This is a genomic window from Cellulophaga baltica (assembly GCF_900102165.1).
In the GTDB taxonomy this organism is placed as follows: Bacteria; Bacteroidota; Bacteroidia; order Flavobacteriales; family Flavobacteriaceae; genus Cellulophaga; species Cellulophaga baltica.
The window spans coordinates 1-57,671 of sequence record NZ_FNBD01000011.1; the positions used below are offsets into that span (position 1 = coordinate 1).

51 protein-coding genes (1 of these 51 running past the window's edge) are annotated in these 57,671 nt (G+C 32.0%); 34 read left to right on the top strand and 17 right to left on the bottom strand.

All coding sequences use genetic code 11. From position 1 onward, the window contains the following. Together BLQ19_RS16475 and BLQ19_RS16480 are read right to left on the bottom strand one after the other, a co-directional pair. A partial coding sequence (locus tag BLQ19_RS16475) for a transposase (RefSeq protein ID WP_074539066.1) occupies window positions 1–253 on the bottom strand: 253 nt, incomplete at its 3' end. Between the two features lie 53 nt (window positions 254–306). After that, window positions 307–2,106, bottom strand: coding sequence for a right-handed parallel beta-helix repeat-containing protein (locus tag BLQ19_RS16480; protein ID WP_074539067.1), 1,800 nt, complete (start codon window positions 2,104–2,106; stop codon window positions 307–309). Between the two features lie 219 nt (window positions 2,107–2,325). On the opposite strand from BLQ19_RS16480, the gene BLQ19_RS16485 reads away from it, so the two are divergent. Next, a complete protein-coding gene (locus BLQ19_RS16485) occupies window positions 2,326–3,333 on the top strand; it encodes a hypothetical protein (RefSeq protein ID WP_074539068.1) in 1,008 nt (335 codons plus the stop codon). Window positions 3,334–3,479: 146 nt separating this feature from the next. On the opposite strand, the gene BLQ19_RS16490 is transcribed toward BLQ19_RS16485, so the two are convergent. Further along, window positions 3,480–5,423 (bottom strand): sigma 54-interacting response regulator, encoded by a 1,944-nt coding sequence (locus BLQ19_RS16490; RefSeq protein WP_074539137.1) that lies wholly within the window; start codon window positions 5,421–5,423, stop codon window positions 3,480–3,482. Window positions 5,424–5,454: 31 nt separating this feature from the next. Next, window positions 5,455–7,704 carry a tetratricopeptide repeat-containing sensor histidine kinase gene (locus tag BLQ19_RS16495; protein WP_074539069.1) on the bottom strand — a complete coding sequence of 750 codons (2,250 nt, stop codon included), beginning with the start codon at window positions 7,702–7,704 and terminating at the stop codon, window positions 5,455–5,457. A 360-nt stretch (window positions 7,705–8,064) separates the two neighbouring features. Here BLQ19_RS16495 and BLQ19_RS16500 point away from each other — a divergent pair, with 360 nt between their 5' ends. From BLQ19_RS16500 to BLQ19_RS16575, 16 genes are all read left to right on the top strand, one after another. Then, complete coding sequence (locus BLQ19_RS16500; RefSeq protein ID WP_081954922.1) at window positions 8,065–9,105, top strand: alpha/beta hydrolase; 1,041 nt, start codon at window positions 8,065–8,067, stop codon at window positions 9,103–9,105. A 25-nt stretch (window positions 9,106–9,130) separates the two neighbouring features. Continuing rightward, window positions 9,131–9,952 (top strand): alpha/beta fold hydrolase, encoded by an 822-nt coding sequence (locus tag BLQ19_RS16505; protein ID WP_029446124.1) that lies wholly within the window; start codon window positions 9,131–9,133, stop codon window positions 9,950–9,952. Between the two features lie 84 nt (window positions 9,953–10,036). Next, the gene (locus BLQ19_RS16510) at window positions 10,037–10,615 is read left to right on the top strand and encodes a Crp/Fnr family transcriptional regulator (RefSeq protein ID WP_024480351.1); all 579 of its coding nucleotides are present in this window, start codon (window positions 10,037–10,039) and stop codon (window positions 10,613–10,615) included. Between the two features lie 197 nt (window positions 10,616–10,812). After that, window positions 10,813–11,598 (top strand): alpha/beta fold hydrolase, encoded by a 786-nt coding sequence (locus BLQ19_RS16515; RefSeq protein WP_074539070.1) that lies wholly within the window; start codon window positions 10,813–10,815, stop codon window positions 11,596–11,598. A 142-nt stretch (window positions 11,599–11,740) separates the two neighbouring features. Beyond that, the gene (locus BLQ19_RS16520; protein WP_029448825.1) at window positions 11,741–12,271 is read left to right on the top strand and encodes a YceI family protein; all 531 of its coding nucleotides are present in this window, start codon (window positions 11,741–11,743) and stop codon (window positions 12,269–12,271) included. A gap of 42 nt (window positions 12,272–12,313) precedes the next feature. Beyond that, window positions 12,314–13,006: a hydrolase gene (locus BLQ19_RS16525; protein ID WP_074539071.1), complete on the top strand. Its 693-nt coding sequence runs from the start codon at window positions 12,314–12,316 to the stop codon at window positions 13,004–13,006. A gap of 51 nt (window positions 13,007–13,057) precedes the next feature. Continuing rightward, window positions 13,058–14,851, top strand: coding sequence for an amidohydrolase (locus BLQ19_RS16530; protein ID WP_074539072.1), 1,794 nt, complete (start codon window positions 13,058–13,060; stop codon window positions 14,849–14,851). Continuing rightward, window positions 14,851–15,150, top strand: a complete 300-nt coding sequence (locus BLQ19_RS16535) for a hypothetical protein (protein ID WP_024480346.1) — start codon at window positions 14,851–14,853, stop codon at window positions 15,148–15,150. Before BLQ19_RS16530 ends, BLQ19_RS16535 begins: the two co-directional genes overlap by 1 nt. A gap of 12 nt (window positions 15,151–15,162) precedes the next feature. Continuing rightward, a complete protein-coding gene (locus tag BLQ19_RS16540; RefSeq protein ID WP_074539073.1) occupies window positions 15,163–15,597 on the top strand; it encodes a DoxX family protein in 435 nt (144 codons plus the stop codon). Then, window positions 15,594–16,043: a DMT family transporter gene (locus BLQ19_RS16545; RefSeq protein WP_024480344.1), complete on the top strand. Its 450-nt coding sequence runs from the start codon at window positions 15,594–15,596 to the stop codon at window positions 16,041–16,043. The genes BLQ19_RS16540 and BLQ19_RS16545 overlap by 4 nt, the downstream gene beginning before the upstream one ends. Window positions 16,044–16,047: 4 nt before the next feature. Next, on the top strand, window positions 16,048–17,406 hold the full coding sequence (locus BLQ19_RS16550) for an alginate export family protein (RefSeq protein ID WP_074539074.1): 1,359 nt from the start codon (window positions 16,048–16,050) through the stop codon (window positions 17,404–17,406). Window positions 17,407–17,488: 82 nt separating this feature from the next. Next, entirely contained in the window at window positions 17,489–18,421 is a 933-nt protein-coding gene (locus BLQ19_RS16555; RefSeq protein ID WP_025614800.1) for a ring-cleaving dioxygenase, read from the top strand. A 6-nt stretch (window positions 18,422–18,427) separates the two neighbouring features. Further along, entirely contained in the window at window positions 18,428–19,051 is a 624-nt protein-coding gene (locus BLQ19_RS16560; protein WP_074539075.1) for an alpha/beta hydrolase, read from the top strand. Then, a complete protein-coding gene (locus BLQ19_RS16565; RefSeq protein ID WP_074539076.1) occupies window positions 19,052–19,255 on the top strand; it encodes a hypothetical protein in 204 nt (67 codons plus the stop codon). Window positions 19,256–19,290: 35 nt separating this feature from the next. Beyond that, entirely contained in the window at window positions 19,291–20,931 is a 1,641-nt protein-coding gene (locus BLQ19_RS16570) for an FAD-dependent oxidoreductase (protein WP_074539077.1), read from the top strand. 1 nt (window position 20,932) lies between these two features. Continuing rightward, window positions 20,933–21,499, top strand: coding sequence for a TMEM175 family protein (locus tag BLQ19_RS16575; RefSeq protein WP_074539078.1), 567 nt, complete (start codon window positions 20,933–20,935; stop codon window positions 21,497–21,499). Between the two features lie 14 nt (window positions 21,500–21,513). On the opposite strand, the gene BLQ19_RS16580 is transcribed toward BLQ19_RS16575, so the two are convergent. Beyond that, a complete protein-coding gene (locus BLQ19_RS16580; protein ID WP_074539079.1) occupies window positions 21,514–22,509 on the bottom strand; it encodes a hypothetical protein in 996 nt (331 codons plus the stop codon). A 301-nt stretch (window positions 22,510–22,810) separates the two neighbouring features. On the opposite strand from BLQ19_RS16580, the gene BLQ19_RS16585 reads away from it, so the two are divergent. Beyond that, on the top strand, window positions 22,811–24,427 hold the full coding sequence (locus tag BLQ19_RS16585) for a T9SS type A sorting domain-containing protein (protein ID WP_025614795.1): 1,617 nt from the start codon (window positions 22,811–22,813) through the stop codon (window positions 24,425–24,427). Between the two features lie 286 nt (window positions 24,428–24,713). Here the strand turns inward: BLQ19_RS16585 and BLQ19_RS16590 are convergent, their stop codons facing one another. The 6 genes from BLQ19_RS16590 to BLQ19_RS16615 all read right to left on the bottom strand — a co-directional run bounded on the left by BLQ19_RS16590 (window position 24,714) and on the right by BLQ19_RS16615 (window position 30,697). Continuing rightward, window positions 24,714–26,129: a carbon starvation CstA family protein gene (locus tag BLQ19_RS16590; RefSeq protein ID WP_074539138.1), complete on the bottom strand. Its 1,416-nt coding sequence runs from the start codon at window positions 26,127–26,129 to the stop codon at window positions 24,714–24,716. A 447-nt stretch (window positions 26,130–26,576) separates the two neighbouring features. Beyond that, complete coding sequence (locus BLQ19_RS16595; protein WP_254788405.1) at window positions 26,577–27,614, bottom strand: transporter family protein; 1,038 nt, start codon at window positions 27,612–27,614, stop codon at window positions 26,577–26,579. Further along, entirely contained in the window at window positions 27,574–28,611 is a 1,038-nt protein-coding gene (locus BLQ19_RS16600; protein WP_074539080.1) for a cytochrome-c peroxidase, read from the bottom strand. The genes BLQ19_RS16595 and BLQ19_RS16600 overlap by 41 nt, the downstream gene beginning before the upstream one ends. Before the next feature lie 59 nt (window positions 28,612–28,670). Next, a complete protein-coding gene (locus tag BLQ19_RS16605) occupies window positions 28,671–29,462 on the bottom strand; it encodes an MbnP family protein (protein ID WP_074539081.1) in 792 nt (263 codons plus the stop codon). Window positions 29,463–29,672: 210 nt separating this feature from the next. Beyond that, entirely contained in the window at window positions 29,673–30,038 is a 366-nt protein-coding gene (locus BLQ19_RS16610; protein WP_074539082.1) for a hypothetical protein, read from the bottom strand. 200 nt (window positions 30,039–30,238) lie between these two features. Further along, window positions 30,239–30,697, bottom strand: coding sequence for a COG2426 family protein (locus BLQ19_RS16615; RefSeq protein ID WP_024480324.1), 459 nt, complete (start codon window positions 30,695–30,697; stop codon window positions 30,239–30,241). Window positions 30,698–30,825: 128 nt separating this feature from the next. Between BLQ19_RS16615 and BLQ19_RS16620 the strand changes: the two genes are divergently transcribed. Beyond that, window positions 30,826–31,563 carry a tyrosine-protein phosphatase gene (locus tag BLQ19_RS16620; protein ID WP_074539083.1) on the top strand — a complete coding sequence of 246 codons (738 nt, stop codon included), beginning with the start codon at window positions 30,826–30,828 and terminating at the stop codon, window positions 31,561–31,563. On the opposite strand, the gene BLQ19_RS16625 is transcribed toward BLQ19_RS16620, so the two are convergent. From BLQ19_RS16625 to BLQ19_RS16640, 4 genes are all read right to left on the bottom strand, one after another. Next, entirely contained in the window at window positions 31,560–33,929 is a 2,370-nt protein-coding gene (locus BLQ19_RS16625; RefSeq protein WP_074539084.1) for a GumC family protein, read from the bottom strand. The genes BLQ19_RS16620 and BLQ19_RS16625 overlap by 4 nt on opposite strands. A gap of 58 nt (window positions 33,930–33,987) precedes the next feature. After that, window positions 33,988–34,752 (bottom strand): polysaccharide biosynthesis/export family protein, encoded by a 765-nt coding sequence (locus tag BLQ19_RS16630; RefSeq protein ID WP_029664950.1) that lies wholly within the window; start codon window positions 34,750–34,752, stop codon window positions 33,988–33,990. A gap of 63 nt (window positions 34,753–34,815) precedes the next feature. After that, on the bottom strand, window positions 34,816–36,771 hold the full coding sequence (locus tag BLQ19_RS16635) for a polysaccharide biosynthesis protein (RefSeq protein ID WP_074539086.1): 1,956 nt from the start codon (window positions 36,769–36,771) through the stop codon (window positions 34,816–34,818). Continuing rightward, entirely contained in the window at window positions 36,768–37,892 is a 1,125-nt protein-coding gene (locus BLQ19_RS16640) for an aminotransferase class I/II-fold pyridoxal phosphate-dependent enzyme (RefSeq protein ID WP_083332278.1), read from the bottom strand. The genes BLQ19_RS16635 and BLQ19_RS16640 overlap by 4 nt, the downstream gene beginning before the upstream one ends. A gap of 238 nt (window positions 37,893–38,130) precedes the next feature. On the opposite strand from BLQ19_RS16640, the gene BLQ19_RS16645 reads away from it, so the two are divergent. The 6 genes from BLQ19_RS16645 to BLQ19_RS16670 all read left to right on the top strand — a co-directional run bounded on the left by BLQ19_RS16645 (window position 38,131) and on the right by BLQ19_RS16670 (window position 45,714). Further along, a complete protein-coding gene (locus BLQ19_RS16645; protein ID WP_024480318.1) occupies window positions 38,131–39,528 on the top strand; it encodes a nucleotide sugar dehydrogenase in 1,398 nt (465 codons plus the stop codon). A 61-nt stretch (window positions 39,529–39,589) separates the two neighbouring features. Next, window positions 39,590–40,630, top strand: a complete 1,041-nt coding sequence (locus tag BLQ19_RS16650) for an NAD-dependent epimerase (protein WP_074539088.1) — start codon at window positions 39,590–39,592, stop codon at window positions 40,628–40,630. 4 nt (window positions 40,631–40,634) lie between these two features. Continuing rightward, window positions 40,635–41,633 carry an SDR family oxidoreductase gene (locus BLQ19_RS16655; protein WP_074539089.1) on the top strand — a complete coding sequence of 333 codons (999 nt, stop codon included), beginning with the start codon at window positions 40,635–40,637 and terminating at the stop codon, window positions 41,631–41,633. 4 nt (window positions 41,634–41,637) lie between these two features. Next, entirely contained in the window at window positions 41,638–42,918 is a 1,281-nt protein-coding gene (locus BLQ19_RS16660) for a nucleotide sugar dehydrogenase (RefSeq protein ID WP_074539090.1), read from the top strand. Window positions 42,919–43,083: 165 nt separating this feature from the next. Beyond that, entirely contained in the window at window positions 43,084–43,815 is a 732-nt protein-coding gene (locus BLQ19_RS16665) for a hypothetical protein (protein WP_024480314.1), read from the top strand. 21 nt (window positions 43,816–43,836) lie between these two features. After that, entirely contained in the window at window positions 43,837–45,714 is a 1,878-nt protein-coding gene (locus BLQ19_RS16670) for a right-handed parallel beta-helix repeat-containing protein (RefSeq protein WP_074539091.1), read from the top strand. A 395-nt stretch (window positions 45,715–46,109) separates the two neighbouring features. On the opposite strand, the gene BLQ19_RS16675 is transcribed toward BLQ19_RS16670, so the two are convergent. Further along, entirely contained in the window at window positions 46,110–47,510 is a 1,401-nt protein-coding gene (locus tag BLQ19_RS16675) for a right-handed parallel beta-helix repeat-containing protein (protein ID WP_083332279.1), read from the bottom strand. A 295-nt stretch (window positions 47,511–47,805) separates the two neighbouring features. On the opposite strand from BLQ19_RS16675, the gene BLQ19_RS16680 reads away from it, so the two are divergent. Beyond that, complete coding sequence (locus tag BLQ19_RS16680; RefSeq protein ID WP_074539093.1) at window positions 47,806–48,342, top strand: serine acetyltransferase; 537 nt, start codon at window positions 47,806–47,808, stop codon at window positions 48,340–48,342. A gap of 5 nt (window positions 48,343–48,347) precedes the next feature. Here the strand turns inward: BLQ19_RS16680 and BLQ19_RS16685 are convergent, their stop codons facing one another. After that, window positions 48,348–49,619, bottom strand: coding sequence for a right-handed parallel beta-helix repeat-containing protein (locus BLQ19_RS16685; RefSeq protein WP_074539094.1), 1,272 nt, complete (start codon window positions 49,617–49,619; stop codon window positions 48,348–48,350). Window positions 49,620–49,765: 146 nt separating this feature from the next. Here BLQ19_RS16685 and murJ point away from each other — a divergent pair, with 146 nt between their 5' ends. The 8 genes in view from murJ to BLQ19_RS16725 are tightly spaced (at most 38 nt apart) and all read left to right on the top strand, a layout consistent with a single transcriptional unit that may run on beyond the window. Further along, window positions 49,766–51,115 (top strand): murein biosynthesis integral membrane protein MurJ, encoded by a 1,350-nt coding sequence (gene murJ, locus BLQ19_RS16690; RefSeq protein WP_074539095.1) that lies wholly within the window; start codon window positions 49,766–49,768, stop codon window positions 51,113–51,115. Beyond that, entirely contained in the window at window positions 51,112–52,173 is a 1,062-nt protein-coding gene (locus tag BLQ19_RS16695) for a glycosyltransferase family 4 protein (protein ID WP_074539096.1), read from the top strand. Before murJ ends, BLQ19_RS16695 begins: the two co-directional genes overlap by 4 nt. Then, a complete protein-coding gene (locus tag BLQ19_RS16700) occupies window positions 52,166–53,368 on the top strand; it encodes an O-antigen ligase family protein (protein WP_074539097.1) in 1,203 nt (400 codons plus the stop codon). Before BLQ19_RS16695 ends, BLQ19_RS16700 begins: the two co-directional genes overlap by 8 nt. Beyond that, window positions 53,352–54,284: an ATP-grasp fold amidoligase family protein gene (locus tag BLQ19_RS16705; RefSeq protein WP_074539098.1), complete on the top strand. Its 933-nt coding sequence runs from the start codon at window positions 53,352–53,354 to the stop codon at window positions 54,282–54,284. The genes BLQ19_RS16700 and BLQ19_RS16705 overlap by 17 nt, the downstream gene beginning before the upstream one ends. Before the next feature lie 3 nt (window positions 54,285–54,287). Next, window positions 54,288–54,869: a serine O-acetyltransferase gene (locus tag BLQ19_RS16710; RefSeq protein ID WP_074539099.1), complete on the top strand. Its 582-nt coding sequence runs from the start codon at window positions 54,288–54,290 to the stop codon at window positions 54,867–54,869. Window position 54,870: 1 nt separating this feature from the next. After that, window positions 54,871–55,941, top strand: a complete 1,071-nt coding sequence (locus tag BLQ19_RS16715) for a glycosyltransferase (protein ID WP_083332280.1) — start codon at window positions 54,871–54,873, stop codon at window positions 55,939–55,941. Next, window positions 55,938–57,026, top strand: coding sequence for a glycosyltransferase (locus BLQ19_RS16720; protein WP_024480304.1), 1,089 nt, complete (start codon window positions 55,938–55,940; stop codon window positions 57,024–57,026). Before BLQ19_RS16715 ends, BLQ19_RS16720 begins: the two co-directional genes overlap by 4 nt. Window positions 57,027–57,064: 38 nt before the next feature. After that, window positions 57,065–57,671 carry the 5' portion of a glycosyltransferase family 4 protein gene (locus BLQ19_RS16725; RefSeq protein ID WP_024480303.1) on the top strand. 551 nt of this gene lie beyond the right edge of the window, so 607 of the gene's 1,158 nt are visible here — the first part of the coding sequence; the start codon lies at window positions 57,065–57,067; its stop codon lies off the right edge, out of view.

Genomic DNA, 57,671 nt, shown 5'->3' on the forward strand with positions numbered 1-57,671 from the left:
ACAATACGTCTTTAAGCATCTTATTATCAAGACTCACATCAGCATACATCTGTTTAAGTTTATTGTTCTCTTCTTCAAGTTCTTTTAAACGTTTAAGCTGCTGTTGTTCCATACCGCCGTACTTCTTGCGCCAATAGTAGAAAGTGCTTTTGTCAATTCCTAATTCTCTAGATAAATCACCTACGGATCTTCCTTGTTCATTTTCCTTAAGAGCTTTAATAATCTGGCTCTCGCTAAATTTGCTGTTTTTCATTGTGACAGTTTGAATTTAAAGTTAGTAAATTCGAATTATAAACTGTCCTATTTTTAGGGAAGCCTACAAATATATATTCCTTTTTTAACTACTGTTATTTCCTTTGGCTTATAATTAACGATGACTTCTCGTCGCATTTTTTGAATTATCCCATTTTTATATTCAACAATATCCTGATAAGCAGCACACTCAATTTTCCACTCTCCTTCTAACTTTCCATCAATAATTTCTCCGTAACCACTATAATTTTCTACAGACGAAGATTTCTCGTCTAAAAAAATGTAGAAATCATTCCTATCAGAAAAGTTTAACTTATGCAGACCTTTTAGAAGATGCCCATTAACAGAAAATTCATTTGTTTTTTTATTGTACTTAATATCTTTATCCGAACGCTCAATATAATTTAAACCTGCTATAGAAGTTCTATTAAAATGCGTTAATAAAGTATCAGTTTCTTTATTGTACCTATTGTCTACTATTACGTTTTCCTTTTTTGTAAATGCAGTATTGCCTTTGTTAAAGTCATAAAAATCGATATTATCCTTAAATGATACTTCTTCTAACGATATTTCAGTTTCTTTATAGTCACTGTCTTCATCTTTATCAATTATATACTTATTTGAAATGGACCTATTATTTATAAAATCTGTACTCTTTATTTTTACTTTAGAATTAGAAATTAAATTAATAATATCGTCTTCAAAATTATTATTTGTAATTAATGAGTTATCAATATTGAAAATATTATCTTGTTTACCGTCACTTTCAATTAAAGAAGAGGTTTCATTATCTGTAATATAACATTCTGAAATATTAATTTGGTTTATACAATCTACATATGTTTCATAATCAAAACCAGAAGCATCAAACATTGCTTCAGATAACTCATTGCCATAAATATCGCACCTTTTAAGGTTAATATATTTTGTATCATGGCTACGAATTATATAACTATGATTATTATAAAAATCACAATTGAAAAAATTTAAACTTTCAGATTCACTTGCATGAATCGCAGTTAACCCTGAACCATCAAAACTTGAGTTTTGAAAATAAAAATTATCACAATTAGAAAAACTCAAAACATCTCCGCCGCAACTGGAGACATTTTTATGGTAAAAATTAATATTGTCTATGTAAATATTACTAGAGTTTTTAAATTCAATAACATTTGCTTCTTGTTTTTCTGTGAAAAAATCTACAAGATTTTTACCCTTAATTTCTAAATCTAAAAAATTAGAGAACACCAATGTTTCTGCAAAATCATCGGCATAATAAATTAGATGAGAACCTTCTTCATCCTCTATACTCTCTATAATTTCTTTTCCTTTATCTAAGTTTATCTCTTTGGCATCTACAATAATAGTTCTGTTAGACCTAAGAGCTTTAAAAAATTCTTGTTCATTTTTAACAACTACAGTGTCTGTATATATGTTAGACTCTTTTGTGTAATATTTATAATCTAAATAGCCATCAAAAATTCGTCCTTTAACATAATCGTTTTTATCTTGATAGACTACTTCTACCCATTGACCATAAACATTAACCCTATTCATTACATTCATAGTTTCAAAATCACGAAACTTAGTAACTAAGACTTCTGCTCCAAATGGTATTGCTCCTAATTTAGTCTCCTTAATAGTATCTTTTAAAACAGTACCCGTTTTACTATTAATTATAGCCTTATAAAGGTAATCTCCCTCATATTTTTTTACTAGCGTATTTTTATTAGTCCTTTTTGTAATTGTATCATTTACAAGAATAGGATTATTATTTTGAGTAGTTTTATTTTCTTTCTTACAAGAAATAGTAACTAAAAATACACTAAAGTATAATAAAATATTCCTTTTCATTTGAAGTATTTTTTTTTAGACAAACATATGAAAACTAAACCCGTACACAACTAGCCTTATACTAATAACACCAATTTCTTATTATGTTTTTAATATGCACCAAAAAATATCCACAAAGACTACTTAGAACGTATTATGAAAAAAACCTTAGCTTTAAAAGCTTATAACCCGTTAACATACCTCTTCTTAAAACAAGCAAATTTTTGATCACTTTAATACATGAAAAAGACCATCTTATTCATTTTAGTTCTAGTTGGTGCCCTACACGCATTAATAGCCCAGCAACACAAAACACATACCACGGTTATAGATTTTAATAAGGATACCGTATTAGATACTCTTATCCACTTTAATGAATATGGAAGTTATTGTGGTGGTAGCGACCTTACCATCATTAATGGTAAAACCAAAGAAAAATTCTTCTTAACAGATCAAGGCTGTTACTCTAGCTTTACGAGATTCGTAAGAGTACCCACTGCTCTAAACTCAAAAGCAAATGCTGCTTTTTTAAAAGTAGTAAAAGACACCTTACTGCCTAAAGAAAGAGATAGCTTAGATAGTTCCCTAAAATGGATATGGAGTGGTTCCTTATCCTTACAACAACCCAAAGAACATCCTTTTTTTGACCGCATAGCCACTCCTAAGACTCTTTGGATACCCAACCCACTTACCGTACCAGAACCGTATTACATCACGATTACTGGTGATAGTTTGCAAAAAATAGCGCCAATATTCGGGCCTTCTTATGATGAGAAATTCAATACTGCCTTTTTGGTCTATTACCCATCTATGCTATCTAAAGAGAAATTAGCACATAACACACCTATCCTAAAAAATAATACCTATGAAATTTACAACACACCCCATTCCGTTTACGTAAAAAAAGGAACTAGCTATAAATGGTTGTTTATCTCTGATAATGGTGTTATGGGGGCACCGGGCAAACTTAGATGGGAAGCTATTGAACAAATTCAATTAATAGATAACTACCTCATCATTCATCAAAATTTACCCCCAGATCCTATTTATAATATTTTAATTGTAAATATCGAGACACAGCATGTGGCGCGTTTAAAATTTGAACCTTGCCACGAAACTATGACCAATAAAAGAGGTATGGACACTTTTGAAATTAGAAATAAAAAGCTACTATTCACAGCGTATGGCGATCCTAAGGTGAGAAAAATACCCCTAAAAAAACTCTTCAAAGCTTTAGACCAATCTTAACGAAGGGCCTAAGTGTAGTAATTTATCAAAGGCTTGGGCTTTACCATGCTCCTACCCTCTATCTATAGCATACAGCTCGGTAGCTTATTGTAGTGCTAATCATTTTATTTAATACAGCTTCATAATATACACTACAACAGCGGCAACTATTCTTCTGAAAAAATTTCTTTTTTGCGTATTCCCAATTTCTTGATTTTTGAATTTAAAGTGGATGTGGGTAAATTTAATAGTTCTGCTGCTCCCCCTTTACCTGAAATTTTTCCATGGCTGCTTTTCAATGTTTTTAAAATAAATTCTCTTTCCATTTCTTCTAAAGAAAGTATTTGCGCACCCTCAATTACATTGAAATTAGCTGTTTTTTTAGTTAAAGGCGCATATAGATCATCGATAATTTCATGCGGAGACATTAGTATACTGCGTTCAATGTAGTTTTCTAATTCACGAATATTTCCTGGCCATTGGTAATTCATCATTTTCTTCAAAACTCGAGAGGAGAATCTCATTTGTTTTGAGGTAAACTTAGAAATAAAAAAATCTACCAATAGTGGGATGTCTTCTGGGCGCTCTTTTAAAGATGGAATATTAATAGGAAAAACATGTAATCTATAATATAAATCTAACCTAAAACGGCCCGCCTCTACCTCTTCCTCTAAATTTCTATTTGTAGCGGCTATTATCCGGACGTCTAAAGGAATTGTTACATTACTTCCTATTTTTTCAATTTCTTTCTCTTGAAGTACTCGTAAAAGTTTAACTTGCGATGCCAGTGACATTTCTCCAATTTCATCTAAAAAAAGAGTTCCGCCATTTGCTTGTTCAAACTTTCCAATTCTTTTTTCCGCAGCCCCTGTGAATGAGCCTTTTTCATGACCGAAGAGAATAGATTCTATTAAATCACTAGGAATAGCTGCACAGTTGACCGTTACAAGCGGATGATGATCTCGACCTGAATGTTTATGGATGCTTTTGGCTATTAATTCTTTTCCTGTACCACTTTCACCCATCACCAATACAGATGTTCTCATTGGCGCAACATTTTTAATAGCTTCAAAAACGTTTAATAGCGCTGAACTTTTACCTATAATTTCGTTAAATTCTTCTGATTGTTTTTTCTTTAAGATAGGCTTACGCTTCTCTGGTATAACTTCCTGGAAATTCTCTTCTATAAGTTTAGACTCCGTTAAATGCAAGACTATAGTTCTTAATCTATTCGATAAATTAGTCAACACCCATAACAATTCGCTTCCGAAAAGTTTTTCTTTCTTATTATAGAAAGAGAGTGTGAAGAGATGATCAGTGTCTCCAACTATAGGAATTTCCAACAAAGATTGAACATGAAAAGAATCAACTATCAATTTTACTAAGCTATTTTTAACTACTAAATCTTCTAACAATTCATTCTCATAAATAGCAGTTGTGTGTGAACTCTCATGATCTCTAAAGACTTTCTCTAAATCATTTTTTGATAGATTAGAAATATTTTCTAATTCGTTGATTCCTATAATCTGAAATTCCTTATGACCAGTTCTATAAAAACCTAGTATTTTATTTTTTTTGGTATTTAAGGATCTTAGAGCTATTTGCAAATAATCAATTGGGATGGTCACTTGAAATGCTTTGGCAACATCAAGAAAAACGTCCTCCCATCGGGTACCGTTCAATGTAATTAGAGAAAGTTCTTTCTCAATTTTAGATTGTAACTGATGTTGATAATCAAAACTATGCTTATGGTGGTAGGCTGCTATTTCTAAAGCTACAAGCACATCTTTAGCCCTAAAAGGCTTTACTAAAAAACCATATGGCTTTGTCTTTTTAGCTTCATCAAGTATTGTTTTATTAGAATTTGCAGAAAGATATATAAACGGAATTCCTATTTTCTGAAGTTTTTTAGCTAGGTCAATTCCAGATAACTTCCCTCTTAATCTAATATCAAGTAATACAATGTTAGGTCTTTTTTTTTCAATAGATATCATAGCCATCTCTACAGAAGGCACGGTTCCTGTAACCAAATACCCTTTTTTCTGTAAAGTTTTAGAAAGATCATTGGCAACTATAAATTCATCCTCTACAATTAATATTTCCAAGTTCATAATCCTAACTTTTCTGTATTGTTTCTCAAATTTAAAAGTTTTTAATTTCTGTGTCAAAATTAATCTCAATAGCTACACCATCACAATTTTTAATAATGCAAGTACCTCCCAATTGTTCTGATAATCCTTTAATTAAAGACATACCTAAGGAAGTAGTATTTCTAAAATCAAAATCTTTGGGCAAACCAATACCAGAATCTTTAATTAAAATAAAACAAGTATTCTCTATTGTTTTCAATCCAATTTCTATAATTCCTTCTCCTTTATGAGGAAAGGCGTATTTAATGGCGTTAGTTATCGCTTCATTCAAAATTAACCCTACAGGCACAGATTGTTGTTCATCCAATAAAGTATCATCCATATTAAATATAAATTCTACGGAATCCAAAAGGTCAAAACTATCTACCAAATATGCTATAAGATCTTCAATATATGAACTCATTAAAATTTGAGTTATATTTTCATTCTTGTACAATTTTTGATGAATTAAAGATATGGCATATAACCTATTTTGACTATTCCGTATGGCAATTAAAGCTTCTTCACTATTAATATAATCAGATTGCGTGTTCAGCAAGCTCATTACTATTTGAAGATTATTTTTTACACGGTGATGTACTTCTTTAAGCAACCATTCTTTTTCATTTAAAAGCTTTTGTAAAGATGCATTTTGTTGGGCAATTTCTCCCTTTTGACTCGTTAATTTTCGGTTGCTTTTTTGTTTATGACTATAACTTTTATATAATAAAATGCTGACTATTACAAACAATATAAGACCTCCAAAAATATAGTTTTTAGTTATCGTTGTTTTCCTCAACTTACTAGATTGTAACAAACCATCATTAGTCAGTTGCTTAATTTCATTTTCTTTTTTTTCCGTTTCATATTGAATTTGTATTTCTTCAATTTGCCTACTTTTTGTTTCATTAAAAATGAGATCATTTAGTTGTTTATAATTTTGATAACGCTTAATTGCCTCTAAAAAACTGCCCTGTGCAGAATCTATTTTGAATAATAATAAATTTGCCTCTTTAATTTTAGATTTCGCGGCTATTCCGCTAGGAACATTTAAAGATTCTAGTAGGTATGTTTTGGCTTTTTCATATTGGCGTCTATCTAAATAAAATGCTCCTACTTCTAGATTAGCTTCTGAGACAAGCACCAAGTACACATCGTCTTTGATTTTTTTAAAAAAATCCATCATGGTCAAATACTCAATCTCCGCATTTTCATAATCGTTTATGGCGCAGAAATACTTTGCATTTACACTGGCATAAATAGCCCTATCATAAAATGTTTTTGGAGGTCTATTTTTATAGACCTCATGTATTAAAAGCCTAGCTTCTTCATTTTTATGAACTGTTATAAGCTCAGAGCACAAATAATTAAGATACCTATACAAATCATTAGTTCCTAAATAGGTATTAGTATCATAATTTTTTAACGCCTTACGATACCACAAAATACTTTTTTCATGCACTCCTAATTCTCTATAATTATCTGCTACAATGCTATAAAAATAGGATTCAAACCTAATGTCATTAGTTTCAATCATCCCATCAACACCTTTTAATGCATAGAATAGAGCCTTGTTAAAATCGCCCTGTAATCTATTGATTACAGTTAATAAATTATACGTATGATGCACTCCTATAAACCCAATTTTTTCATATTCATCTACAACATGAATTAATTCATTTTCTGCTTCATCTAATTTCCCCTCATTTAAATGTACATCTGCAATATTTTTAATTGTAGTAATTTCCTTTTCCTTTAATCCTAGAATTTTGTAAAGTTTCAATGCTCTAGTAAAATAATCGACGTTCCGTTCTTTTAGGGGGTTTTTTAAATTTAATATACTATGTATCCTAATCCCTAATTCACTCAAAGTTTCTGCTTCTTTCTTAAGTTGTTTGGTCCTATGATAATATGCTATGGCTTTATGATAATATAACTCGGCTTTTTGAAAATCTTTTTCCTCAAAACCAATTTCTCCATAAAAAAAATAAGTTTCATGAATATATTTGTCATTGCCTATTTTATTACTCAGCTTTAACGCTTTTTCAAAGTAATAATTAGCACTATCTAAATCTACTTTATAGCTGAAAGGTTTATATAAATAGTTACGTCCACTAGCTAATAAATCTTCAATACTATCAATATCTGCCTTTACCCTAGGATGTTGAAAATCTAGAGCTTCTTCTTGTCTTTGCGTTTTTTTTTGACATGCAAGAATCAAAAAAAGTAACAGCGGTAATAGGAATCTGTAGTTTTTTCCCATAAAAGTAAAATGAAGTATATGCCCTCTGTAAAGTTAATTAAAAAATACTCTTAGCATACCTTCAAAAACACTGCCATTATCTAAATAGCTCAAAAACAAATTAGTACAGTCTCTTCTCAAAATCACATAATTGATATGCAACAAAATTCGTCGCTAATTATTGAAATTTCGCTAATTAAAATGAATCAAAAAAATACAATCTATTGTATTACAATTAATTAACCAAAAGGCACGCCATTTGATTTACAATCCGAAAGTTCTAAACTAAAACTTTCTTGTCTTAGTTCAATGCATAGCAGCACCATATAAACCACTTTTGAAAAAAAAATATTTTAATCGTAATCAAAAAAAAGGAACATTATGAAATCAATTTTAAAAACTATAGTCCTCACGGGTATTATAAGTGCCCAGAGCATTCAATTGCATGCTCAAGTAACAGATTATAAAACCGACACACATTTAGCTACGGGTGTCAAAGAATTTTTAGAAGTATTGAATGCTCCTGGTGGCACACCTCTTGAGTTACGTTCTAAAGAAGATGCCAGGCAAGTATTATTAGGCGCACAAGCTGGAGTAAAGGTTGATCTTTCTGGTATTGAAGAATCTATAAAAACAATTTCACAAGATGGCTATACCCTTAAATTAAATCTAGTACGCCCTAAAGGGGTTAAAGAAAAACTTCCCGTATTCATTTTCATTCATGGCGGCGGATGGATACTAGGCGATTACCCAACACACCAAAGATTTGTACGAGATTTGGTGGTTGAAACAGGTTTTGAAGCGGTTTTTGTTAATTATACCCCTTCCCCAGAAGCCAAATATCCTACAGCAATAAATGAAATTTACGCTGCCACAAAATGGGTAGCTGCTCATGGAAATGAAATTAATGTTGATGGAAATAACCTGGCCGTTGTAGGCAATAGTGTTGGCGGTAATATGACTGCAGTAACGGCATTAAAAGCCCTTGAAAATAAGGGCCCTAAAATAAAGGCTTTAGTCATGTTTTGGCCCATAGTAGCTGCAAATTTTGATACAGAATCTTACAGGTTATATGGTAAAGATAGATTTTTAACCACCTCGGTTATGAAATGGATGTATGACCAATATACGACTGATTTAAAACAAAGACAAGAAGTATATGCATCTCCATTAAATGCTTCTATAGCGCAATTAAAAGATTTTCCTCCAACCCTAATTCAAGTAGCAGAAAATGATATTTTGAGAGATGAAGGAGAAGCCTTTGGCCGTAAGCTAAATGAAGCCGGAGTAAAGGTATCTACTATAAGGTATAATGGTATGATTCACGATTTTGGTTTATTAAATGCTTTAGCAGATTTACCTAGCACTAAAACAATGATATCACAAGCTGCGACGGAATTAAAAAAACATCTTAAAAATTAAGTTTATTAATATTAAAACGATAAAAATGGGAACACTTAAATTAAAAGACGGAACAGAAATCTACTATAAAGATTGGGGAACAGGGCAACCCCTTGTTTTTCATCATGGCTGGCCCTTATCTAGCGATGACTGGGATGCACAAATGCTATTTTTCGTCAATAAAGGATATAGAGTTATTGCCCATGACCGAAGAGGACATGGTAGATCTAGTCAAACTGCTTTTGGCAATAATATGGATACGTATGCCTCGGATGTGGATGAATTGGTTACTGCTTTAAATTTAAAAAATGCTGTCCATATTGGTCATTCTACAGGGGGTGGTGAAGTAATTAGATATGCCGCTAAATATGGAAAAGGAAGAATTGCCAAAGCGGTACTTATAAGTGCCGTAACGCCTATTATGGTAAAGACGAAAGACTATCCAAACAATGTTCCTATGGAAGTTTTTGATGAAATTAGGTTCAACACTGCAACCAATAGAAATCAATATTTTCAAGACTTTACTCTTCCTTTTTTTGGTTTTAACCGAGAAGGAGCAAAAGTATCTCAGGGGGTTAGAGACAATTGGTGGCGCCAAGGTATGATGGGAGGAATAAAAGCACACTATGATTGTATCGCAGCATTTTCGGAAACAGACTTTACCGAAGATTTAAAAAGCGTTGAAATCCCCGTACTTGTAATGCATGGGGAAGATGATCAAATAGTTCCGATAGACTTGACAGCTAAATTGGCTATTGGTCTTTTAAAAAATGGTTCTCTAATCACTTATCCCGGATTTCCACATGGTATGCCTACCACTGAAGCTGCTACGATTAATAAAGACCTCTTAGCTTTCATTTCTGCTTAATAAAAATAAAAAAGTAGTAGTCTTAGCCGTAATTATTATGTACGGCTAAGACTTTTTATTTATAATAAATTTTAACTTTAACACATGTATTCAGAAATAGACCATAATATATCAAAACATGTTTCATTCACTTCCGAAGAATTAAAAATCTTCCATGCTCTTCTAGAGGAAAAATCCGTTTCTAAAAAAGAATTTTTACTAAAAGAAGGTGATTTTTGCGATTTTGAAGGCTTTGTTCTCAAAGGCTGCCTAAGAAAATATTATATTAATGAAAATGGCATGGAAGTTATTGTCCAATTTGCTATTGAAGACAGTTGGATAAGCGATATCGCCAGTTTTTCAGAACACAAACCTAGCCACTTTTTTATTGAGGCACTGGAGGATTGTAAACTCTTGATACTAAATCCTAGCAAAAAAGAAGAATTACTTTCTAAAATACCAAAATTTGAACGTGTTTTTCGCATACTTGTACAACGTAACCTTTCCGTTACCCAAGACCGTTTGGTTAATACCATTGCTAAAACGGCGCCAGAAAAGTATTTAGATTTTTTAGAGCACTACCCTTCTATTCCCCAAAGAGTCGCACAACATTATATTGCTTCCTATTTAGGCATCTCCGCAGAATTTTTAAGCAAAGTTAGGACAAGACTTTCAAAATCTTAGTGCAAATAAGCCCCAAAAGTTTTTAAAATTTCAAAAGAAATTATTCATATACCGCCATTCATTACTTCGATTAGCGAAATAAAACCACACACCAAATTTAAACAAAATACAAAGTATTAATTACCAGATAATTAGCTATTTGGCATTTATTTTGACCTATAAAAATGAGTTTTTATCTCTAAAATATTGGTTGATTTATGCGTTCAAAAGGCAAGGTTTTTTTCATCACTGGTGCATTTGTAAATACCTCGTGCTGGGATAATTGGAAACTATTTTTTCATAAACATGGCTATACGATTCAGATTCCTATTTGGCCCCACAAAGATGAAAGTAATCAAGTGCTTTTAAAGCGACATCCAGATTTGGTATTAGGACAATTATCCTTAGAGGAACTGTTTCAGTATTTCGTAGCGATAATTGAAAAAGAACAAGAAAAGCCCATCGTTATTGGTCATTCATTAGGTGGGCTTATCGTACAATATTTGCTGCAAGAGAATCTAGCTTCTTTAGGTGTGGCTATTCATTCTATTCCTCCAAAAGGCATATATACACTTCATTTTTCTTTATATAAATCACTATGGAACCCTTTAGGTTTTTTTAAATATAAAAACACAACACACTTAATGTCATTTAAAGATTGGCAATATGCCTATACCAACGGAATGACGCTGAAGGAACAAAAGGATAGTTATGAAAAGTATATTATTCCAGAATCAAGAAGAGTGCTTAGAGATTTATTAACTGTAACCGCTAAGATAGCGTACAAAAAAAAGTTAGCACCATTACTTTTCATTGCCGGAGAAAAAGATCATATGATACCCGCATCCTTGAATTATTTAAATTATAAAAAATACCGCAAAAATACATCTATAACCAATTATAAAGAGTTTGAAGAAATTAATCATTTCGTATTAGGCCAACAAAAATGGCAAGAAATAGCAGCCTATTGTCTTAACTGGATAGAACAAAATAATACACTTTAAATGCTATGAAATATTTCTTTCTTGTCCTAGTTCAATGCACACGATTTGGATAAGCTGCAATTTTGTAATGTAATATTAAGGCATTCGATAGCGATGCTAAAATGAAAATCATTCAAATAATAAAACTTTAAAAATTAAAATTATGACAACTACAAAATGGTCAATTGACCCAACTCATTCAGAAATCGGATTTAAAGTAAAACATATGATGTTTACCAATGTATCTGGAAAATTTGAAAAATTTGAGGCAACCGCAGAAACAGAAGATGGTTTTTTTACAAATACAAACTTTGAATTTACTGCAGAAACAAATTCTATAACCACTGGTAATGTAGACAGAGACAAACATTTATTAAGTGCTGACTTCTTTGATGTTGAAAATTACCCAGAAATTAGGTTCAAATCTACTTCATACTCAAAAATTTCTGAAAGTAATTATACCCTAAAAGGAGATTTAACACTCAGAGGAATCACAAAGCCTGTACGCTTAGATGCTGAATTTCATGGAACTGCAAACGATCCTTGGGGAAATAAAAAAGCTGGCTTTGGACTTACAGGAAAGATCAATAGAAAAGACTGGGGATTAAACTGGAATTCTGCTCTTGAAGCTGGAGGAGTTCTGGTTGGTGAAGAAATTAAATTAAACATTGAATTACAATTTATTAAAGCATAACCCACAATTAAATAATAATAATAATACCTAAAACTAAAAATTATGAGAACATTTAAATTAACATTCTTAACTATTGTTGCATTAACAGTAAATGCTTTTGGACAGCAACCTAGTCCTGAATTACTAAGTCCAACAAACCATGCCTTGGTTTTAATAGATCATGAAGGTCAAATGGCCTTTGCTACTTCTAGTATTTCTATTACTGAATTGAGAAATAACACCGCAATTGTAGCTGGAGCATCAAAAATATTTAAGGTACCAACTGTTGTAACAACCGTTGCTGAAGATTCTTTTAGTGGTCCTGTATTTCCAGAAATTGAAGTGTTTTATCCTCAAGCTACTTCAAATTATATTGATAGAACTACTATGAATACTTGGGAAGATGTAAATGCTCACAAAGCCATTACAGGAAAAGGGAAGAAAAAATTGGTTTTAGCTGGCTTATGGACCAGTGTATGTATTGTTGGTCCTGCATTATCTGCTATTGCTGAAGGTTATGACGTGTATGTAATTACAGATGCTAGTGGAGATGTTTCTAAAGAAGCACATGAGCAAGCAATTACTCGTATGGTACAGGCAGGGGTTAAACCAATGACCTCTATTCAATACTTATTAGAGTTACAAAGAGATTGGTCACGTGGAGAAACATATGGTCCTGTTACAGATTTGGTTAAGAAATATGGTGGTGCTTACGGATTTGGAATTGTATATGCTCAAAAAATGGTGAAACATTAATATTAGTTTAAACAGCCTTGAAAACTCAAGGCTGTTTAACTCTATATACCTATGAAAACAAGCTATAACTTAATAGTTGTCTTTGCTCTTGTATTTATTACAGCCTGCAAAAACAAAACAGAACGACCCGTAGATACTAAAGTAGATTTAATCGTATATAATGCCAAGGTCACTACAGATAAAGAAGGGATATTCTCTGAAGCATTTGCTATAAAAGACGGAAACTTTTATAGAATTGGAACTTCTGATGAAATTTTGAAACTTAAAGGAGATAGTACTCACATACTAGATGCCAAAGGGAAAACGATTATTCCTGGTCTAAATGATTCGCACACCCATCTTATTAGAGAAGGTATTAATTACAACAATGAACTACGTTGGGATGGTGTTACTTCTATTGACGTTGCACTACAAATGTTAAAGGAGCAAGCTGCTAGAACACCCGAAGGCCAATGGATTCGAGTAATTGGCGGTTGGGGAGCTTATCAATTTGAAGAAAAACGTTTACCCACACTTGAAGAAATAAATGAGGCCGTTCCTGACAAACCTGTGTACATTATGTATTTGTATTCCCTAGGATATCTTAACCAAAAAGGCATTGAAACCTTGGGTTATAATGCTTCTACCCAATATCCGGGTGGTGAAATAGAATTAAAAAATGGCCAACCTACAGGGCTTTTAGTAGCAAAACCTAGTGCTTTAATCTTATATAAAACACTCACAAAATTACCAAAATTATCTCCTGAAGAACAAGAAAATGCCACACAACACTATTATAGAGAATTAAATAGATTAGGTGTAACTAGTGCCATTGATGCAGGTGGTGGTGGACAGTATTATCCTAATAATTATAGTATTTCTAAAAAATTAGCTGCTGAAGGAAAATTAAATGTAAGAACAGCCTACTATCTATTTGCTGTTGACAAAGGGACCGAGTTAGATTTTTTTAAAACGTGGACAAGCCAGCTCACTCCAGGAACTAACGACGATATGTTTAAACCAAATGGCTATACTTACCACGGTGCTGGTGAAAACTTAACTTGGGAAGCTGCAGATTTTGAAAATTTTTTAGAGCCCAGACCAGAATTACATGAAAATATGGAAGAAGAGCTTGATTCTATAGTGACCGTAATTGCAAAAAATCAAACCTCTTTTAGAATACATGCTACTTACAATGAATCTATTGAGCGTTTTTTAAATGTGTTTGAAAAAGTAGATAAAATACATCCCTTTTTACATAAGGTTAGATGGACTATTGATCATGCAGAAACAATAAATGAAGCCAATTTAAAAAGAATAAAAGAAATGGGTGGCGGTATTGCTATTCAGGATAGAATGCTTTTTCAAGGGGAATACTTTGTAGAACGTTATGGAGCGGAAGCTGCTAAACACACCCCTCCTATTTCAAAAATAATAGCGATGGGGATTCCTATAGGCTTTGGTACTGATGGTACTCGGGTATCTAGTTATAATCCTATGCTGACTTTGTATTGGGCGGTTTCCGGAAAAACATGGGGTGGTTTGCAATTATATGATGAAAGCAATAAGATTTCAAGATATAAAGCCTTGGAAATTTTAACAAACGGCAGTGCATGGTTTTCTAACGAAGAAACCTTAAAAGGGTTTATTAAAGAGGGTATGTATGCCGATTTTGTAATTCTTGCTGATGATTATTTTACAATTCCTGAGGAAAACATTAAAAATCTAACCTCAGACCTTACAGTTGTTAACGGAAAAGTGGTTTTTGCGAAAAATGATTTTAAGGGATTAGATCCCGAAGTACCAGTTATCATTCCAGAATGGTCTCCTGTAAAATACTATGGTGGATATCAAAATAAAAAATAATGGATACGTACGACACTTTATCTGAAGCAATAAAAGAAAAGCAAGAAGAAGGCTATACGTATGATTTTAATCTTAAAAATTCCTACTTAGAATGCCTTTTGATACAAGAAAAATATAATGTGACAGATTTTAACGTGGATGCTTTTTATAGGTTTGAAGGTGATTCTAATCCAGACGATTCTTCCATACTATATGCGATTCAAACCAATTCAGGTATCAAAGGCTTATTGGTAGATGCCTATAGTATGTATAGTGAAGCACTATCTTCTGAAATGATTCAAAAACTGACAATACGGTAATTTTATATAATTATGAAGAAGTTAATTAAAATATGCGTTACAACAAATTTAGAGGGGAAACCTGCACATGTTGCCCTGCTATTCTTTAGGGTTTTTATAGCGCTAGAATTAATGATTGTTCATGGTTTTAAAAAAATAGGTATCGGAGTGAATAGCCCTGAAGTGGTGCCAAATCCTTTAGGGCTTCCCGAAAATAGTAATGAATTGATCGCAATACTTGCCAATCTTGGGTTTCCCATATTTATTATTGTTGGTTTCTGTACTAGGGTAGCAACCCTACCCATTTTGTGCGTTACTTTAATAGGTTTAGTTGTAGTACATGTACATGATTCTTTGCTCATTAAAGACGTGCCATTTATGTATTCCGTAGTATTTCTTTTTCTTCTTGTCGTAGGTCCTGGTAATTACTCAATTGATGCTATTATTTACAAAAAATATTTAAAATGAAAACACAATTAATTCCCATTCTCTTGGCTATTATTGCAGGAGCAGTTTTACCCTTTCAAGCAGTTTTAAATATTCAATTAGGCAAAACGGTTCAACAACCTGTATTCGCTGCTTTCGCTTCTTTTGTTCTAGGAGCCATAGGATTGTTTATTTATTTAATCATTATAAAATTTGATTTTTCAACAATAATTCTAGCCAGAAATGCTTCTCCTGTGGTTTGGCTTGCTGGTATCTTGGGTGCTTTTTATGTAGCCGCAGTAATTATTTTAGCCCCAAAATTAGGAACCGCACTTACCTTTGGGTTAGTGGTTGCGGGCCAAATGACCATTTCATTAATTCTTGACCATCATGGTTTGTTAGGACTGCCTGTAAAGCAAATAAACTGGCAACGTATTTTGGGAATTATCATGCTTCTATTAGGGGTTATCATCATTAGAAAATACTAAGTTTATGCATCTCTCTTGGTCACTTTTCATCTCATTTCTTTTATTTTCTTGTCTAATTTATTCTCAAGAAAATAAACAAATCCAATTTAAACTGTTAGGGCAGGATGATGAGATGTCATTTTTAAGTGAAAAGGAAAGCAAATCAGTGTATGAAAAATTAAAATGGATTGATTTAAAAAACAATAATTCACTCTCCTTTGGTGGTAGTTATCGGTTTCAGGCAGAAAGCTTTATCAACGAAAATTTTAATCATCAAGGCGCTCAAGATAATATATGGTATTTAAATAGAATACTTCTCCATGCGCTTTTTAAAATAAATCAAAAATTTGATGCCTACATAGAATTAAGTTCAAGCACTGCAATTGGCAAAACGAATGTTTCACCCGTAGATAAAGATCTTTTGGCCGTAAACCAGGCATTTGCTGCCTATTATTTTAATAGTAATTGGAGTTTACTACTAGGAAGAGAAAACCTAGGGTTTGGTAGTAGAAGACTTGTAGATGTTCGTGAAGGACCTAATGTTAGACGCTCTTTTGATTTGGCACGCATAGACTATAAAAATGAAACAACAAAACTCACCACATTTTTTGCGATACCTGTAAAAAATAAAGAAGGCGCTTTTGATAATGATTATGTAAAGTCTTCTGAAACTTTTTCTGGAGTTTATCTAAGCAAAAATTTCCATAAGTATATAAATTTTGATATATATGGCTTCTATCAAAAAGATGATGATGTCACCTATGCCATTGGTACTGCAGATGAACGGCGTTATACTTTTGGCGGCCGATATTTTGGATCCTACAAAAACGTCACTTTCAATAACGAAGCTGCCTATCAATTAGGGCTCTTTGGAAATAATAAGATCAATGCTTACACGCTATCTTTAAACGCCGAATATGCCACCAAATTTATCGGTGACAAAACTACAATCGGACTTAAAACCGAGTTGATTAGCGGAGATAAGAATAGGAATGATAATCGTCTAAATACTTTTGACGCGTTGTACCCTAGAGGTGCTTATTTTGGTAGAGTTGCACGTTTTGGTCCGTCTAATTTAATAGATATACATCCGTATATCAATACAATTTACTCCAAATATTATGTAGCGATAGATTATGATGTGTTTTGGAGGTATTCTAAAAACGATGGAGTTTATGATGCTGCATTGTTTTTACAATATCCTTCAACAAATACTAGTGCATTTATTGGGCACCAAATTGGTACCGTGACTGGCTTTAATTTCACAAATCATTTAAATATTGAGCTAGAAACTAATATCATTATTCCTGGTAATTTTTTAAAACAAAATGGGGCAACAGCCTCACTCTTTCACTCCGTATTAACGGCAGAATATAAATTTTAAAACTAATGCTTACTTGTCCTAGTTCAATGCACACGGTTTAGAATTCTAGTAATTTTGAATAACAAATTAAAATAAAGAAATCATGGATAATAAAATACAAGGATTACACCACATTACCGCAATAGCAGGTGATGCCAAAAAAAATTTTAAATTTTATACAGAAATATTAGGTCTTAGATTTATTAAAAAGACCGTAAATTTTGATGACCCTAAAACCTACCATTTCTATTTTGGAGATGAAATAGGGAGTGCAGGGACCATACTTACATTTTTCCCTTGGGGTACTGGTATTCCTCAAGGAAGAAGAGGGTCTGGCATGGCTACTGAAATTGGTTATTCTATACCTAAAGGAAGTATTAATTTTTGGATAGATCGCTTTGAAAAACACAATGTTATCTATAACAAACCTGCCGTTAAATTTGGAGAAAAGTACCTGACCTTTTTAGATCCAGATGGCTTAAAATTTGAGCTTATAGAAACTGATGATTCCAGAAAACCGTGGACAACAGATGAAGTTACTTTTGAAAACGCAACTCGAGGTTTTCATAACATTACACTTACTCTAAATGATATTAAGGGAACAGCTAATGTACTCACTTCTATCTTTGGATATACCCTAGTTTCTCAAGAATCTAACCGATATAGATATGCTATTGATAGTGTTGATAATGCTGCTATTGTTGATTTAGTACAGATCCCAACAGAAAAAAGAGGGCATGTAGCAAACGGGACTGTGCACCACGTAGCTTTTAGAGTAAAAGATGACGAAACTTTAATGATGTTTCGTGAGAAAGTAGAAGCCGCTGGTTTAAATATTACCCCACAAATTGATAGAAATTATTTCCATTCGCTTTATTTCAGAGAACCAGGAGGTGTTTTATTTGAAATAGCTACAGATAATCCTGGATTTATGGTAGATGAACCTGTTGAAGAATTAGGTAAAAATTTAAAACTCCCTGCTCAGTATGAATATCGTAGAGATGAAATAGAAAATCATTTAGTAAAATTAAACTAAGATATTATGAAATATCAACCGTTAAAATATATTTATAAAGCTACCGAAAACCCTGAAGCAAGTACATTGTTACTGCTTCATGGTACTGGTGGAGATGAAAATGATTTACTTCCATTAGCAAAGAATTTTGGTTCTCACTTTAATATTTTGAGTGTTAGAGGTAATGTTTTAGAGCATGGAATGCCTCGTTTTTTTAGACGCTTAGGAATGGGGGTTTTTGATGAGAAAGATGTAGAATTTAGAACCCATGAATTAGTATCCTTTTTAAAAGATACTGCAAAAAATGAAGGTTTTGATACCACTAAAATAATTGCTCTAGGATATTCTAATGGTGCAAATATCGCAGGCGCTATTTTAGTACACTATCCCAATCTTTTACATGGAGCCATACTTTTTAGACCTATGCTTCCATACCAACAAATGCCATTTTTTAAAACAGATAAAAATGTAAATGTATTTATTAGTTCTGGAAAGTTAGACACAATGGTAAGCAATTCTGAAATTGATATGTATACCTCCCTTTTAAAAAAAGGAAACTTTATTGTTAAACATCACAGACTAAATACAGGCCACAATTTAAAGGAAGAAGATATATCCTTAGCTGCAAAATGGACACAAAAATTATTCTAAATGAATTTTGTTATTACACCAGTATATGAGAGCAAAAAAGAGGCATCTCATTTTGAGAACCTTAAAATTCTTTTAAAAACGCAAGGTAAAATAGGTTTCTTATCTGGAGCAATAAAAAGTGAATTTGTAGGCTTTATGCCTATTCAAAATAATAAAATTGCCAATTATTTACTAAAATATAATCCTGTGATATCTTATAATTAAGAAGATATCACAATCTCATTTTAAAAACTAATGTTATGCTAGAGCCACAAAATAATGTTCCAAAACTAAGCGAAAAGCAACTACTTGTATTAGCAAATTACGGAACCAAAATAAAAGTAAAAGCAAACGCTGTTTTAATAAATGAAGGAGTTAAAAATTTTGACTTTTATGTAATCCTCAAAGGAAAAGTGGCTATATATGACCCTTTTAATCCAAAGGAGCCCGTGGCAATACATAAAAAAAATGGATTTACGGGAGATAGTGACATGCTCTCTGATAGGGCTTCAATATTTAGAGCAGTTGCACTAACCGATATAGAAGTACTCAAAATAACACAGACAGCACTAAAAAAAATTCTTCTCGAAGACGCTAGTCTAAACACCTTGCTAATATCTGCCTTTTTATTACGAAGAGAAAAAATTTCTAAGAACGAAGGAGGAGTCATATTGATAGGTTCAAAATTCTCTTCAAAAAGTTTTGAAGCAAGAGATTTTTTAACTAAAAATCATATTAGGCATATCTGGGTAGAGCTCGAAAAAGACGATAATACCAAAAAAATTACTAAAAATTTCAAACTCAAAATAGAAGATATCCCAATACTTATCAGTACAAATTTAGAGGTCCTTAAAAACGTAACTATAGAAGATATTGCTTTTAAAATGGGCTTAAGTTCTCCTATTCAAAATAGAATATATCAAGTAATGGTTGTTGGAGCAGGTCCTGCTGGCTTAGCAGCTAGTGTATACGGAGCATCAGAAGGTTTAGATACTATTGCTTTAGATAAATTAGGCCCTGGAGGCCAAGCAGGTACAACCTCTAAAATTGAAAATTACTTAGGTTTTCCAACCGGAATTTCTGGGAGCGAATTAGCAAATAAGGCCTATTTACAAGCTCAAAAATTTGGTTGCACCATATCCATACCCTGTGAGGCAAAAAAACTTAGCATCTATTCTACTTATTTTGAACTCACTTTAAGTGATGACTCTACTATTAAATCCAAATCAGTTATTGCAGCTACCGGTGCAAAATATAGAGATCTCGCTATTGAAAATATTTCTTACTTCAAAGGAAGAGGCGTTTACCATAGCGCTACGGCTATGGAAGCAAGTAATTGCAAAAAAGAAGACATTATCGTAATTGTAGGAGGAGGCAACTCTGCAGGACAAGCTGCTATTTATATGGCCGATTATGCCACAGAAATTCATATCCTGATCCGTGGAAAAAACCTATCTAAAAGCATGTCTTCATACCTGATTAATAGGATTGATAGTAATCCTAAAATAAAAATACATCCACACACAGAAATTTTTAAATTAGAAGGTGATAATTATTTGGAACGCATTCACTTAAAAAATAATTTATCGAAGGAAGTTAAATCCATGGATGTAAACCATTTATTTCTATTTCTTGGAGCAATCCCAACGAATAATTGGTTGCCTTCTGCTGTTTGTAAAGATTCTAAAGGGTTTATTATTACAGGAAATGATTTAACAAAAGAACAATTGGAAGATTCTAAATGGCTTTTAGAAAGAAGCCCTTTTCCTTTAGAAACTTGTATTCCAGGACTCTTTGCTACAGGAGATTTAAGAAGCGGATCTACGAAAAGAGTGGCATCTTCTGTTGGAGAAGGTGCTATGGCCATAAGTTATATTCACAGTTATCTTAAAAATAATTAAAATGACAACAACTAGATTAGAAGCTTTTAGTGATGGGGTTTTAGCCATAATCATTACTATAATGGTATTAGAATTAAAGATTCCTGAAGGACACGATTTCAGCAGTCTAAAACCCTTATTCCCCACTATAATAACCTATGTACTTAGTTTTATTTATATTGGGATTTATTGGAATAACCACCACCACTTATTACATCTAACCAAAGAAGTTAATGGAAAAATATTATGGGCCAATTTACACCTCTTATTTTGGCTTTCGCTATTGCCATTTGCTACTGGGTATATGGGCGAAAATCATTTTGAAAAAATACCCACGGCTATTTATGGTTTTATATTATTGATGGCTAGTTTAGCATGGACTATATTGCTCCTAACCATCAAATATTCCGATAAGAAAAAATCCAACCCCTTTACCTTTTTAAATTTTAAAAAAATTATTATTTCAAATATTTTTTATGCCATCGCAACCCTTATCAGTTTCTTTTTCCCTCTAGTTGCAGGTATTATTTATATTGGGATTGCTGTTTTATGGTTTATTCCAAATAAAAAAATAGAAGAGAGCATCTAAATATATTCGAAAACTTACGCCAGTGCTAAAAACCTAGGTATTTCTTTGGCCAAAATATCCTCCATAAGAATACTATTAGCTGTAGCAACAAAGCTTACTTGTTTTACGCTCCCTTTCTTCAAATTCCAATACATAAGCGTATAGCCAGTAACTGGAGAAACCCAAACACCTAGTTGTTGTTGCTTTGCTTCCTTTTTTGTTTTCTTAGCTTCTGTAAATTCAATATACAACACCTTAGAAAAATCTTGGGGGTTCACATACGTGTCAAAATGATCATACAGTTGCTGCGTAGGATAACTCTTTTCTAAATAGGTCTGTAGCTCCTTGGTAAGCGTCTCTCTTACCGTTTCAAAGTCAGTAGCTCCTGTATATAGTTTTAAGGTTCTAAAGCGCCAATTACCATCTTCTTGTACTAACTCTCGCACTAAGGAAATCGCATTTTTATGTGGATACCTTATGACCAGTGGCAGTTCATGATAATACCCTAGAAACTCAGAATCTTCGGCTTTAAACAAGCTTAAAAAATAATCCGATTTCTCTAAAACCTCAGCTTCCGTAAATGGCGCTTCAAGCGTAAAAAACACCTCATTATAATCCCACAAGAGCGCTACGCCAAGAGGCTTCATTTTTGCTGAAATAACATCGTGAATTTCTACTAGCTTAATGCGGGCTACGTACCGTTCATGAAAAGTGAATCCGTCTGGGTAATCAGGAGGAAGATCTGTTTGTATTGCCACGGTCTTCGCATCAAACTTAATAAATAGTTCTACCCTGGGCTCTTTTTTCTGATATACGCTTACCCTGAAACAATTAGGATTCATATTGCTTGTATTAAAAAATCGCCTTAAATCCGTATACCCTAAGAGGTCTCCATAATTGGCTGCTAAAAAGGTTTCGAAGTTTTTAGCAGCTACCTTTTCCGTCAACATATATTTTGCTTTCAGGCTGTAAAAAACCACGACCAATAAAATAAGGATGCCTACTAACACCTCTTTAAATCCTATCTCCATAAAGTCAAATGTACTCTATCATTTTCTAATGACAATCACGGAATTCCGTGAAGAGATACTACTTAAAAATCGGCCACTGTATCTTATAGAAAATCATTCTTTAGTATTCACAAACCCAACTATAGTAAAGTTTATGCGTCATGAATATTACTACGGAACATAGTTTTGAAACGAAACCATAGCCTTTCCACTTAAAATAAAACACGGTAAAATTTAGCTATTATGAGATAATACAGTGGTAATACTATGAATGTATAGCTTTTAAATTTGATACATTATTAACCCTTCAAATTTTACTATTATGAATTTTAAAAATTTTACAAAAAGAACCAGTGTACGAACCTCGTTGGTTTTACTTATTACAACACTCAATTTAGCTTCAATGGCTGGGCAAAGTAATCAACCTACTAAATTACCTTCACAAAGAGCTGAGAGCGAATTTTTTACGGACAATTCTGGAAGTGTTCCAGCTGCTCGTAAAAAAACACTGACGAATAGTTCTGGAGATGACTCTGCTACTTTGCAGAATTTAATAAACACCCTCTCTCAGCAAGGTAGTGGTCTAATTACCATTCCTGCGGGAACTTGGCAATTTGGAGAAATAGAAATGAAGTCTAACATTCATTTATTCATTCATCCGGATGCTATCATTAAACCAACGCTTACCGCTGGTTTACCTAATTACTCTATTTTTAGAATAGGATACACCAATACAAAATCTACAAATGTTAGTATTAGAGCTATTAGTGGGGCATTTACCATAGATTTAACAGGACTTGCTCCAGAAACTAGAATTACACCTTTTAATGTTAAGGAAGCCGAAAATTTTATGGTAGCAGGCTGTAAAGTAAAAGACAGACAAACCATACATGCCACTTTAAATTGTTCTGCTAGCGAACGTGCAGGTATTTGGAGGGGACCAAAAAATGGTCTTATCAAAAACATTACCGTACAAAATGCTCATGGAGGTTATGGTGCTATACAAGTTAGAACGGGAGAAAATTTGTTCTTTAAAAATATTAACTCACTATCTGGTGGGGCAACGTTACGTATAGAAACCGATGATGTATCTGCCTCTGGAGGAAGAATTCCTCAAACGACAGCTATAGTAAATGACATATCAGGATATAATATTAGATGTAAAGATGGTAACGCGGCCGTTATGATACAACCTTGGGGAGCAAAAAACGGATGGTTTGATGTAGAGAAAATTGAGGCAATTGGTTGTATGGCTGCTGTACGAATAGATAAAGCTTATGTAGAACTTAATGCGCCTAGTATAGGTACTTTTAGTAACAAATCTCGTATCACAGATATTACTAAAGTTACCTATGGTGTTAATGCACAAGTAAAACAAGGTGTTTTTCCCTGGGTTCCTTGTACCCTTAGAACCAATAGTTCTATCTTAAAGCCTAATCCTATTCCTAATATGGAAACCTATCATCAAGGACCTAGTATTGCACCCATCTTATATAGAGCCTCTAGCGCCACAGCAAACGATCCTAGATTTTACAGTATAAACATACCAACTGAAAATGCAATTAGATCGGTAACTACTGGGTTTCCTAATAATTCTTTAATAATATCTAGAGAAAATAATCAAGTGGGGTCATGTCCTAGTTCCAACCAAGCAAATACTACGGTTGAGGAAGAAGTAAATGTATACCCAAATCCTGTTTCAGGAAATACGGTTACCATTAGTGTCAAATTAAAAAATACGGGTAATTTAAATTTACGCGTGTTTGATTTTAATGGTACGGTTGTTTATACAAACCAAATAGGAGAATATAATGCCGGAGCACATGAATTTACATATTCAAAACAAGCCTTAAATATCAAAGAAAAAGGAATGTATATTGTTGAAATAAGTAGCAATAGCAACATCTTGAAAAAGCATAAAGTTTTAGTTCAAGACTAATACTTTAGGTCTGGAAATTTTTAAGGTATCCTGAGGCCTACTATACTAGCTTCAATATTTTAAATGCCTACAGGCAGAAAGCAGTTTATCCTTTTCAATGAGATAAGCTGCTTTTTTGTTTATAAAACTTTCGTAGTAAAAAACAGATTCAAATATATAGTCTATTATTCCCTGCTACTTTAGTGGTACTTAAATACTGAAAACCATGTACAAAGTGCTCCGTTTATAGCCATCCACTATCGCGGAAAACAAACAGCTAAAAGATGACCTTGTACAGTTATAACGTTTATAAGGCTTCTGCTTTTTTTCTTTTTTTCATTATCACGAAAAATAAAGCGGTCAGTAAGCAAGTAAGTATCAGCCCTATCCAGTTAGAGGTCGTAGGACTCATATTAAAGCCAATGGTGGGATCATAAAATATATAGGAAAAAATGACCGAAGTAATAAAAAATGCAGGTACTAAAGCAATGATGTACTGTTTTTTATTTTCATATAGATATACGGTTCCTATCCATAAGGCGATAGCGGCAGTTACTTGGTTAGACCAAGAAAAATAGCGCCATAGCAATTGAAAATCCATATTGGTAAGGATAAAAGAAATAGCAAATAAAGGGATGGCTACAGCAAACCTATTACGCAACACTTTTTGATCTATGTTTAAGTAATCTGCAATGATCATACGGGCGGCTCTAAAAGAAGTATCTCCTGACGTAATAGGCAATACAATTACCCCAATAATAGCCACCGTACCTCCAACGGTTCCTAATAATATAATGGCAATTTTATTAACAACCGCAGCAGGGCCACCTTCTGCTAATAAGGCACTAAGTTCTTCTGTATCTAACAAACTCATAGAAGCCGCTGCCCATATCATAGCAATAAAAGCTTCTAAAATCATCATTCCATAAAACACTTTTCTACCATCCTTTTCATTATCTATCGTACGTGAAATTATAGGCGACTGTGTGGCATGAAAACCAGATAAAGCACCACAAGAGATGGTTAGAAAAATTACGGGGTAATAAGGTATTTTTTTAGGATGTAAATTTTCAAGCGTTAATTCTGGTAATGGATTCCCATACATAAACATCCCAATACAAATCCCAATAGCACTAAGAATTAATAGCACGCCTAATACAGGATATATTTTTCCAATTATTTTATCTATAGGCAATACCGTAGCAACAATATAGTAGACGAAAATACCCAAAATAATAACTTTTAGATAATCAGAATCACCTAACAAGGCATTGATCATTTCGGCAGGAGCCGTAACAAAAACGGTCCCTACCAATACTAAAAGTAATAGCGTGAATAAGTTTACCACATGGCTAAATGCTTTACCCAAGAACCGTGATGCCATAGCTGGCAAATGTGCTCCTCCATAGCGTATGGAAATCATTCCTGTAAGGTAATCATGAACTCCTCCAGCAAAAATAGACCCAAATACAATCCATAAAAAAGCAGAAGGGCCGTACAATGCCCCCAAGATTGGGCCAAATATGGGTCCGACTCCCGCAATATTTAAAATTTGAATAAAAGAGTTTTTATTGCTATTCATCGGAACAAAATCTACCCCATCTTGCAAGGTATGTGCTGGTGTAGTTTTGTCGGCATCAGATTTAAAAGTTTTGTCTACGAATTTACCATAGGTGAAATAGCCTAGTATCAATAGAATAAAAGCGGTTATAAATGTGATCATATTTTGTGTTATTGGTCTCCAAAAAACAGACCGCAAGGAACGTTCTAATCTTTTATGGTATTCTTCAAAAAATTTATACAGGGGACTAAAATAGCCCATGCCCCAAATTAGGCGCGCTAATTTACAAAAGTTTCCGTTTTTAATACGATAAGTGTTAAAGTGTTATGATAGGTAATTTTAGACTTAGAATGATTCCATACTATGTTCTTTACAACTCCTAAAGTATGGATTTTTCTTCCATGAACTTTGACTTTACAAATAAGTATGAGAATCACCTACATTTTTAACCCCTGTATATAATTTTAATTAGATAACCTGAGAAACTCACCTTGCACTAAACACTATAATCTATAGAAGGCATTTTTAATAAAAAATTGAATTAATGTTTAAATACTAGCCTCTATTTATTGAGGAACTGACACAAAATACAATTAATGAAAGGTGACCCTAAAAATTCACATTTAAGTAAATAGATAACCTATTTTTTAGTTCCACTTTGTCATTATTTAAATTTTGACTAATAGGCAACATCGAAACAACTCCTAACGCGTACCTACTGTAAGCTGCTTCTAGACTAACTTTACCTAGAAAAATATCGCCTTTCGTATTTGCTACTACTGCACCATATTCTTTATTAGTCTCATAGATTTCTCCTGCTACTCCTAGAATAGGCGTTAACGAGAAGTTATTATCTACATAATAGGTTTTAAAAGCATTTAGCGCGTAGTTAAACTGATTCCCAAACTGATACTCTTTTGGATTTTCTGTCTTTATGGTATAATTTAAGAGCGTACTTATCCCCCAATTCCTATAATTAAATCCATAATTAGCGGCTAATACATAATCCCAGCTTCCATTCCCCAACTGAAAACTAGGGTTAACACTACCAGTATTATTTGCTTTATCAAATGTTCCTGTAGGTATTTTCACCCCACCTCCTACTTGTACATAATGTTCTAGTTTGATAGAAACAATACTATCTGGTCTTACTTTTAATACATTATACATTGCCAAAACACTTACATCTCCTAAACCATTAATATGCTGCGTGGTATTGTCAGAAAATTTTCTGCTATGAAACTGGTAAGGAACAATCACATTTACCACCGTTCTTTTTAATACTGGAAAGTTACCCCACAACTGCATGGTATTAAAATTTTCATCGATCCATGGAGAGTCATTAAAAATTCCGTCTCTAGAGCGGTACTGTTGCCCTATGTACCTTACGCCTATAAAATTGTTGTTTAATCCAGTACCGTACCCCATACTGCCGCCACTGCTCCCGCAACCACAAGTATCACAAAAATCATATACATTATCCAGGACGTGAAAATGTCCTAAACATGTGATTGGGTCTGGATCCACACTAGGAAATTTGTCATTAGCCAAGGCCTGTGAGAAACCAAGTATGCTAATTACAAATGCTATGTATAGGTACTGTAATCTAAAATTCTGCAAATCGTTCATCATCAATATATTCTTCATCGGTTAATGTATTTAAAAACGCAACTAACGCTACCTTATCCCTATCAGTTAATGGTATTCCTATAGCATCGTTATGCTGAAGTTCTGGATCTAAGGTTGCAGATGCTACTACCCCATCGGTATAGAAGTCCAATACGGCTTCCAAACTCCCAAATCTCCCATCATGCATATAAGGTGCCGTTAATGCTACATTACGCAAGCTAGGCACCTTAAACTTGTATTTATCAGCTTCTAAACTGGTAGCTAAATAGCGTCCAGTATCATCTAGTTTTGCATTTGGTGCCAAACCATTATTCCTGAAACTATTATCCGTAAACAAATCTGTAGCGTGGCAAGAAGCACAATTACTTTCAAAAACAGCCAAACCTTCTTGTTCGGTTATTGATAGTGTAATACCATCTTCATTTCTAACATATTTATCATATTTAGAATTGGAAGAAACCATCATCACCATAAACTGAGATAAGGCTTTTAAAAAATATTCCATAGTAACTTCACCATCTACAAAAGCTTCCGAAAATAACTGTTGATACTCGCTGTCCGCAGCTAATTTATCAAGGACATTTGTTATCGTCTCATCCATTTCTACTGCGTTGGTAATTGGAGCTATAGGAAAGAGGTCTAAATGATCTATGGCACCGTCCCACATAAAATGCGACATGTATGCCATATTTTGTATAGAAGGTGTGTTCCTTGTCCCCTCTAGATCATCTACTCCATGACTAAATTGGTGTCCATGATGCGTAAAAGCCGAATTCTGTTCATGACAAAATCCACAAGAAATATAGCCTACCCGTGACAGGTTTCCATCATAGAACAATTTCTTACCTAGTTCAAATCCCATTTCCGTAGGTGGATTCGCTTCTAAGTCATACACTAATGCTGGAAAATTACTAGGCTGCTCAAAAACTAAAGCCTCGTTAACCGCAACATATTCGGCATCATTTGAACAAGAAATAATCAGGAGCAAACTAAAAAAAATAAGTATTTTTTTCATTGATATGCTATTAATACCTACAATACAAGAACTGTATTGCAGGTAATTTATATGATTTCTTAATGTCCGTTTCCGTTATGTACATGATCCACAGCAAACATTTCTGAAGCATTTACAGCTACTAATGGTGCTTTTTCTGCATCTGTCATTAAAATTGCTTTTTCGGATAACTTAAGATTATTGGTAGCTACTAAGATTTTAGAGGCATCTATTTTCAAATGAATGTTAGCGTCCATTTCATCACTTACCATAACAGTAGTTGGTAAGGCTAGACTAACTTCCTCATAATTCACTAAATCTCCAATTCTACCTAAATGAACTTTAAAATCGGTTTCTTCTGTAACCGATTCAGAAGTAAAAGTACCTTCATAATTGATATACTTGTATCCTGCAGTCCATGACCATGTTAAATTATGCGCTTCTGCACGGGTCCATAAATCTCCTTGGCCTTCACCGCCTTGTTGGAATTTCTCATCATCTATACCCACACCGAATTTTAGGGTCGTATATTCTCCTGAAGGAATATTAGGCAAAGCGATATCTTCTAAATCTGCCTCTTGACTGATAATAAAATAACTATCATCTTTAGGAAAAACATATTCATTTCCATCAACGTCTATTAAGCTAAAATTACTCACAATGTAGCTTAGGCGAGTCACCGTAAGTACTTCTCCATTAGTGTTTGCTGCATTCGTGGTTCCTAAAATTAGATCGTTACCTGCGTATCCATTGTCAAAAGTTACCGAAACCTCTCCAGCTCCCGTTAATCCCATGGCATCATCGTCGTCATTATCACAAGAAATAGCAAGTATAGAAATCAGTGCCAATAAGGCTATTTTAAAATTTTTCATTTAATTATTTATTAAGAATATTGTGTAATTGCGTATAGCGCTTAAAGCGCTTATACCTTGTTTTTTTAAGTATGTAAAATGTAAGTTTTGAATAAAACCTAGAAATAAAAAAGATTACAGCATACAAAAATTCGTACAGCAAGAAAGGTCAAAATGTGGATTCTCCTGTTGTTTGAATAAAAATGCTATGGTTTACTTCTATTAAGAATACTACGCAATAGGTGGCTTAATAAGGTTGTTGTAGAAATTAAATGAATATAAGGTTTCGCTATACGTCATAGGCAAAACTACATATTCCGTTGTATTAGAAAGTGCATTAAAATCTGCAGTATACGCTGAGAAATAGACTAAAGAAAAAGCATTTTCAATAGGCGTTTTTTTATTTGCATCATTCGCTTTAGATTCCTCCGCTAATTTTGTCATTAGATAACATTTACCATTACAGTTTAGTTCTGGTTTATCTTTATTAATACAAAGGACTTCTGAGATATAATCATAATTAAAAACATACTCCACTAACGGGAAAGTAGGTTTTAAGCAAATAAGAATTGCTATTATGATCAAACTATGTTTCATACTACAAATATATGTTTGAAATAATTCTTCTCTAAATAATAAGGCTTAATTTTTAGTATATTTTTAAGAAAATAAGTACAACCCTTAAACTTTTATGCGACTCCACATCACGGACGAGTGAAAACCAAATAGTCACCTAGCTATAATCTTTTATTTTTGTACAGAACCCATTAGAAATATCTCTGGTTTCATAAAGTATATTAAGAAATCCCTTTCATGGTTAAGTATGTGGTGACCCAAACGATTAGCGAAGAAAAAAAGATACCAATAGTGTTGGCTAAAAAAGCTTTTTTCTTTTCTATTTTAAAGAGGTATGTAGCTATACTCCCAGCATAAACACCTGTTCCTGGCACGGGTAACATTACAAAAAATATAAGCCCCCAAAAACCGTATTTAATAATCTTATCACCAGAGCCTACTTTTGCCTTTCTAGCAACATAGATAGCTGATTTTTTATAAAATTTCCAACGAAGAAAGTAATGATTGATTTTATCTAAAAAAAACATCATTAATGGAAATACAAGAACATTGGCCGAAAAACAAAGTAAAAAAACCAAATAAATATTTAACCCTCTTAGCATGCCAAAAGGAATTCCCACTTTAGCTTCTCCGAAAGGAGAAATACTCCATAGCATGGCGATAATATAATCTATGATCACTTTTTTTCCGCAAAAATAAGGTTAGATAATGTACTAAATTGTAATAAAATCATAAAATAATTTTAAAAGTAGTTCGTGCGTGGATTTTTCTTAATATATAAGGTATTTTTGTACTCTAATTTGCATGCATGTTTCATATTTTTCAAAAGAAAAAATTTTTAGTTGATCTCCTTAATGGTTTTGTTGATATTCATAATCATATACTTCCTGGAATTGATGATGGTGCAAAAACCGTAGAAGATTCCATGAATTTGATTCATGAATTCAAGCAATTGGGTGTTCATAAATTTGTGGCTACGCCTCATATAATGGACAATTATTATCCGAATAATTCTAAAACTATTTCTCAAGCATTAGCGCTTTTAAAAAATGAGTTGATGAAAAAAGGAATGACTCAAATTTCAATTGATGCTGCTGCGGAACATATGATTGATGCTAATTTTGATCACTTGTTAGAGCGTTCTGAGGTCATGCCTATTCGTAATGAATATTTATTAGTTGAGATGTCTTATTTACAGGCTTCTATTAACTTTGAAGATGCTACTCAAAAAATAACTACTTCACAGTATTTCCCAATACTAGCGCATCCAGAACGTTACAATTACCTACATAAGACTAAAAAATATGCACAGTATAAGCAAATGGGTATCCTGTTTCAATTAAATATGTTGTCTTTAGGGGGCTATTATGGAGATTCTGTAAAGAAATGTGCTTACCAACTATTGGAAAATAATCAAATTGATTTTATCGCTTCAGACGTCCATAGACTTCAGCACATCGGTGAACTTAAGAAAATTCAACTCAATCAAAAAACAATTGATTATTTACTTCCAATATTAGATAGAACAGTGAATCACTTTAGCTAAGCCCAAAATTTCCACCATTTCTTTTCTTCAGCCGAATACCCATATCCGTATTTACCACCATAGCCTAGGTCAGAATTTTTAACATCATTCACGACAAATGACAAGTTCTTCAGTTTTCCTTCAGCTTGTAATTTTAATGGAAATTGAATGACGCTATTTTCAGTCACTCCTGCTCTAGTAACATATAAGATATGATTTGCATACTCACTGATGATTAAAGTATCAGAAACAACCATTAAAGGTGCTGTATCGACAATAACATAATCATATAGACCACTCATTTCCTGCAACAAGCCTTCAATTCTATCACTCATTAAAAGTTCTGCCGGATTGGCTGGTATTTTTCCTGAGTAAATGATATCAATGGTACTATTATTGACCAAAAGCGAATTGATAATCTCTTTAGAGGAGATGTTATCATCTTTTAGATATTCTGTTAAGCCTATATTGTTTTTCTCGTTAGAAGCGTATTTTAGCTTATCTATATTTTTTTGATTGTCATTAAAGAAGTTTCCAATTTTAGGGTTTCTAATATCAGCTCCTATTAATAACACCTTCTTATTGGTATTTGCCAGAATCATAGACAAATTAGACGATAAGAACGTTTTCCCTTCCCCTGAAACACTCGAGGTTACATAAATGATATTTCCTTTCTGGTCTCCTATCTTATTGTTTTTGATTAAATAATCTAAGTTGGTCCTTAATATTCGTAGTGATTCTGCCAATACAGAACGATCATCGTTTAAAACCATCTTAGATTCGCTTCTAGAAATTTTAGGAAGCTCTGCTAATACGGCATTATTGACAGTGATTTTCTCTAAGTTTATTTTATTAGAAATTTTATTATCTAATAAATCTCGAGTATATATTATTGAGAAGGGAAGTAATAAACCTAAGATAAAAGAAGCTAAAAATATAATTGGCTTTTTAGGCGAAACAGGATTTTGGCTTGTATTGTAAGCCCATTCAATTATTTTAGATTTGGGACTTGCCGAAGCAAAAGTAATTTGTGACTCTTCCCGCTTCTGAAGTAAATATAAATATAAAGATTCTGTAGTCTGCTGCTTTCTGGTAATATCTCTTAAGGCTCTTTCATTACGAGGAGCAGAATATATTTTTGAATTAATTACAGAACGCTGGCTACTTAAACTATTTACCTGTAAACCTAAATTATTAGTCATACCACTTAAACTAGATTGCATGGTACGCTTAAGCCCTGACAATTCTTGATCCAAGTTTACTATAATTGGATTTTTCTCATTAGAACTTTCTAATAGCCGCTTACGCTCTAAGACAAGCTCATTATATTTATTAGTCGTATTGGCTATTGAAGGATCCGATAGTCCAATATTGGTTGGCAAGATATCATAACCACTTTGCGTATCCACAATTTCTTTCATGGAAGAAGCCATCTGCAACTGGGTCGTCATATTTTGAAGTTCTTGTTCATTCGCAGCTCCAAAATTTAAATTTATGTTAGCTTCCGATGCAATATCTGTTAGTCCTTTATCTGTTTTAAAATCTTGAGCATTTTGATCTACTGAAGCTAAATTATCATAGATACTCGTAATCCTATCGTTGATAAAGTCCGAAGTTCTATCTGCTACTGCCTTTTTGTCTGCAACAGCATTATCATTATAGATAACTATTAAACTATTTAAAATGTCCCTAGCCTTCTCCTGAACAGGATCTGTTAAAGATAAATTGATAATATTGGATTTTTCATCTGCTGGTGCTATTAATATTTTTTTTTGATAATTGACCACCATGTTCTCCAAAGGAGATATCTCAACTCTTAATTGTTTTCCTATATATTTTTTAAAAAAGGGCGGATTTGGAGTTATAATTAAATCTCCAAGTTTAGAAGGTATATTCTTTCCAAAAGCATAAGTTTTAGACGTTTCACTCTTACCTTCAATCAATGTAAATTCATTATCGTTTTTAATCCCAATAACTAAGTTTAATTTTGCTTTGTACAATAGCGAATCCGCACCAATAAAGTTTAATTTTATAGGTTCATTTTTATAAATCTCAGCATCTTTTATGGTTCCCTTGACCATAAAAATAGTGTTGAGGCCAAGTTTTAAGACAACATCTGTAACATTAGCTCTAGATTTTATAATTTCTATTTCATCCTCAATATTATTTTTACTTCCAGAAAAAACATCTAAATCTTGAAAAACATCCATAGAAGATCCTGATTGATCATCTTCTAATATCTGAATTTTACTTTGAGCCGAATATTGTGGTACAGAATACCTGATAAAAAAGAAGGCACACACTAATGAGATTATAACACAAAGTAAAAACCAATACCAATTTTTAGCATATTTCTTTATGATTTCATTTAAATCGGAATTCTCCATTGAGTTTAAATAATAATTAGAATTTATATAAATAGAATAAAGGCTATATTTTGTAAAATTAGTTACGTGTCAATAATAATACTGTAGAGGTTATTAAGACAGAAGCAATAGAAATAGCTATAGTGGCTCTGTTATCTAAAGCAGAAGAAGTAATAGCAGACTTATTAGGCTCCACATAGACTACGTCATTTTGCGTTAAGTAAAACACAGGAGATTTCATAGCCTCTTTGCTTGTTAAATCTATTCTATGGTGAACAAAGGTACCATTGAACTCACGAATTACTAAAATGTTCTCGCGCATACCCTTTATATTTAAATCCCCCGCTAAACCAATAGCCTCTAATATGGTAATTTGCTCTCCATTTACAGGGTAGGTACCTGGTCTATTTACCTGTCCTAAGATGGAGATAGAAAAGTTCTGTAATCTAATATTGATGATTGGATCTTTCAGATAATCTGATAATTTCCCTTTTAGTAGTTCTCTTAATTCATCAGAAGATAATCCTGATATTTTTATTTGTCCAATTACAGGAAAATCTATATTACCATTTTGGTCTACCAAATAGTCTACTTGTTGCGGTACTCCACTACCTATTCCTCCAGTAGATCCACCTCTAAATAAGTTAAAAGGAGCACTCGCTTCTGGGTTTAATGTAGAAATAAAAATACTCACAACATCATCTACCTTAAACTTAGGTACAAATTGTGTTTCGTCAATAAGCGTTTCATAATCACTGATGTCTTGAAAATAGACAACATCTTTTTTAGAACCGCAAGAAGATAACAGTAAAGTGGCTGCACACAGTACTAAGGCAAATTTCATTTTTAATGTAGTTTTTAACATGTTCTCGATTATTAGTATATAATTGTTTTAATATAAGTATCTCTAAGACTGTAGTACGTTTTTCTCTAAACTAGACGCATCAGTACCATTTTTTGTTTTCTCTTCTATTTCATCATCGACTTTACAAAGATCAGAATTTTTAGAAATATATTCTGGTACAATTTCTTTCATTAAACGAACAACATCTGCATCAAAAAACATGTTAGATACACAAAGCTGATTAATATTTGAACGCACCGTAGTATAGTCTAATTCCCTTATTTTACCAATCATAATTTTTTTATGGTAGGTAGGTAAAGTGTTTTCTCCATTTGCTAAAAGTTCTTCATACAATTTCTCTCCTGGTCGTAATCCCGTAACTTTAATATCAATATCCTCCGGATATTTTAGTCCCGAAAGTTTGATCATATTCTTGGCAAGATCAAATATTTTAACGGATTCTCCCATGTCAAAGATGAAAATTTCTCCTCCAGACCCCATAGAACCCGCCTCTAAAACTAATTGTGAGGCCTCAGGAATGGTCATAAAAAATCGAGTAACATCCTGATGTGTAACGGTTAATGGCCCTCCGTTTTCAATTTGTTTTTTGAATAACGGAATCACCGATCCGTTTGATCCCAAAACATTACCAAAACGTGTTGTAATAAATTTAGTCTTGTTTAATTGCTGCATACAGCTAATGTACATTTCAGCAATTCGCTTTGTAGCCCCCATGACATTTGTTGGGTTCACCGCCTTATCTGTAGATACAAATACAAATTTATCTGCATTATAGTGCGCAGATAAATCACATAACACTTTAGTCCCTGCTACATTAATTTTAATGGCTTCATAAGCATTGTATTCCATTAGCGGAACATGCTTGTAGGCTGCCGCATGAAAAACAATATTAGGGGTGTGTTCCTGAAAAATAGTGTTCATTCTATTTTTATCTCTCACATCACCAACAATTGGAATAAAATTATGAAATCCATTTTGCTTTAATTCTTGTTGTAAATCATACAGGGCAGATTCTGCCTGATCAATAACAATCAAGGTTTTGTAGTTATAAGTACAAATTTGTCTTACAATTTCACTCCCAATAGAACCGGCACCACCGGTAACCAAAACCGTTTTATTCTTTAACTCTTCGGCTATATTAGAATTCTTTATATCAATAGTTGCCCTATCTAGAAGATCTTCAATTTGTACTTGTTTAATTTGCGATAACTTTAGCTCCCCATTGATCCAATCTTCAACCGCAGGAACAATTTTCACTAAAACAGGATAGTCTACCAAGCTCTCTACTAAAACGCGTAATTTTTTGTGATCTATATTTTGAATAGAAAAAATAACTTCTGAAATATCTTTCTTTAAGATAAAACTTTCCGTTAAGGCACTAGGATTATACACTTGAACCCCATTGATATGCTTTCCTACCTTTTGTTCGTCCTTATCTATATACCCAACAACCTTTACCTTGCTATTAGAGGTATTAGTCAGGGCATTATAGGTTAATATCCCAGATTGTCCGGCACCATATATCAAAACATTTTTTGAGCTACTATTGTAATTATTCATCACAATATTAAAATACAAAGCTTTAAATATATAACGTGAAGCCGTTAATGCTATAAAACTTATCAAACTATGAATAATGATGATGGTTAAGGGAACGGTAAAACCATTAAGAAAATCATATTCTCTGTTCGTAACTACCAATACTATAGTAATAATACTCATCAAACAAATAGCATTAAAAATGTTATACACATCTCTAACACCCGTATGCCGTACTACTCCTTTATAGGATCCAATAATAAAAAAGGAAACTAGAGAAATTAAGGCAACGAAAGGCAACTGAACAAATAACTTATTAATATCAAAATTCATCGTTAGATTGAATAAAATAAAATAAGCTAATACAAAAGAAAATGATACTAGAATAACGTCAACGATAAGTACTAACCATTTAGAGGCGTACTTACTTGCTGTTGAATTCAAATAATTTTGAATCATGAGAATACTGTTTTAATTAACTGTATGATCGATAAAACTTCTTCTTTTGTTAGATTCGAACCACTTGGCAAACAAAGCCCTCTATTAAATAAATCTTCAGAGGTTCCGTTAGAATAATTTGGTGCATTTTCAAAAATAGGCTGCAAATGCATTGGTTTCCATAAGGGTCTTGATTCTATATTATGGTCTAACAATAACAACCGTACTTTTTCTCTAATCTCAAATGATGGAGTCAAAATACAACTCAACCATCTATTAGAAAAATAACCGGCTGGCTCAGGTAAAAATTCTAATTCGGTACTATATGATAATTCTTTTACGTATAATTCGTAATTCGCCCTTCTTGCAGCCACTCTATCGTCTAACACTTCCATTTGACCTCTACCAATACCTGCTAGAATATTACTCATTCTATAGTTGTACCCTACATTAGAGTGTTGGTAATGCGGAGCGTCATCTCTGGCTTGAGTTGCAAGAAAAATTGCCTTTTTTCTATAGGCACTATTTTTAGAGACTAGCGCACCTCCACCAGAAGTGGTAATAATTTTATTGCCATTAAAAGATAATATACCTATGTCACCAAAACTACTACATTTAACGCCATTATAGGTGCTTCCTAGTGCTTCCGCGCTATCTTCCACTACAGGAATATTATATTTCTCTGAAATTGCTTTAATCTCATTAATCTTATAAGGCATCCCATATAAATGAACAGCCACTATCGCTTTAGGCTTTTTCCCTTTTTGAATGCGATCATTAATCGCTTCTTCCAATAATATAGGACATAAATTCCAAGTATCTCTTTCACTATCTACAAAAATAGGATTGGCCCCTAAGTATTTGATAGGATTGGCTGAAGCAGAAAAAGTAAAACTTTGACATAGCACTTCATCTCCTGAAGATACTCCTAATATTTCTAAGGCCAAATGTATGGCACCTGTACCTGAACTTAAGGCTGCTACAGAAACCTCATTCCCAACATAGTCCTGAATAGCTTCCTCAAAAGCATCAACATTGGGTCCTAGAGGGGCTACCCAATTGGTATCAAATGCTTGTTTAACATATTTTTCTTCATTAGTTCCCATGTGCGGAGAAGAAAGCCATATTTTTGAGTGTACCATGTAATAATCTATTAGTGTATAAAATTCGAGGTAAAAATAGACATAGTTTTTTGTTTCCTCTTCTATTACATCCAGAATTCGTTTAAGCTATTAAATTATCGATTAAATACTAGCACAATTATATTAATAGTGCATAAACTGCATTTTATCCTATTAAATACTCAATTATTCTAATAGATAAGGCTCGTTAAAAAATAAAGTTTAATATTTGTATTTTAATTTTCAAGATTATATTCCAATGAAAGAAATCACAAAAATATGTTGTATCGGAGCAGGTTATGTTGGTGGTCCAACCATGTCCGTAATCGCTAAAAAATGTCCACATATTCAAGTAACAGTTGTTGATATCAATGCAGATAGAATTGCACAATGGAACGAAACTGACTTAGACAAGCTTCCTATTTATGAGCCAGGTTTAAAAGAAATTGTTGCTGCAACTAGAAATAAAAACCTTTTCTTCTCTACGGAAGTAGATAAGGCTATAGATGAAGCTGATGTGATTTTTATCTCTGTAAATACGCCTACAAAAACTTACGGAAAAGGAAAAGGACAAGCGGCTGATTTAAAATTCATTGAACTTTGTGCTAGAAATATTGCCAAAGTTGCTACGAATGATAAAATAGTTGTAGAAAAATCTACCTTACCAGTAAGAACGGCAGGAGCTATAAAAAATATCTTAGACAACACGGGCAACGGTGTCAACTTCGAAATCCTTTCTAATCCAGAATTTTTAGCAGAAGGTACTGCCATTCAAGATTTATTACATGCAGATCGTGTTTTAATTGGTGGTGACGAAACCCCTACGGGTCAAAAAGCTAAAGATTTATTAAGTCAGGTTTATGAAAACTGGTTACCTAAAGAGCGTATTTTACAAACTAACGTTTGGTCTTCTGAACTTTCAAAATTGGTAGCAAATGCTTTTTTAGCACAGCGTGTATCCTCTATCAACTCTATTTCTGCACTCTGTGAGAAAACAGACGCCAATGTGGAGGAAGTAGCTAGAGCTATTGGTTATGATTCCAGAATAGGTTCTAAATTCTTAAGCTCTTCCGTAGGCTTTGGTGGTTCTTGTTTTCAAAAAGATATACTAAATTTAGTATATATCTCACAAAGTTTGGGTTTACAAGAAGTAGCTGATTACTGGGAACAAGTAATCATTATGAATGATTATCAAAAAAGAAGATTCGCAGATAATATTATCAGCACACTATATAATACCGTATCAGGAAAGAAAATAGTTTTCTTTGGATGGGCTTTTAAAAAAGACACCAATGATACTAGAGAATCTGCCGCTATTTATGTAGCTGATGCCTTACTGGAAGAAAGAGCTGAATTAAGTGTTTTTGATCCTCAAGTAAAAGAGCAAACTATATTTAGAGATTTAGATTATTTAAATACACGTTCTCCAGAAGAGAATAAAAAGCTAGTGACGGTAGTAGATGATCCAATGGATCAAGTAGAAAATGCTCATGCGATTGCGGTATTGACAGAGTGGGATGAATTCAAATCGTACGATTGGCAAAAAATCTATGACAAAATGCTAAAACCTGCCTTTATTTTTGATGGACGACGTCTTTTAGACAAGGTGAAGATGGAAGAGATTGGTTTTAATTATTACAGAATAGGTCAAGTTTAGTTCTTAAGATCAAGTATATCCTAAGAATAAAAATGTTAAGTGACACCATAACTATTTAAATATGAAAGTACTAGTAACAGGAGCTGCAGGATTTATTGGCTTCCATACCGCACAAAAATTATTAGCAAACGGACATCAAGTTGTTGGTTTAGATAACATTAATGATTATTATGATACTGATCTAAAATTTTCTAGATTACAGGAGCTAGGTATCCTGAGAAAAAATGCAACAACTTTTAATAGCTTGAGTAAAAGCGAAACTTTCAAAGATCAATTTAAGTTCGTAAGGCTAAATATTGAAGACCGTGAGAACTTGCCTATCTTATTCGGCGAAGAAAAGTTTGATATTGTTTGTAATTTAGCTGCGCAGGCCGGTGTCAGATATAGTATTGAAAATCCAGAAACCTACATCGATAGTAACATAGTTGGATTTTTAAACATTCTAGAATGCTGTAGACATCACTCAATTAAACATTTAGTCTATGCTAGTAGCTCGAGTGTATATGGTTTAAACAAAGAGATACCTTTCAAAACATCTGACACTGTAGATCATCCGATAAGTTTATATGCTGCAAGCAAAAAAGCCAATGAATTAATGGCGCATACTTATAGTCACCTGTATGGGTTTGCAACCACAGGACTTCGTTTTTTTACAGTATATGGACCATGGGGAAGACCCGATATGGCTATCTATTTATTTACCGATGCTATAAGTAAAAATAAGCCTATTAAAGTTTTTAACCATGGAGATATGGAACGAGATTTTACGTATGTCGATGATATTGTTGAAGGAGTGTTTAGGATCATAGAAAAAGATACTAAAGAACGAATCACAAAAAACGAAGGTTATAAAATCTATAATATTGGAAACAACGACAGTGTAAAGTTAATAGATTTTATTATTGAGATTGAAAAAAATTTAGCAGTAACCGCTCAAAAAGAATTTTTACCGATGCAACCTGGAGATGTTGCAAGAACTTGGGCAAATGTAGATGAGTTAATTACAGATTATAATTATTCTCCGAAAACTTCTGTTTCAAGTGGGATCAAAAAATTCGTGCAATGGTATCAGGATTATCATACTAAAAATACATTAAAATAAAAAAATGGATATTAAAGAATTAAATTTAGATTCAAATTTTCATATCTTAGTTACAGGTGGGGCTGGTTTTATAGGCTCTAACATTTGTGAATCCTTATTATCTAATGGTAATAAAGTTACTTGCTTAGACAATTTTTCTACAGGAAAAAGAGAAAATATACAACTCCTATTATTAAATTCTAATTTTACACTTGTTGAGGGTGATATAAGAAAACTAGAAGATTGCTTAACAGCCTGCAAGGATGTGGATTTTGTATTACACGAAGCTGCGCTAGGATCTGTACCACGTTCAATAAATGATCCTATAACTAGTAATGATGTAAATGTATCGGGGTTCTTAAATATGCTAGTAGCAGCAAGAGATTCAAAAGTTAAACGCTTTATTTTCGCCGCAAGCTCATCTACTTATGGAGATTCTGAAAGTTTACCAAAAATAGAGGATAACATTGGAAAACCGTTATCGCCATATGCGATTACAAAATATGTAAATGAATTGTATGCCGAAATATTTTCTAAAACTTACGGTCTAGAGACAATAGGATTAAGATACTTTAACGTTTTTGGAAGGAAACAAGATCCCAACGGGGCCTATGCTGCGGTAATTCCTAAATTTGTTATTCAGCTATTAAATCATGAATCACCAACAATAAATGGGGATGGCTCTTACTCTAGAGATTTCACATATATAGATAACGTCATTGAAATGAACGTTAGAGCCATTACAACAACCAATTCAGAAGCTATAAATACTGTTTATAATACCGCTTTTGGAGAACGAACCGATCTAACAGAACTTATAACCCTGTTGAAAGAATACCTTGGAAAGTTTGACAATAAAATCAATAGTATCGAAATAAAATATGGACCAAACAGACAAGGTGATGTGCCACACTCTTTGGCTTCCATTGCTAAAGCGAAAAAATTGCTACAGTACGACCCCAAATTTGATATAAAACACGGATTGAAAGAAGCTGTAAATTGGTACTATAAAAATTTAAAATAGAAAAATGAAAAATATAAAAATAGCAATCATCGGCCTTGGATATGTAGGCTTGCCTTTGGCACGATTATTTGCAACCAAATATTCTGTTGTTGGATTTGACATCAATAAACAAAGAGTAAATGATTTGAATACTGGGCATGATGCTACTCTAGAAGTAGATGATAAAACATTAAACGCTGTATTAAAAAAAAGCTCAGACAGTGAATTAGGCCTATATTGTTCTTATTCTATAGAGGACTTAAAAGATTGTAATTATTATATAGTTACCGTACCTACGCCTGTCGATAAAAACAACAGACCAGATTTAACACCTCTATACAAGTCTAGCGAGACTGTTGCTTCAGTTCTAAAGAAGGGAGATATTGTTATATATGAATCAACTGTATATCCTGGAGCAACAGAAGAAGAGTGTATCCCCGTATTAGAAAAGGTAAGTGGCTTAGTATTTAATACTGATTTTTTTGCAGGCTATTCTCCAGAAAGAATAAACCCAGGGGACAAAGAACATACGGTTGAAAAAATTTTAAAAGTAACTTCCGGGTCTACCCCAGAAATCGGTGTTAAAGTAGATGACCTATACAAATCCGTAATTACAGCAGGTACGCACCTAGCCCCTACTATCAAGGTAGCCGAAGCAGCTAAAGTAATTGAAAACTCACAACGTGATATAAATATTGCTTTCGTTAATGAACTAGCAAAGATTTTTAATCTAATGAATATTGATACGCATGCCGTCTTAGAAGCTGCGGGTACCAAATGGAATTTTCTCCCCTTTAAGCCTGGTCTAGTCGGAGGACACTGTATAGGAGTTGACCCATACTATTTAGCTCAAAAAGCACAAGAATATGGCTATCATCCAGAAATCATATTGGCTGGGCGAAGACTAAATGATAGCATGGGAGGCTATGTGGCTTCTGAGGTTATTAAATTAATGCTTAAAAATGATTTAAAAATTAAGAATGCTAAAATTTTAGTATTAGGCATTACCTTTAAAGAGAATTGTCCTGATGTACGTAATACTAAGGCAGTAGATGTTATTTCTAATTTAAAAGAATACGGCATTGAAACTACTGTTTATGATCCATGGGCATCACAAGAGGAGGTATTGCATGAATACAATCTAAATACTATTAAAGATATACCTTCTGAGAAATATAGTGCCATTGTTTTAACTGTCGCACATAAAGAATATGAGGAATTAGATTTAAACAATTATCTTGAAAAAAATGGAGTCATTTATGATGTAAAAGGAGTCTTAAAATCTAAAGGCATCGCTAGATTATAAAAAAATGCTTTCAACGCTTTAAAGCCTTAATCTCAAAAAGATTAAGGCTTTATTTTTTTCAAAAATTAGACACAAAAAACATCTAAAGTGTATTTAATCGAAAAAAAAAGTATTTCATAGTCCAAAATGTGTATTTTGTCGTAATTATATAAAAAACACTAACTAATGAAATCTTTATCATTTTACATTTTATCACTTTCTTTCATATCTGCTACTGCACAATGGACAACTAACTCAAATGGATTGTATACTAGTCAAAAAGTTGGTATCAATACAACGAGCCCAAAAGCTAGTTTAGAAATTGTTTCAACTGTAAATGGAAAATCACTATCGTTATATGGAAATAATAGAGATATTGATTTCTATATGGGCCACTCCAATTATTCTTATGGTTATTACTTAAGATATGCTGGAACAAAATCTGGTAATGAAAATAGCCTAGAACTATGGACAAATAATTTAGAAGGTACCGATATTTTATCCTATAAGATTAAACAAACTGGAAATATTTCATTTTACCAAAAAGTAGGTATTGGAACAGAAGATACTGGAAGCCACAAATTAGCAATAGAAGGATCCGTTGGTGCTAGAGAAGTGGTGGTCGAAGGTGATGGTTGGTCAGATTTTGTATTTGAGGAGAATTATGAATTACCCACACTTGACAGCGTTCAGAGCTACATAACAAAAAATGGCCATTTGAAAGACATTCCTAGTGCTAAGGACATCAAGAACAATGGAATTCCTTTGGGTAAAATGGATTCTAAATTGTTGCAAAAAATTGAAGAGCTTACATTATATATTTTAGAGTTAAACAAGAACCTTAAGAAGCAAGAAAAAGAAATTGAATCTTTAAAAATTGAAAATAATAATATCCAAAATTTAATTTCTAAAAATTAAATTAAAAATTAAATTTCAATTATGGATTTCCCTTTAAATATTATCTTCAATTACAGAATTTTAATAGTAATTAGTTTGTTTATCACTAATGTTGAAGCTTCCGAAATTAAGGCTTCATCATTTGGATACAATTCCAGTGACGCTACTACTGCCTTAAAAAATGCACTAAATTCTTCTTATGACACTATAATCATTGATAAACAAAGTGGTCCATGGAAAATTGGACCTTTAAGTTTAATTGACCTAAGTAATAAAGTCATTATTATTGAAAGTGGTGTGATAATAGAGGGTATTACAAGTAAGTTTTATAATAGTACCGACGCACTTTTCAAATTCATTCGTCCAAATAATATAACCATAAATGGTTACGGCTCTACTTTTAAGATGGACACTGACAATTTAATTAAAAGCTATAGTAGAACAGAGCACAGACACAGCTTAAGTATATTAGGTGGACAAAACGTCAAAGTAAACGGATTAAATATTGATGGAAGTGGTGGTGATGGCATTTACATTGCAAGGTATAATACTACAAATTCAAAAAATATAACAATAAAAGATGTAATATCTAAAAAAAATGCAAGAGACGGGATATCTGTAATTTCAGCAGATGGATTATACATTAGTAATTCCGAATTCAATGAATCCTACAAAGGTATATTAGGCTGTGGTGTTAACTTTGAACCCAACACAACTAGTGATACCCTAAAAGATATAATATTTAAAAATTGTAAGTTTATAAAAAACTATTATAGTGGTATTCAAATAAGCACCCTACACTTGAATGGAAGCAGCGCAACATTAGATATCACTATTGAAGATTCCTACATATCAAATAACTCCTATTTAAATTCAGTAGGTGCAGCGGAGATAAATATTGGTGTTGGAAGTAGTGTCTTAAATCCGGCAAAAGGACGTGTTGATTTTATAAATACTAAAATAGAGAACGCAAAGGGTTATGCAATAAGTTCCAAGTTACCTTCAAATTCATTTAGTGTAGATTTCACTAACACCATACTTAAAAATGTTGCCATAGAAAAAGGATCTCCTATAATACTTTCTACTAACAACTATTCAAATAATACCTTAGGTTTTGGTAATATATCATTTAATAATACCGAGATAGAATATAGTAGAGATAGTCCTTTTACAGTAGTATATGCATCTAAAACAAATGGTGGCATGTATAACGTAAATGGAAGCTTTACTATTGTAAATAAAGCTTTAAACGTTAATAACGTGATAAAATATGATAATGTGTTTGCATTCAACAATGTCAAATTACAATATAAATTTGCTTCTATTTTACCGAGTGATATAATAACACCTCCGGTAACATCAAATTGTTCTGAAAACCTAAATTTGAGCATCACTGAAACTAAACCTTTTACAAAAAGCGCTCAAAGAACAATTACTTCGACTTCTAGTATAGTGCATTCTATTTCTGGAACTTCAACATATTCAGCCGGAGAAAAAATAACTTTAAAACCTGGTTTTAGAACAAATTCATCCTCTAATAAAAGACTTGTTATTAAAAACGAACCCTGTACATCTTCTTTAGCTTCTTCAAGTTTAAAAGCCTCTTTAATAGGAAGTTCTGATTTTTTCGTATGGCCATTAGACAATGATACAGAATTAGCAGAAACTAAAGCTTTTTTGACGGAAAACCCTGTTCAATACAATAGCTATTTAAGATTTGAAACCGAAACAGATGAAATTATTTCAATTAATGTTTTCAATCTTCAATCAATTCTTGTAAAACAAATACTTACCAGTAAAAAATTTACAAAAGGAACACATGATGTAAAAGTTGATTTCAGTTCTCTAAATACAGGACTTTACATAGTATCACTTCAAAAAGCAAATGAGACAATAGCAATTAAAGCCTTAAAAAAGTAATTTTAGGGCGCTACACTAAATCCATTATATTTCAAAATTTACACATATTCAATTAATTTTACGAGCTTAAATAGTACTTCTCACCCTAATTATATTAAAGTTTAGAATATTTATAACAAAGATGCTAAACAAGCACTTCTAAATAAGTTCTTGTCCCTCTAACACTAAACTACTTCAAGTATAATCTGGATAGACATCAGAAAAAGCGCGTAATAAACTAATAGATAACATCCATTTAATCCATTAATATATTCTCTTTTAGGCAAAGCTTTAATTGACGACTAATAAAGTTTTAAAGAAAAAGTATGATAATTCAAATTAATCCTCTATTTCTAGACATAAATCGATTTTCATCGTATGAATTTAAGAGTCAATAAGTTATGCCCTAATACTAACTACAATTCTTCTAGTAATATAGAAACATTGGTATTCTTAACCTTATCGTAATTACTATATTTAATAATTTGATTTCCATTTTGAGGCATTTTAAAATTACCTTTAATGTCTTTCAAGGTTTTTAAGGTTTCCCAACCATTAATCGTAATTAACGGTACATCTGTAGCGTATTCAACTTGTATATTATTAAAGGTAAAGCCACCTAAGGATTCGGTTTCACTGCTGTAATCCGCCACTTCTAAAGTTATCGGAGACTTGGAGTTATCCTTACATATATTTTTTAATACACAATCCGTAAAAGACACATGAAAACCTTCAGCTACTTTTCTACTATATAACATCCCCCAGTCGCTACCATCAATTGTTAATCTATCAAACTGCACATCACCTTGAACAAGACTATTGCTGTTACCTCCTATAACAATTTCGCTATCAACATATGCATTTTCGATAGAAGAATTAGAACTTGTAAAACAATCTGTAAAGTTTATTGAAATAGGACTAGAATTAGAAGTTAAATTACCTAAAGATAAAAGAATTCCCGCGTGCTTGTTATTAGTAAAACTACAATTACTAAAATTGATATTCTCTAATATATCACTTTCTCTATTTGGCTCAAAATCTACACCAGACTCTGGTAAAGCACCATTCGTTTCTGAAAACAAACTATTAGTGACCCAAACGTCTTTAGCCGAAATAATACTAAAACCTTGTCTTTTATTGTTGATTGATTTAATATCCTCTATAATAATATTCTCCGAAAAGGTTCCAGGGTTTTCTGTCCCTGATAAATAAATACCATCACCCCCACTATCTCTAAACTCTAATCCTCTAATTGTAATACCAGAAGAGCCACGAATTGATAAGGCATGCCTCCACTCTCCATCTGTATACTCTTCTTTATTCATCTGAAAAGAAGCTTCATAACCATCTATAATCAAATCTTCGCACATGATAAGATCAATTAACGAAGCGCTTAATGCTCCAAAAGCAGATGCTTTAGAGCGTATAACAACACCTTCTTCTAAGAAAATGCGTTTATTATTTATACCAAATAACTTCAAAGGCTCTATAATCCAATCAGCCTCTTGTTTGTCAATTATAATTACACTATTATTAGATTCCAGTGCCGCTTTCAAAGCCACAGTAGCGTTTTCTTTAGTATATCCAAAAGTTGAAGCCATAACTCCATTTTCAGGATATATTTGCCCTTCTTTTAAAGTTACAGTTGGAATTGGCGTTGAAATAGGAGGATCTGCGGCATCAATTTCTTTTTCATCTATAATATCTTCAGTAATTTCTTCCACGACAACAACCTCTTCCAAAAAGTTATCATTAGAGCATGCCATGAAAAATGAAACAAACAAATAAAGCAAGAGAATATTAAACGTATTTTTCATTTTTACAGTGATTTGAGGGGTATATATAGAGCGAAGTAGGTTGGCTTGCAATTTTCTAATATTTCGTAAATGAGTTAATAATTATACTAAGTACGTTAATAAGTTTCTTTTAGTATGAAATGCTCGATTTATTCGATGAAATGCACGTTTTAGATGTAAAAATGTTAATTATAAATTAAAAAATACTATCCTTTCTAGAACAAAAAAAAGAAAGCTTTAGTTATTACTAATAAAAAATTTTAATATTATATGTATAGCTTTGTAGATAACCTTTTCAATTAAAATGTATTTATTTATGAATGGAATAATTAAAAAAGATTTGTTTAGATACGCAGGTGAAACCTCAATGTTAAAAGGATTTAGAAAAGAAGGGTTCCGATACACCTTCTTATTTAGGAAAGCTTCAAAATATAAAAAGAAGTCAATTTTAGGTATATTTTATAGAGTATTGATCAAAAAGTACAATTATAAATATGGGTATCAAATACCCGTGAATACAGAAATTGGAGAAGGTCTTTATTTGGGGCATTTTGGGCCGGTTGTTATTAATTCAAAAGCTAAGATTGGTAAAAATTGTAATATTGCCCATAATACGACTATAGGGCAATCAAACAGAGGAAGATTAAAAGGGTATCCCACCTTAGGAAATAAGGTCTGGGTTGGAACCGGATCTGTAATTGTTGGAAAGGTATTTATTGGTAACAACTTATTAATAGCCCCCAATAGTTATGTAAATATGGATGTCCCAGATAATTCAATTGTCATGGGTAATCCATCTAATATCATCTCTAAAGAAAATGCTACAGAAGATTATATAAATTATACATCGTAATTATATTAATGACTTGAAAATATATAATTCAACCTAATATCAACATCTTTATTATTCTTTTCCTCATAATTGATGTACTCTATCTCTTTAGGGGTATTGCTTATTAAATTGATTGTGCCCTTAATATTGCTGATTCCTTTTAACGTATTCAAATGCGACCCTCTAATCCTTAAATAAGGTGCTTGTGTATAATATTCTAATTGTAAGTTATCAAAATAATACCCACCAAGAAAATCTGTTTCTTTATAATAATCAGGCACCTCTAAATTAATTACTGCACTCATTTCATTTTTAGATATATTATTCACGATGCAATCTTTAAAGGTTACCGAGTATGCACTACTTGTTTTTCTGCTATAAAAGAAACTCCAATCAGAGTCTTTAACCAAACATTTATTAAATTTAACAAGACCTTTTACTGAGTTTTCTTTTTCCGCTGTAAACACCAACTCTGCTTTAGCATAGGGGTTCTCAGGACGATGATTATTTGATATAATACAATCATTAAATGTAACACTGACAGGAATTGAATTAGAATTTAATTTACTCAATGCTAAAAGAATACCTGAATGTCCATTTTTTTCGAATATGCAATTATTAAAATTGATATCCACTACTCTATCGTGTTCTGAATTTGGTTCAATATCTATTCCTGCTTCTGGTAATGCCCCTTTAGTATCACAGAATATGGAATTTTCAATCACTACATGTTCCGCGCTTATTATTGATAACCCCTGCCTTTTATTATTTTGACAAATAATTGTATTTAAATGAATATTAGAACTAAAACTTCTTGTACTACTTCCTGCTATATAAATACCATCTCCTCCTGAATCCTTTATATGCAATTTTTCTATATACACATTATCACATCCCAAAAGACTTATTGCATTTCGCCATTCACCATTAACATATTCATTCTTGTTCATTGATAATTCACCATTATTACCAATAATAATTATATTATTACAATTTATAAATTTGAATAATACATCATTAGTTTTTTTAAAAGATCCTGGCTTGGCTCTCAGAGAAACACTATCCTCAAATATGATTGTTTTATTATAAATATTAAATAAAGTAACTGGATCTAAAAAATAATCTTCAATGTTACTTTTAATAATTATACTATCAACATTAGAATTTAAAGCTAATTTAAATTCATCGGTTAAATTGAAATTTAAATTGGTAACCTTTTCTGGGATTTTGATAGATTTTGCTATGCATATAGTCTGAAAAGAAAGAAGGATAATTATTATAATAATTTTTTGAAACATATCTAAATTAATTTACAAAAGCCCCGTATAACTTGGATTAACTTGAGTTAATCGAAAAAATTAAATATAATATAATTAAACGAAAATATAATGATGATATTTGCATTTTGGAACATGATCTATCTAAAAAGAAAAAGTTTATTTTAATGAATAACAAGTATTTCGACATTTTTTTAAAAAAAATAAAGAGTGTTTCAAAAAATCAAGTTGCCAGAAATTTCTTTATAGTAGGAGTTGTTACTTTATTAGTGAAAATTATTTCATTTTATAAAGAAGCTTTAATTGCAAGAACCTTTGGCCTTTCAGAATTATTAGATACATTTTATCTTTCAATTCTGATTCCTACTTTTTTGCAAACAGTTTTTATCGGTTCGTTGAAAAACCTATTCATACCAAATTATATCGTTGAATCAAAAAAAGGGAATGATTTAGGTAGCTTTCAATCTGTAAGTTTTTTAATTATTCTTACTTTAGTAACCATACTAAGCCTTTTTGCCCTAATATTTGTTCATTTCTTTTTAGAACTTACCTTTCCTGGACATGACCTTAAGTATTATACATTAATTAGAATGCAATTTTACATTGTATTGCCCTGTATTTTCTTCTGGGGTATGGCTTCTCTAATCTCTGGATTAATTGAAATAAAAGGAAAATTTATAATTACATCTTTAACACCAATTTTCACAGCATTTACTACATTAATATGTTTGTTCTTTTATAAGGATTATCTAGGAGATTTTGTATTGGCTGTGGGCTTGTTAACTGGTAGTATCACTAGCTTTTTTGTTTTATGTCTTTATTCTAGATATAAAAATCTAATAATCTTATCAAAACCGCAGAAGAGTGATAATATATCGGTAATGATTAAACAATTACCTCCAAAAATTTTCTCTGGCCTATTTACAGGTTTAAATGGTTTTGTTGATCAATTCTTTGCCGCTCAATTAATTGTAGGGTCTATAACAGCCATTAACTATGGTATTAAAATCCCATCGTTTGTTGTTGGTATTCTAATAATGGCTATTGGTAACGTTTTATTACCGCATTTTTCAAAATTAGTCGTAGAAGATATAAATTACGCCTATAAATACCTTTTTAAGGTACTCAAACTCTTGTTCATTGTCACACTTACAATTACAGGAATATTTGTTTTCTTCTCAGAATATATTGTTTGGTTGTTATTTGAGAAAGATCAATTTACTTCTCAGGATACCCAAGTGGTGTATCAAATACAACAAATAGCCTTAATTTATATCCCCTTTTATTTAACTACATTAGTAACTGTTAAATTTTTGACAGCTATAAATAAAAATAAATTTATGGCTTGGACATCTTTTTGGAATCTAGTACTAAATATTATTTTAAATATCATTTTCATTAAATACTACAAGGTCTATGGCTTAGTATTAAGTACCACATTAGTATACATTATAAGTAGTTTTATATACTTTGCTTACACTATAAAACAATATAAATTACAAAAACTAGAAATATGAAAATAGACTTTATTATTTCTGCTTTACATGGTGGCGGTGCGGAAAGGGTTATGGTATTACTAGCTGAATATTTTTCAAAAAAAGGACATATTGTAAAGTTAATAACGTTTAATGATGGAGAGTTTTACGAGCTTAATGAAAATATTACTCGCGTAAAATTACATCATGGTAGAATTAAAAACCATAAAATAAGGTCTTTCATAAACCTACATAGCTATTACAAATTGAAAAGTAATAGACCAGATTTTATAATATCATTTTTAACTTTAATTAATTTAATTACAATTATAGTTGCTAAAATTTACGGAATAAATATAATTGCCTCAGAACATATAAATCATCTACAACAAAAATCTAAGTTAGCATTATTCACCAAAAAATATATTTATAAATATGCAAATTACATTACTGTACTAACTTCTTACGATATTAATTATTACAAAAAACTAAAAGCAAATGTGGTAGTAATGCCTAACCCGAGTACTTTTAGTTCATTTAATGAAATTGGTAATATCAGAGACAAATCAATAATTGCTGTTGGTAATTTAGACAGATACAATCACAAGGGTTTTGATAATCTAATCTCAATTGTAGCACCTATTTTTAAAAAATATCCAGATTGGACTCTTAAAATTATTGGCGCAGGAGATGTTGGAAAGACTTTCCTTAAAAATTTAGTAGAAAAACATAATATAAATTCAAATGTAGAATTTTTTGGGTTTAAAAGTAATGTATCTACGTACATGCAAGAATCTGAAATATTCGTTTTACCCTCTCGATTTGAAGGATTACCTATGGTTTTGATAGAAGCTATGTCTCAAGGAATGGCTTGTATAGCATATGATTGTGTTACTGGTCCATCTGATATTATAGAAAACAATTATAATGGCCTTCTTATAGTTGATCAGGATAGTATTAAGATGCGTGAAGGAATTATCTCTTTAATAAATGATGAAAATCTTAGAGCCAAATTAAAAAACAACTCTACTGAAAGTATAAAGAAATATGATATTGAAAACATATATCAACAATGGTTAAAATTATTGAAAGATGGATAAATTAAAATATTTAATTTACATTTTCTTCTATGTACCGATATTTTATAGTTGTTTAAATTTACAGGTTTTTATAACAAATTTTATATCTGTAAGTCTTGGTCAAATATCGGCTTATTTAATGATAGCCTTTATTTTTACGGGTATTCTTTTGGTATTGAAAAAAAGCGAAGAAAAAGCTCCATTAATAAAATTATGGATCGCTTTTTATTTTTTATATTATACGTTTTCACTAATTGCAAGCGCTGTTTTAGGAAATGAAGCTGATATCTTAAAGACACTGGTTTATATAACCTATTTTTTAGGATTTTCTGTTCTTTTGAGTATTGCAGAGTATAGAAAACCCACCTTAAGAGTATTAACGGTTTCATTTTTCATCACTACTTTATTATTAATTTACTTCAAATTCATCAATTTCTCAGTAGATGTGAGCGGTATTTACGAATACAACTTAGATAGAGCAGGTGGTGTATACGGAGATGCCAACAATGCTGCGGTATCTTCTTTACTTTCATTCATATTTATAAATCAAAGTTTAAAAAATTCTAAGAATAAATATATTAAATACATAAAGTTGGTAGGAATGCTAATTTCATTCTATGCCGTTTTATTGACTTTTTCTAAAACTGGATTTGTAGTTGCCTTGTTAGTAATAATGCTTGTGAACTATAAACTATTTACACCTAAAAGAATACTATTTACCATAATTTTTGTACCGATCCTTTTAATAGGCTCTATAAACCTTGCTCTTAGTAGTGGAAAACTATCTACGGTTCAACAAACTCGTGTGCAAAACATAGCAAGTATTTTAACTTTAGAAACAGATAATGTTGGTTTATCTGGGCGAGATTACCTTTTACAAAACATGTTAAACTTCATCAATGAAAACCCGATAATTGGCAACGGGTTGAGATTTTCTAATATTATCAGAGGGCATAACACGATATTAGGGGTATGGGCAGATGCGGGAATATTTACATTTATATTCTTTATAATTCTACTTATTGCTTACGTAAGGTCATCATTTACATCTAACAGTAATGTTAAATATTTTTCTTTAGCAATACTTTGCACCTTATACATTTTCATGTTGAGCTTACAGACCATAATAAATCAAGGCTACATAATGGTAGTATTTGTCTATTTAGCATATAACATTAACGATAATCAAATAAAAAAACATGAGTATAAACCCTGAATATTATAAAACGCCAGAATATAATTTATTTAATAGAATAATTAGAAGTTTCTACAACTTTTATAGGTATACTCTTTTATCTGACGAAAAATATGTAAAGAAAAGGTTTCTAAAAGCACATGGATTTGAATTAGATTTAGAAAATCCAAAAACTTTAAATGAAAAAATTAATTGGTTAAAACTAAATGACAGAAGACCACTACATACAGAGTTAGCGGATAAATTTCGAGTTAGAGAATACATAAAAAAAAATATAGGCGAAGAGTACTTAGTTCCTTTACTGTTTTCAACAAATAAAATTGAGGATATAAGACCTGAGAATTTACCAGACGCTCCATTCATTATAAAGGCTAATCACGATAGCTCTGGGGGAATTGTAATTATAGATAAATTAAGTGCAAATTGGAATGAAATTAGGCAGGAACTTAAAAGAAGACTCGCTTTAAATTACTACGACAGAAGCAAAGAATGGCAATATAAAAATATTGAAAAAAAAATAATTATTGAGGATTTATTAATTGATGAAGGAGGAAAAGCTCCAAAAGATTATAAATTTCATATTATAAATCATAAAACCGAGACAATTTCAGTTGATGCTAGTAGAGGTTCAATAGAGCATAAACGAAATTGGTATAACTCGGAATGGCAAAGATCTCCTTTTTATTGGCCCTCCTATAAAAATGGAAAATCCTATGCTATTCCCGCAGATTATGAAATAAAAAGGCCTTACAACTTAAATAAAATGATTACGCTTTCTGAAATACTGTCAAAAGAATTTCCTTACGTTAGAGTAGATTGGTATGAAGTTGATAACAAATTATATTTTGGCGAAATAACTTTTCATCATGATTCAGGTTATAGTCCTATTATTGAAAAAGAATGGGATATAAAACTAGGTGAAAAATTAAAATTATAATATATGATTAATTCCAAAGCTGATTTAAAAAAATATATTGAAGCTGACAAAATCGCAAAAAACATTGATGACTCCAGTCTTAAAAGTAAGATTCAGTCATTCTTATATCCAGAACCTATCTGGAAGTTTCAAAAACTTTTAAGAAAAACCGAATATTATCAAAATAAAAATAAAACCATATTTGAAAAAGCATACTTCTACATACTTCTAATGAAGTATAAGAAACTATCTCTTAAATTAGGCTATTCTATACCCAGAAACGTTTTTGGCCCTGGATTGGCCATAATGCATTATGGTACTATCGTAATCAATAGCAAAACTAAAATTGGAAAAAATTGCAGAATACATGTCTGCGTAAATATTGGTGCATCGGGAGGAAAACCAGAAGCTCCCCAAATAGGTGATAATGTATATATTGGACCAGGCGCTAAAATTTATGGAAATATCTCAATTGCAAACAATATTGCTATAGCTGCTAATGCAAGTGTCGGAAAATCTTTTTCTGAGGAAAATATAGTTATTGGTGGGGTTCCCGCAAAGAAAATCAAAGAATTTGATATTAAAACAATCTTAAAACATTTATAACTTGAAAATTAAAGTTCTATTTATTCTACCATCGCTCAGAGCTGGAGGCGCAGAAAGAGTCATGTCATTTATCTCTCAATCAATTAATAAAGATACGTTTTCTCCTACTCTACTTATTATTGAAAATGAATCTGAAAGTGTTTATGAAATTGAAGGTATACCATGCGTTTATTTATCAAAAAAAAGAACTTTAAATGCTTTTGGCGCTATATTTAGTTTCTTGAAAAAAGAAAAACCAGATGTAGTTTTAAGCACACTTGCTCATGTAAATACCATGATGGCTATACAATCTATTTGGTTTAGAAAAATTAAATTTATAGGTCGTGAAGCAAATGTGCTGAGTGTATTAGGTAAAATACAAAAAAACAATAGTTTGCTCCATAAAGTATTTTCTGCAAAAAGATTTTATAATCTACTTGACATTCTTATTTGTCAATCTGAAGATATGAAAAAGGACATGATTACTAATTATAATTTAAAACCAGAAAATATAACCGTAATTAACAATCCAATTTCTGATAAATTCAATTTAAAAGAAAAAAACAACATAGACGAAATACCTAACTTTATAACGGTAGGAGCTTTAGAGAAAAGAAAAGGACATGAAAGGATATTAGAATCCCTTTCAATGCTTGATTTTAATTTTAGATACACTATAATAGGAAAAGGTTCTGAAAAAGAAAATATTGAATTAAAAGCAGCTAAATTAGGCTTGAGTAATAAGATTAAATTCATTCCTTTTTCCAATGATATTAATACCCACTTACACAAAAGTAATCTATTCTTATTGGGGTCTTTTGTTGAGGGTTTTCCTAATGCTTTAATTGAGGCAATTGCTACAGGTACAAAAGCTATCGTTTTTAACTGTCCAGGAGGAATCAATGAAATATTAGAGCCGGGAATCAATGGATATATAGCAGAAAGCAATGAAGAATATTCTCGTTATATTAAGAAGGCTTTAAATGAAAATTCAGATCCTAAGGCAATAGCAAAAGGTGTTAGAGAGCGATACGATCGTGATAAAATCTTAAAATTATATGAAAATTTATTTCTGAAACTTAACGAAAAATGAAAATTTTACAAGCAATAAATTCTTTAGCCACGGGAGGCGCTGAAAAATTAGTAATAGATTTAATAGATAAACTTGCACTAAAAGATTTTGAAGTATCTCTACTATTGTTAGACGGCAGCGACAGTGTTTTTTTGAAAAAGTTAAAAAGTAAACACCCAAAAATTAAAATTTATGTACTTGGGGATAATAAAAACATATACAAACCAATAAATATTTTAAAAATTAGAACTATTATAAAAAATTACGATCTTGTTCATGTTCATTTATTTCCTATGTTTTACTGGGTAGCATTTGCAAATCTTTTTACATTTAAAGCTAGTAAATTACTATTTACAGAACACAATACAACTAATAAAAGAAGAAATAAAAAAAGTATAAAATTAATTGAAAAATTTGTTTACAACCAATATGATAAAATAATAACAATTTCTGATGCCGTAGATTTAAATTTAAAGGAACACTTAACACCCTCTTACAATAAATGTATAGAGTTAGTTTATAATGGAATAAATTTAGAAGAAATAAAAAAGGCTAGTCCCTTAGACCTATCTGAGTTTAATATTCCTACAAATTCAAAAACAATTCTACAAGTATCAAGTTTTACCGCTCAAAAAAGTCAAGATATTGCTATAAAAGCATTACTGAAGCTTCCAGAAAATTTTCATCTAATATTAATTGGAGATGGAGTTACAAAAGAAATGAATATTAATTTAGCTAAAGAAAAAAATGTTTTAGACAGAACACATTTTCTGGGTGTAAGAGGTGATGTTCCTCAATTCTTAAAAACAGTAGACTTTGTGGTATTAGCTTCTAAATATGAAGGATTATCTCTTGCTAGTGTGGAAGGACTTGCATCCGGAAAACCTTTTTTAGCGTCAAATTCGCCTGGTTTAAAGGAAGTCGTAGAAAATTCCGGAATTTTATTTGAAAATGAAAATGACCTATCTGCAAAAATTTTAGAACTAAATAATGACCATAAATTTTATAATGAGATAGTTCGCAAATGCAAAACTAAATCCGAAAATTATAACATTGAAAAAATGGTGGATGCTTACATAAAAATATATAATAGTTTACTAAAATAGGAACTCCTATAAACTTATAGTAAACTCAATAAAAAGTTATGAAGAAAAAAATTATTAGAATTACAACAGTACCTCAATCTTTGGGCGGCCTTTTAACCGGACAATTAAGTTTTATGAGTGATTACTATGATGTAATAGGAATATCTAGTAATGAACAAGTTTTAAAAAATGTAGGAATAAAAGAAGGAATAAATGTAATTCCTCTAGAAATGACCAGATCTATTACACCTTTTAAAGATTTGAAAGCCATTATTGATTTATACAAAATACTCAAAAAAGAAAAGCCTTTTATTGTTCATAGTCATACTCCAAAAGCAGGAATGGTCGCAATGATTGCTTCACGATTTGCAAGAGTCCCTAATAGGCTACATACAATTGCAGGTCTGCCGTTATTAGAGGCCACAGGTCTAAAAAGAGTGATTTTAAATTTTGTAGAAAAATTGACTTATGGGTGTGCTACTAAAATTTATCCCAACTCATATGGCTTGAAAAAGATAATATTAGAAGAGAAATTCACAATCGATAAAAAATTGAAAGTCATAGGAAATGGTAGTTCTAACGGCATAGACACGTCTATTTTCGATCCAAAAATTTATACTGAAAAACAAAAAAAGGAACTCAAAAAATCATTACATATAAATGATA

Coding starts and splice junctions, on each gene's coding strand:
- BLQ19_RS16480 (WP_074539067.1), bottom strand. CDS start 2,106: ATGAAAAGGAATATTTTATTATACTTTAGTGTATTTTTAGTTACTATT.
- BLQ19_RS16485 (WP_074539068.1), top strand. CDS start 2,326: ATGAAAAAGACCATCTTATTCATTTTAGTTCTAGTTGGTGCCCTACAC.
- BLQ19_RS16490 (WP_074539137.1), bottom strand. CDS start 5,423: ATGAACTTGGAAATATTAATTGTAGAGGATGAATTTATAGTTGCCAAT.
- BLQ19_RS16495 (WP_074539069.1), bottom strand. CDS start 7,704: ATGGGAAAAAACTACAGATTCCTATTACCGCTGTTACTTTTTTTGATT.
- BLQ19_RS16500 (WP_081954922.1), top strand. CDS start 8,065: ATGAAATCAATTTTAAAAACTATAGTCCTCACGGGTATTATAAGTGCC.
- BLQ19_RS16505 (WP_029446124.1), top strand. CDS start 9,131: ATGGGAACACTTAAATTAAAAGACGGAACAGAAATCTACTATAAAGAT.
- BLQ19_RS16510 (WP_024480351.1), top strand. CDS start 10,037: ATGTATTCAGAAATAGACCATAATATATCAAAACATGTTTCATTCACT.
- BLQ19_RS16515 (WP_074539070.1), top strand. CDS start 10,813: ATGCGTTCAAAAGGCAAGGTTTTTTTCATCACTGGTGCATTTGTAAAT.
- BLQ19_RS16520 (WP_029448825.1), top strand. CDS start 11,741: ATGACAACTACAAAATGGTCAATTGACCCAACTCATTCAGAAATCGGA.
- BLQ19_RS16525 (WP_074539071.1), top strand. CDS start 12,314: ATGAGAACATTTAAATTAACATTCTTAACTATTGTTGCATTAACAGTA.
- BLQ19_RS16530 (WP_074539072.1), top strand. CDS start 13,058: ATGAAAACAAGCTATAACTTAATAGTTGTCTTTGCTCTTGTATTTATT.
- BLQ19_RS16535 (WP_024480346.1), top strand. CDS start 14,851: ATGGATACGTACGACACTTTATCTGAAGCAATAAAAGAAAAGCAAGAA.
- BLQ19_RS16540 (WP_074539073.1), top strand. CDS start 15,163: ATGAAGAAGTTAATTAAAATATGCGTTACAACAAATTTAGAGGGGAAA.
- BLQ19_RS16545 (WP_024480344.1), top strand. CDS start 15,594: ATGAAAACACAATTAATTCCCATTCTCTTGGCTATTATTGCAGGAGCA.
- BLQ19_RS16550 (WP_074539074.1), top strand. CDS start 16,048: ATGCATCTCTCTTGGTCACTTTTCATCTCATTTCTTTTATTTTCTTGT.
- BLQ19_RS16555 (WP_025614800.1), top strand. CDS start 17,489: ATGGATAATAAAATACAAGGATTACACCACATTACCGCAATAGCAGGT.
- BLQ19_RS16560 (WP_074539075.1), top strand. CDS start 18,428: ATGAAATATCAACCGTTAAAATATATTTATAAAGCTACCGAAAACCCT.
- BLQ19_RS16565 (WP_074539076.1), top strand. CDS start 19,052: ATGAATTTTGTTATTACACCAGTATATGAGAGCAAAAAAGAGGCATCT.
- BLQ19_RS16570 (WP_074539077.1), top strand. CDS start 19,291: ATGCTAGAGCCACAAAATAATGTTCCAAAACTAAGCGAAAAGCAACTA.
- BLQ19_RS16575 (WP_074539078.1), top strand. CDS start 20,933: ATGACAACAACTAGATTAGAAGCTTTTAGTGATGGGGTTTTAGCCATA.
- BLQ19_RS16580 (WP_074539079.1), bottom strand. CDS start 22,509: ATGGAGATAGGATTTAAAGAGGTGTTAGTAGGCATCCTTATTTTATTG.
- BLQ19_RS16585 (WP_025614795.1), top strand. CDS start 22,811: ATGAATTTTAAAAATTTTACAAAAAGAACCAGTGTACGAACCTCGTTG.
- BLQ19_RS16590 (WP_074539138.1), bottom strand. CDS start 26,129: ATGATCACATTTATAACCGCTTTTATTCTATTGATACTAGGCTATTTC.
- BLQ19_RS16595 (WP_254788405.1), bottom strand. CDS start 27,614: ATGAAGAATATATTGATGATGAACGATTTGCAGAATTTTAGATTACAG.
- BLQ19_RS16600 (WP_074539080.1), bottom strand. CDS start 28,611: ATGAAAAAAATACTTATTTTTTTTAGTTTGCTCCTGATTATTTCTTGT.
- BLQ19_RS16605 (WP_074539081.1), bottom strand. CDS start 29,462: ATGAAAAATTTTAAAATAGCCTTATTGGCACTGATTTCTATACTTGCT.
- BLQ19_RS16610 (WP_074539082.1), bottom strand. CDS start 30,038: ATGAAACATAGTTTGATCATAATAGCAATTCTTATTTGCTTAAAACCT.
- BLQ19_RS16620 (WP_074539083.1), top strand. CDS start 30,826: ATGTTTCATATTTTTCAAAAGAAAAAATTTTTAGTTGATCTCCTTAAT.
- BLQ19_RS16625 (WP_074539084.1), bottom strand. CDS start 33,929: ATGGAGAATTCCGATTTAAATGAAATCATAAAGAAATATGCTAAAAAT.
- BLQ19_RS16630 (WP_029664950.1), bottom strand. CDS start 34,752: ATGAAATTTGCCTTAGTACTGTGTGCAGCCACTTTACTGTTATCTTCT.
- BLQ19_RS16635 (WP_074539086.1), bottom strand. CDS start 36,771: ATGATTCAAAATTATTTGAATTCAACAGCAAGTAAGTACGCCTCTAAA.
- BLQ19_RS16640 (WP_083332278.1), bottom strand. CDS start 37,892: ATGGTACACTCAAAAATATGGCTTTCTTCTCCGCACATGGGAACTAAT.
- BLQ19_RS16645 (WP_024480318.1), top strand. CDS start 38,131: ATGAAAGAAATCACAAAAATATGTTGTATCGGAGCAGGTTATGTTGGT.
- BLQ19_RS16650 (WP_074539088.1), top strand. CDS start 39,590: ATGAAAGTACTAGTAACAGGAGCTGCAGGATTTATTGGCTTCCATACC.
- BLQ19_RS16655 (WP_074539089.1), top strand. CDS start 40,635: ATGGATATTAAAGAATTAAATTTAGATTCAAATTTTCATATCTTAGTT.
- BLQ19_RS16660 (WP_074539090.1), top strand. CDS start 41,638: ATGAAAAATATAAAAATAGCAATCATCGGCCTTGGATATGTAGGCTTG.
- BLQ19_RS16665 (WP_024480314.1), top strand. CDS start 43,084: ATGAAATCTTTATCATTTTACATTTTATCACTTTCTTTCATATCTGCT.
- BLQ19_RS16670 (WP_074539091.1), top strand. CDS start 43,837: ATGGATTTCCCTTTAAATATTATCTTCAATTACAGAATTTTAATAGTA.
- BLQ19_RS16675 (WP_083332279.1), bottom strand. CDS start 47,510: ATGAAAAATACGTTTAATATTCTCTTGCTTTATTTGTTTGTTTCATTT.
- BLQ19_RS16680 (WP_074539093.1), top strand. CDS start 47,806: ATGAATGGAATAATTAAAAAAGATTTGTTTAGATACGCAGGTGAAACC.
- BLQ19_RS16685 (WP_074539094.1), bottom strand. CDS start 49,619: ATGTTTCAAAAAATTATTATAATAATTATCCTTCTTTCTTTTCAGACT.
- murJ (WP_074539095.1), top strand. CDS start 49,766: ATGAATAACAAGTATTTCGACATTTTTTTAAAAAAAATAAAGAGTGTT.
- BLQ19_RS16695 (WP_074539096.1), top strand. CDS start 51,112: ATGAAAATAGACTTTATTATTTCTGCTTTACATGGTGGCGGTGCGGAA.
- BLQ19_RS16700 (WP_074539097.1), top strand. CDS start 52,166: ATGGATAAATTAAAATATTTAATTTACATTTTCTTCTATGTACCGATA.
- BLQ19_RS16705 (WP_074539098.1), top strand. CDS start 53,352: ATGAGTATAAACCCTGAATATTATAAAACGCCAGAATATAATTTATTT.
- BLQ19_RS16710 (WP_074539099.1), top strand. CDS start 54,288: ATGATTAATTCCAAAGCTGATTTAAAAAAATATATTGAAGCTGACAAA.
- BLQ19_RS16720 (WP_024480304.1), top strand. CDS start 55,938: ATGAAAATTTTACAAGCAATAAATTCTTTAGCCACGGGAGGCGCTGAA.